Annotated in this window: 59 protein-coding genes, 1 tRNA gene and 1 other RNA gene (1 of these 61 running past the window's edge); 29 read left to right on the top strand and 32 right to left on the bottom strand. The window is 69.6% G+C overall.

The features are described 5' to 3' along the window. Positions 1-361 carry the 3' portion of a hemolysin family protein gene (locus J2754_RS11245; RefSeq protein ID WP_188876323.1) on the top strand. The gene continues 992 nt to the left of window position 1, outside the view, so 361 of the gene's 1,353 nt are visible here — the last part of the coding sequence; its start codon lies beyond the left edge, outside the window; it ends in the stop codon at positions 359-361. On the opposite strand, the gene J2754_RS11240 is transcribed toward J2754_RS11245, so the two are convergent. The 3 genes from J2754_RS11240 to J2754_RS11230 all read right to left on the bottom strand — a co-directional run bounded on the left by J2754_RS11240 (position 354) and on the right by J2754_RS11230 (position 2,548). Further along, the gene (locus J2754_RS11240) at positions 354-1,547 is read right to left on the bottom strand and encodes an inorganic phosphate transporter (RefSeq protein WP_188876324.1); all 1,194 of its coding nucleotides are present in this window, start codon (positions 1,545-1,547) and stop codon (positions 354-356) included. The genes J2754_RS11245 and J2754_RS11240 overlap by 8 nt on opposite strands. A 40-nt stretch (positions 1,548-1,587) precedes the next feature. Next, complete coding sequence (locus J2754_RS11235) at positions 1,588-2,274, bottom strand: DUF5828 family protein (protein ID WP_188876325.1); 687 nt, start codon at positions 2,272-2,274, stop codon at positions 1,588-1,590. Positions 2,275-2,338: 64 nt separating this feature from the next. Further along, positions 2,339-2,548: a DUF8007 family protein gene (locus J2754_RS11230; protein WP_188876326.1), complete on the bottom strand. Its 210-nt coding sequence runs from the start codon at positions 2,546-2,548 to the stop codon at positions 2,339-2,341. Positions 2,549-2,642: 94 nt separating this feature from the next. Between J2754_RS11230 and J2754_RS11225 the strand changes: the two genes are divergently transcribed. Both J2754_RS11225 and J2754_RS11220 read left to right on the top strand, forming a co-directional pair. Beyond that, positions 2,643-3,017 carry a cupin domain-containing protein gene (locus tag J2754_RS11225; protein WP_188876327.1) on the top strand — a complete coding sequence of 125 codons (375 nt, stop codon included), beginning with the start codon at positions 2,643-2,645 and terminating at the stop codon, positions 3,015-3,017. Next, entirely contained in the window at positions 3,010-3,648 is a 639-nt protein-coding gene (locus J2754_RS11220) for a DUF8052 family protein (protein WP_188876328.1), read from the top strand. Before J2754_RS11225 ends, J2754_RS11220 begins: the two co-directional genes overlap by 8 nt. 27 nt (positions 3,649-3,675) lie before the next feature. On the opposite strand, the gene J2754_RS11215 is transcribed toward J2754_RS11220, so the two are convergent. From J2754_RS11215 to J2754_RS11205, 3 genes are all read right to left on the bottom strand, one after another. Next, a complete protein-coding gene (locus J2754_RS11215) occupies positions 3,676-5,421 on the bottom strand; it encodes a carbon starvation CstA family protein (RefSeq protein ID WP_188876329.1) in 1,746 nt (581 codons plus the stop codon). Between the two features lie 179 nt (positions 5,422-5,600). Next, the gene (locus J2754_RS11210) at positions 5,601-6,560 is read right to left on the bottom strand and encodes an ArsA family ATPase (RefSeq protein WP_211087485.1); all 960 of its coding nucleotides are present in this window, start codon (positions 6,558-6,560) and stop codon (positions 5,601-5,603) included. Continuing rightward, the gene (locus tag J2754_RS11205; protein ID WP_188876331.1) at positions 6,560-6,853 is read right to left on the bottom strand and encodes a DUF7990 family protein; all 294 of its coding nucleotides are present in this window, start codon (positions 6,851-6,853) and stop codon (positions 6,560-6,562) included. The genes J2754_RS11210 and J2754_RS11205 overlap by 1 nt, the downstream gene beginning before the upstream one ends. Positions 6,854-6,958: 105 nt before the next feature. On the opposite strand from J2754_RS11205, the gene upp reads away from it, so the two are divergent. From upp to J2754_RS11185, 4 genes are all read left to right on the top strand, one after another. Next, positions 6,959-7,636: a uracil phosphoribosyltransferase gene (gene upp, locus J2754_RS11200; protein WP_211087484.1), complete on the top strand. Its 678-nt coding sequence runs from the start codon at positions 6,959-6,961 to the stop codon at positions 7,634-7,636. Between the two features lie 229 nt (positions 7,637-7,865). Then, a complete protein-coding gene (locus J2754_RS11195) occupies positions 7,866-8,876 on the top strand; it encodes a TAXI family TRAP transporter solute-binding subunit (RefSeq protein ID WP_188876333.1) in 1,011 nt (336 codons plus the stop codon). 23 nt (positions 8,877-8,899) lie between these two features. Further along, entirely contained in the window at positions 8,900-9,421 is a 522-nt protein-coding gene (locus tag J2754_RS11190) for a DUF1850 domain-containing protein (protein WP_229772751.1), read from the top strand. Continuing rightward, positions 9,418-12,123: a TRAP transporter permease gene (locus tag J2754_RS11185; protein ID WP_211087483.1), complete on the top strand. Its 2,706-nt coding sequence runs from the start codon at positions 9,418-9,420 to the stop codon at positions 12,121-12,123. The genes J2754_RS11190 and J2754_RS11185 overlap by 4 nt, the downstream gene beginning before the upstream one ends. On the opposite strand, the gene J2754_RS11180 is transcribed toward J2754_RS11185, so the two are convergent. Further along, positions 12,124-12,747 carry an IMPACT family protein gene (locus tag J2754_RS11180; RefSeq protein WP_188876904.1) on the bottom strand — a complete coding sequence of 208 codons (624 nt, stop codon included), beginning with the start codon at positions 12,745-12,747 and terminating at the stop codon, positions 12,124-12,126. 10 nt (positions 12,748-12,757) lie between these two features. Next, a complete protein-coding gene (gene trpY / locus J2754_RS11175; RefSeq protein WP_188876337.1) occupies positions 12,758-13,261 on the bottom strand; it encodes a TrpY family transcription regulator in 504 nt (167 codons plus the stop codon). 83 nt (positions 13,262-13,344) lie between these two features. Between trpY and J2754_RS11170 the strand changes: the two genes are divergently transcribed. Continuing rightward, the gene (locus tag J2754_RS11170) at positions 13,345-14,511 is read left to right on the top strand and encodes a nicotinate phosphoribosyltransferase (protein WP_188876339.1); all 1,167 of its coding nucleotides are present in this window, start codon (positions 13,345-13,347) and stop codon (positions 14,509-14,511) included. Here J2754_RS11170 and J2754_RS11165 read toward each other — a convergent pair. Then, entirely contained in the window at positions 14,508-15,140 is a 633-nt protein-coding gene (locus J2754_RS11165; RefSeq protein ID WP_188876341.1) for a TIGR00296 family protein, read from the bottom strand. The two genes, J2754_RS11170 and J2754_RS11165, sit on opposite strands and share 4 nt — an antisense overlap. A gap of 223 nt (positions 15,141-15,363) precedes the next feature. Between J2754_RS11165 and rnpB the strand changes: the two genes are divergently transcribed. Continuing rightward, an RNA gene (rnpB, locus tag J2754_RS11160) (RNase P RNA component) lies at positions 15,364-15,692 on the top strand. A 128-nt stretch (positions 15,693-15,820) separates the two neighbouring features. Here rnpB and J2754_RS11155 read toward each other — a convergent pair. The 3 genes from J2754_RS11155 to J2754_RS11145 all read right to left on the bottom strand — a co-directional run bounded on the left by J2754_RS11155 (position 15,821) and on the right by J2754_RS11145 (position 20,421). Further along, positions 15,821-16,912 carry an aminopeptidase gene (locus J2754_RS11155; protein ID WP_188876343.1) on the bottom strand — a complete coding sequence of 364 codons (1,092 nt, stop codon included), beginning with the start codon at positions 16,910-16,912 and terminating at the stop codon, positions 15,821-15,823. Between the two features lie 159 nt (positions 16,913-17,071). Next, entirely contained in the window at positions 17,072-17,497 is a 426-nt protein-coding gene (locus tag J2754_RS11150) for a CBS domain-containing protein (RefSeq protein WP_188876345.1), read from the bottom strand. 275 nt (positions 17,498-17,772) lie between these two features. Then, the gene (locus J2754_RS11145) at positions 17,773-20,421 is read right to left on the bottom strand and encodes a valine--tRNA ligase (RefSeq protein ID WP_188876347.1); all 2,649 of its coding nucleotides are present in this window, start codon (positions 20,419-20,421) and stop codon (positions 17,773-17,775) included. 185 nt (positions 20,422-20,606) lie between these two features. Here J2754_RS11145 and J2754_RS11140 point away from each other — a divergent pair, with 185 nt between their 5' ends. The 5 genes from J2754_RS11140 to J2754_RS11120 all read left to right on the top strand — a co-directional run bounded on the left by J2754_RS11140 (position 20,607) and on the right by J2754_RS11120 (position 25,142). After that, a complete protein-coding gene (locus J2754_RS11140; protein ID WP_188876349.1) occupies positions 20,607-21,746 on the top strand; it encodes an ABC transporter substrate-binding protein in 1,140 nt (379 codons plus the stop codon). Positions 21,747-21,790: 44 nt separating this feature from the next. Continuing rightward, on the top strand, positions 21,791-22,894 hold the full coding sequence (locus J2754_RS11135) for a FecCD family ABC transporter permease (RefSeq protein WP_188876351.1): 1,104 nt from the start codon (positions 21,791-21,793) through the stop codon (positions 22,892-22,894). 3 nt (positions 22,895-22,897) lie between these two features. Beyond that, positions 22,898-23,761: an ABC transporter ATP-binding protein gene (locus J2754_RS11130; protein ID WP_188876353.1), complete on the top strand. Its 864-nt coding sequence runs from the start codon at positions 22,898-22,900 to the stop codon at positions 23,759-23,761. A 121-nt stretch (positions 23,762-23,882) separates the two neighbouring features. Next, the gene (gene gnd / locus J2754_RS11125) at positions 23,883-24,788 is read left to right on the top strand and encodes a phosphogluconate dehydrogenase (NAD(+)-dependent, decarboxylating) (RefSeq protein ID WP_211087482.1); all 906 of its coding nucleotides are present in this window, start codon (positions 23,883-23,885) and stop codon (positions 24,786-24,788) included. A 281-nt stretch (positions 24,789-25,069) separates the two neighbouring features. Further along, a tRNA-Arg gene (locus J2754_RS11120) sits at positions 25,070-25,142 on the top strand. A gap of 53 nt (positions 25,143-25,195) precedes the next feature. On the opposite strand, the gene J2754_RS11115 is transcribed toward J2754_RS11120, so the two are convergent. Next, positions 25,196-25,744 (bottom strand): deoxyuridine 5'-triphosphate nucleotidohydrolase, encoded by a 549-nt coding sequence (locus J2754_RS11115; protein ID WP_342590120.1) that lies wholly within the window; start codon positions 25,742-25,744, stop codon positions 25,196-25,198. Between the two features lie 147 nt (positions 25,745-25,891). Between J2754_RS11115 and J2754_RS11110 the strand changes: the two genes are divergently transcribed. From J2754_RS11110 to J2754_RS11085, 6 genes are all read left to right on the top strand, one after another. Continuing rightward, positions 25,892-27,880 (top strand): aconitate hydratase, encoded by a 1,989-nt coding sequence (locus J2754_RS11110; protein WP_211087480.1) that lies wholly within the window; start codon positions 25,892-25,894, stop codon positions 27,878-27,880. A gap of 108 nt (positions 27,881-27,988) precedes the next feature. Further along, on the top strand, positions 27,989-28,456 hold the full coding sequence (rimI, locus tag J2754_RS11105) for a ribosomal protein S18-alanine N-acetyltransferase (RefSeq protein ID WP_211087479.1): 468 nt from the start codon (positions 27,989-27,991) through the stop codon (positions 28,454-28,456). Between the two features lie 22 nt (positions 28,457-28,478). Beyond that, a complete protein-coding gene (locus J2754_RS11100) occupies positions 28,479-28,880 on the top strand; it encodes a DUF5810 domain-containing protein (RefSeq protein ID WP_342590119.1) in 402 nt (133 codons plus the stop codon). A 23-nt stretch (positions 28,881-28,903) separates the two neighbouring features. Beyond that, positions 28,904-29,320, top strand: a complete 417-nt coding sequence (locus tag J2754_RS11095; protein ID WP_211087478.1) for a DUF5809 family protein — start codon at positions 28,904-28,906, stop codon at positions 29,318-29,320. A gap of 80 nt (positions 29,321-29,400) precedes the next feature. Further along, complete coding sequence (locus J2754_RS11090) at positions 29,401-29,943, top strand: NUDIX hydrolase (RefSeq protein WP_211087477.1); 543 nt, start codon at positions 29,401-29,403, stop codon at positions 29,941-29,943. Positions 29,944-29,982: 39 nt separating this feature from the next. Further along, positions 29,983-30,348, top strand: a complete 366-nt coding sequence (locus J2754_RS11085; protein WP_188876370.1) for a rhodanese-like domain-containing protein — start codon at positions 29,983-29,985, stop codon at positions 30,346-30,348. Between the two features lie 244 nt (positions 30,349-30,592). Here J2754_RS11085 and yciH read toward each other — a convergent pair whose 3' ends face one another. The 5 genes from yciH to J2754_RS16475 all read right to left on the bottom strand — a co-directional run bounded on the left by yciH (position 30,593) and on the right by J2754_RS16475 (position 35,220). Next, positions 30,593-30,886 carry a stress response translation initiation inhibitor YciH gene (gene yciH, locus J2754_RS11080; protein ID WP_188872511.1) on the bottom strand — a complete coding sequence of 98 codons (294 nt, stop codon included), beginning with the start codon at positions 30,884-30,886 and terminating at the stop codon, positions 30,593-30,595. Between the two features lie 58 nt (positions 30,887-30,944). Beyond that, complete coding sequence (locus J2754_RS16625) at positions 30,945-33,017, bottom strand: transglutaminase domain-containing protein (RefSeq protein ID WP_211087476.1); 2,073 nt, start codon at positions 33,015-33,017, stop codon at positions 30,945-30,947. After that, positions 33,014-33,982 carry a DUF58 domain-containing protein gene (locus J2754_RS11070; protein WP_211087475.1) on the bottom strand — a complete coding sequence of 323 codons (969 nt, stop codon included), beginning with the start codon at positions 33,980-33,982 and terminating at the stop codon, positions 33,014-33,016. Before J2754_RS11070 ends, J2754_RS16625 begins: the two co-directional genes overlap by 4 nt. Continuing rightward, a complete protein-coding gene (locus J2754_RS11065; RefSeq protein WP_211087474.1) occupies positions 33,982-34,974 on the bottom strand; it encodes an AAA family ATPase in 993 nt (330 codons plus the stop codon). Before J2754_RS11065 ends, J2754_RS11070 begins: the two co-directional genes overlap by 1 nt. Positions 34,975-35,085: 111 nt before the next feature. Continuing rightward, a complete protein-coding gene (locus J2754_RS16475) occupies positions 35,086-35,220 on the bottom strand; it encodes a hypothetical protein (protein WP_281063872.1) in 135 nt (44 codons plus the stop codon). Positions 35,221-35,352: 132 nt separating this feature from the next. Between J2754_RS16475 and J2754_RS11060 the strand changes: the two genes are divergently transcribed. Continuing rightward, positions 35,353-35,541, top strand: a complete 189-nt coding sequence (locus J2754_RS11060) for a hypothetical protein (protein WP_211087473.1) — start codon at positions 35,353-35,355, stop codon at positions 35,539-35,541. 30 nt (positions 35,542-35,571) lie between these two features. Here J2754_RS11060 and J2754_RS11055 read toward each other — a convergent pair whose 3' ends face one another. After that, a complete protein-coding gene (locus J2754_RS11055) occupies positions 35,572-36,330 on the bottom strand; it encodes a coenzyme F420-0:L-glutamate ligase (RefSeq protein ID WP_211087472.1) in 759 nt (252 codons plus the stop codon). A 99-nt stretch (positions 36,331-36,429) separates the two neighbouring features. Between J2754_RS11055 and J2754_RS11050 the strand changes: the two genes are divergently transcribed. From J2754_RS11050 to J2754_RS11035, 4 genes are all read left to right on the top strand, one after another. Continuing rightward, positions 36,430-37,671: an NUDIX domain-containing protein gene (locus J2754_RS11050; protein ID WP_211087471.1), complete on the top strand. Its 1,242-nt coding sequence runs from the start codon at positions 36,430-36,432 to the stop codon at positions 37,669-37,671. A 304-nt stretch (positions 37,672-37,975) separates the two neighbouring features. Then, positions 37,976-38,893 carry a D-2-hydroxyacid dehydrogenase gene (gene ddh / locus J2754_RS11045; protein ID WP_211087470.1) on the top strand — a complete coding sequence of 306 codons (918 nt, stop codon included), beginning with the start codon at positions 37,976-37,978 and terminating at the stop codon, positions 38,891-38,893. A 1-nt stretch (position 38,894) separates the two neighbouring features. Beyond that, complete coding sequence (locus J2754_RS11040) at positions 38,895-39,383, top strand: SLC13 family permease (RefSeq protein WP_211087469.1); 489 nt, start codon at positions 38,895-38,897, stop codon at positions 39,381-39,383. Between the two features lie 56 nt (positions 39,384-39,439). Further along, positions 39,440-39,817 carry a DUF7522 family protein gene (locus J2754_RS11035; RefSeq protein ID WP_188876388.1) on the top strand — a complete coding sequence of 126 codons (378 nt, stop codon included), beginning with the start codon at positions 39,440-39,442 and terminating at the stop codon, positions 39,815-39,817. A gap of 207 nt (positions 39,818-40,024) precedes the next feature. On the opposite strand, the gene engB is transcribed toward J2754_RS11035, so the two are convergent. Beyond that, positions 40,025-40,642, bottom strand: coding sequence for a GTP-binding protein EngB (gene engB, locus J2754_RS11030; protein ID WP_188876390.1), 618 nt, complete (start codon positions 40,640-40,642; stop codon positions 40,025-40,027). Positions 40,643-40,745: 103 nt separating this feature from the next. Here engB and J2754_RS11025 point away from each other — a divergent pair, with 103 nt between their 5' ends. Then, positions 40,746-41,513 (top strand): SIMPL domain-containing protein, encoded by a 768-nt coding sequence (locus tag J2754_RS11025; RefSeq protein WP_211087468.1) that lies wholly within the window; start codon positions 40,746-40,748, stop codon positions 41,511-41,513. Between the two features lie 43 nt (positions 41,514-41,556). Then, positions 41,557-42,930, top strand: a complete 1,374-nt coding sequence (locus tag J2754_RS11020) for a TIGR00341 family protein (protein ID WP_211087467.1) — start codon at positions 41,557-41,559, stop codon at positions 42,928-42,930. Between the two features lie 9 nt (positions 42,931-42,939). Here the strand turns inward: J2754_RS11020 and J2754_RS11015 are convergent, their stop codons facing one another. From J2754_RS11015 to J2754_RS10995, 5 genes are all read right to left on the bottom strand, one after another. Beyond that, positions 42,940-43,917 (bottom strand): NOG1 family protein, encoded by a 978-nt coding sequence (locus J2754_RS11015; protein ID WP_211087466.1) that lies wholly within the window; start codon positions 43,915-43,917, stop codon positions 42,940-42,942. Between the two features lie 94 nt (positions 43,918-44,011). Then, positions 44,012-44,344: a phosphoribosyl-ATP diphosphatase gene (hisE, locus tag J2754_RS11010; protein ID WP_211087465.1), complete on the bottom strand. Its 333-nt coding sequence runs from the start codon at positions 44,342-44,344 to the stop codon at positions 44,012-44,014. Continuing rightward, complete coding sequence (locus tag J2754_RS11005) at positions 44,341-44,787, bottom strand: bifunctional nuclease family protein (RefSeq protein ID WP_211087531.1); 447 nt, start codon at positions 44,785-44,787, stop codon at positions 44,341-44,343. Before J2754_RS11005 ends, hisE begins: the two co-directional genes overlap by 4 nt. A 41-nt stretch (positions 44,788-44,828) precedes the next feature. Further along, positions 44,829-45,428 carry a pyridoxal 5'-phosphate synthase glutaminase subunit PdxT gene (pdxT, locus tag J2754_RS11000; RefSeq protein ID WP_211087464.1) on the bottom strand — a complete coding sequence of 200 codons (600 nt, stop codon included), beginning with the start codon at positions 45,426-45,428 and terminating at the stop codon, positions 44,829-44,831. 38 nt (positions 45,429-45,466) lie between these two features. Next, positions 45,467-45,631: a preprotein translocase subunit Sec61beta gene (locus J2754_RS10995; RefSeq protein ID WP_188876402.1), complete on the bottom strand. Its 165-nt coding sequence runs from the start codon at positions 45,629-45,631 to the stop codon at positions 45,467-45,469. Positions 45,632-45,808: 177 nt separating this feature from the next. Between J2754_RS10995 and trxA the strand changes: the two genes are divergently transcribed. After that, positions 45,809-46,078: a thioredoxin gene (trxA, locus tag J2754_RS10990; RefSeq protein ID WP_188872494.1), complete on the top strand. Its 270-nt coding sequence runs from the start codon at positions 45,809-45,811 to the stop codon at positions 46,076-46,078. Between the two features lie 75 nt (positions 46,079-46,153). On the opposite strand, the gene npdG is transcribed toward trxA, so the two are convergent. From npdG to J2754_RS10970, 4 genes are read right to left on the bottom strand one after another with little or no spacing between them, the layout of a single operon-like run. Further along, positions 46,154-46,822, bottom strand: a complete 669-nt coding sequence (gene npdG, locus J2754_RS10985) for an NADPH-dependent F420 reductase (protein ID WP_211087463.1) — start codon at positions 46,820-46,822, stop codon at positions 46,154-46,156. A 54-nt stretch (positions 46,823-46,876) separates the two neighbouring features. Then, positions 46,877-47,236: a hypothetical protein gene (locus J2754_RS10980; protein ID WP_211087462.1), complete on the bottom strand. Its 360-nt coding sequence runs from the start codon at positions 47,234-47,236 to the stop codon at positions 46,877-46,879. A 1-nt stretch (position 47,237) separates the two neighbouring features. Then, positions 47,238-48,107 (bottom strand): TIGR01548 family HAD-type hydrolase, encoded by an 870-nt coding sequence (locus J2754_RS10975; protein ID WP_211087461.1) that lies wholly within the window; start codon positions 48,105-48,107, stop codon positions 47,238-47,240. A gap of 35 nt (positions 48,108-48,142) precedes the next feature. Further along, complete coding sequence (locus J2754_RS10970; RefSeq protein WP_188876410.1) at positions 48,143-48,550, bottom strand: UPF0146 family protein; 408 nt, start codon at positions 48,548-48,550, stop codon at positions 48,143-48,145. Between the two features lie 39 nt (positions 48,551-48,589). Here J2754_RS10970 and J2754_RS10965 point away from each other — a divergent pair, with 39 nt between their 5' ends. Beyond that, positions 48,590-49,111 carry an archaemetzincin family Zn-dependent metalloprotease gene (locus J2754_RS10965; RefSeq protein WP_188876412.1) on the top strand — a complete coding sequence of 174 codons (522 nt, stop codon included), beginning with the start codon at positions 48,590-48,592 and terminating at the stop codon, positions 49,109-49,111. Positions 49,112-49,571: 460 nt separating this feature from the next. Here the strand turns inward: J2754_RS10965 and J2754_RS10960 are convergent, their stop codons facing one another. From J2754_RS10960 to J2754_RS10950, 3 genes are all read right to left on the bottom strand, one after another. Next, on the bottom strand, positions 49,572-51,383 hold the full coding sequence (locus J2754_RS10960; RefSeq protein ID WP_211087460.1) for a ribosome biogenesis/translation initiation ATPase RLI: 1,812 nt from the start codon (positions 51,381-51,383) through the stop codon (positions 49,572-49,574). 2 nt (positions 51,384-51,385) lie between these two features. After that, positions 51,386-51,673 carry an EMC6-like membrane protein gene (locus tag J2754_RS10955; RefSeq protein WP_188876416.1) on the bottom strand — a complete coding sequence of 96 codons (288 nt, stop codon included), beginning with the start codon at positions 51,671-51,673 and terminating at the stop codon, positions 51,386-51,388. A gap of 285 nt (positions 51,674-51,958) precedes the next feature. Continuing rightward, positions 51,959-53,830: a PINc/VapC family ATPase gene (locus J2754_RS10950; RefSeq protein ID WP_211087459.1), complete on the bottom strand. Its 1,872-nt coding sequence runs from the start codon at positions 53,828-53,830 to the stop codon at positions 51,959-51,961. Between the last annotated feature and the right edge of the window lie 136 nt (positions 53,831-53,966).

The raw sequence follows: 53,966 nt of genomic DNA, 5'->3' as shown, positions 1-53,966 counted from the left end.
ACTCATCACGACCGAGGACCTCATCGAGGAGATCGTCGGCGAGATCCTCGAAGGCGAGGAGGAGCGCCCGGTGACGTTCGTCGACGACGACACCGTGATCGTCCGCGGCGAGGTGAACGTCGACGAGGTGAACGAGGCGCTGGGGATCGAACTCCCCGAGGGCGAGGAGTTCGAGACCATCGCGGGGTTCATCTTCAACCGCGCGGGCCGCCTCGTCGAGGTCGGTGAGACGTTCCGCTACGAGAACGTCGAACTCCGCGCCGAGCAGGTCGAGAACACCCGCATCATGAAGGCGCGCGTGACGAAACTCGATGGGGAGCCCGAGGCCGACGAGGTCGACGAGACGCTCGAGTCTACGTGAGGCCGAGCGCGACGTCGGCCGCGTGGAAGACGGCGTAGCTGGCGGCGAGCGCGATCGCGAGCGACCCCACCCACGCCGCCACGGTCTTGAGCATCTTCTCGCGGCTGACGCCGCCGCCCGCGCTGCCCGCCGCGTAGCCGCCGCCGACGATGGCGGAGACGATGATCTCGTTGAACGAGACGGGGACGCCGAAGAAGACGGCGGCCTGCGCGATGGCGAAACTCGGGATGAGCGCGGCGATCGACCTGCGGGGCCCGAGGCTGGAGTAGTCCTGCGCGAGCGCCTTGATCATCCGCGGCGCGCCGGTCCACGACCCAACGAGGAGCCCGAGACCCCCGCCCACGAGGACGTACGTCGTGGGGACGCTGTCGCCGACGAGCGGGAGGAGCGGGCCGACGGCGAGGCCGACCTGACTTCCGCCCGCGGAGAACGCCACGAGGCCGCCGAGCGCGAGGAGGAAGTGACGGTTCCCCGCGTCGCCGTTCTCGCGGACGTCCCAGCGGACGAGGCCGGCGACGACGAGCGCGATCGCCGCGGTGGCCCCGGCCACGGCGAGCGTCGTCGGAACGCCGGGGAACGCCCGTGCGACCGTCGTGGCGAGCGACTGGCCCACGCCGGGCGGGCCGAGGAGCACGAACTTCACGTTCGCCACGAGCGCGCCGATGACGGCCGCGAGCGCGGGAACGAGCAGGGCGTCGCGGTCGATCTCGCGGAGGCCGTACGCGGTGGCGAACGACGTGAACCCACCGACGAACGGGACGAGCGCCCACAGCGCCGCGATCTGCGCGTACTTGTCCCACGCGGGCGCGCCGCCCATCGCTAGGCCGGTGCCGACGACGGCACCGGTGACGGTGAACGCCGTGGCGATCGGGTAGCCGGTGAAGACGCCGACGGCGACGAGCGTCGCGGCCGTGAGGAGCGCGACGATGACCGCGACGGACGTGAGCGTCGCCCCGCTGATGAGGCCGCGACCGACGGCCTCGGAGACGTTCGCGCCCTGTAGGACCGCCCCGAGGAACCCCAGCAGACCGACGTAGAAGCCCGCGCGCATCACGGGGATGGCGTTCGCCCCGACGGCGGGCGCGAACGGCGTCGATCCGCTCGATCCGGCGCCGATGGTCCACGCCATGAACATGCTGGCGAGCGCGGCGACGAGCAGGGTCCCGGCAGCGGCGACGGTGACCATTTGTAACCTCGACAGGGGGCGCGGAGAAAGGGCTGTCGACTCAGTTCGTCGACGGCTTCGATTCGCCACCGGTCGGGGGCGCTTCGACGCCCTCCGCGGCCGCGGCCGCGTCCGTCTCCTTCTCGGTGTCGACGTGCCAGCGCTCCACGTCGTCGTACTCGTGGAGTACCTCCCGCACGTCGTCACGCAGGTCGTCGTCGTTCACCTGCACCTCGAAGGCGAAGACGTCGTCCTCGCCGCGCACCCGTCGGATGTTCGCGGAGATCAGGTCGTTGTCGAAGTAGTAGGGCGCCACCTGCGTCATCACGCGCTTGTAGACGGTGTTCTCGACCTTTCGGAGGGCGCGTCGGCCCGCGGTGTCGGCGGCGCGCGCGACGTGCCCGATGGACTCACCCCACTTCTCGACGGCGCCCTCAGCGTCGTCGTCCTCCAACTTCTCGTAGGACTCGCTGAGGCGCTCGCCGGCCGTCTGGAGGTCGTCGTCGACGTCCTCGCCGGCCTTTTCGCCCTCGCCCTCGCCGACGCTCGCCTGCTCGGCGGTCTTCTCGTTGACGTCGGTCGTGAGACGCTCGTGGGTCTTCGGCCGCCAGTCGTCCCACTCCTCGTACGCGTCCCGGTAGGGCTCGTCCGCATCGACCTCCCGCAGCGCCGACGTGATACGCTCGCCGTGCTCGACGACGTCGCCCCACGTTCCGCGCACGCGGAAGCCCGAAATGCTCTCGTCCATCCCTTACCGACCTCGGTACGTCGGCATCGCCCTTACGTGTTGCCGGCGACTCGGTGGCACGCGTCTAGCGCCCGTACGTGAGCGCGCGCGCCCACTCGTTCAACGCCGTCTTGAGTCGCCCGAGCGCGACGACGTGACGAGACACCGCGCGGACCTCGCTCTCCTCGACCTCGATGACGTTCGCGTCCGCGAACGGGCTCCGTCCGCTCGTGAGGTCGGCCGCGCTCGACATCGCGCAGCGCCCGCACGCCTCGACGTCGTCCTTGACTCGCATGCGTCTCCCTTGGCACGCCACGAACTTCGGTGTTACGCGCCCGCGAGTCGCCGTCGACCGTGACCTTTTCTCTCTCGGCCACGACGACGTTTCCATGGGATATCACACGATCGACCCGGACGAACTCGAACCCACGCCCGAGCGCCCCTGCGATCAGCGCTCGATCACCGACGCCGCCGACCTCGACAACTTCGCGCTCAACGTCTACACCGCGGACCCCGGCGAGTCCATCCCCCTCGCCTACCACGTCCACGAGGAACAGGAGGAGGCCTTCTACGTGCTCTCCGGGGAACTCCACGTCGAGACGCCCGAGGGCGAGTTCGTCGTCGGCGCGGATGAGGTGTTCGTCGCCGACCCCCAGAGCCCGCACTTCGCCAGCGTCCCGGCGGACGCCGCGGGACCGGTCCGCGCGGTCGCCGTCGGCGCGCCGAACGTGGACGACGTCGCGCCGTACGAGGCGGATGAGTGAGCAGTCGGCCGCCGACGGGACGGGCGACGCGCCCGCTGACGCCGACACTGACGCGGCCCCGGAGGCCCCGACGCGGCCGACGTGGGACGACGCCTACCTCGACGAGGTCGCCGAGCGCCTCCAGTACTCCTTCGACCTCGAACGCGACGCCGACGCCGCGGGCGAGACGTGGCCGCTCTACGGGGAGCTGAACCTCCAGCGCGAGAAGTACTTCCTCCACCCCTCGATCTCCTACGGCCGACACGACTCGGACGAGCATCTCTTCGTCCGCCGCGCCGCCGACCTCCACGCCGACGACCTCGACGACCTCGTCGACCTCGGCCACCGGCTCGCCGACGCCCGCATCACGCCGAACGAACGCCATTACAGCACGGAATTCACCTTCGCGCTCGTCGTCCCCGAGATCGACGCGTCCGTCCGCGACTACGTCGACGGCTTCCGCGAGCGCACGCTCCTCAAGTACGGCTATTACGGCCACTACGAGGTGAACCTGCTCGTCGTCGCGCCCGACGCCGAGGAGTGCGTGGCGAGCGAGGAGGCCGACGTCGCCGACGCCTTCCGGACGTGGCGCGACCCGGCGGCCCGCGAACGCGGGCTGTTCGGGCGGGTCGCGGACGCGATCTTCGGATAGAAAAAGGGACGCGGGCGAGAGACGCGCTTACTCGTCGACGCCGCCGTCGGTCGCCGCGGGCCGCTTCCCGCGGGCCTCGCGGACGTTCGTGACCCCCTTATTGAGCAGGGAGAGCGCGAGGATAATCAGGACCGTCCCGATGACGATCTGGAGCGCGAGCGACCACGTCGCGCTCGATGAGTTCCCGAGGATCAGCCCCTGGTAGAGGTTCTGGTAGTACTCGAGGTAGACGAGCGCGCACACCGTGATCGCGCTCATGATCGCCATCGGCACGCCGGTGCTGAGGAGCTGTTTCTTCTCGCTCCAGTTCGCGAGCCAGACCGTCCCCGTGAGGAGCGCGAGCGCGGCGAGCAGTTGATTCGCGCTCCCGAAGAGCTGCCAGAGCGGCGTCCACGTCCCGGAGGCGATGAGGACGTACGCGACGACGCACTGTCCGAAGCTGTTGACGTAGCGATTGGAGGCCGCTTCCTGGACCTGCGTCTCGGGCGTGCCGATGATCTCCTCGAAGAGGTACCGACCGAGTCGGAGCGCGGTGTCCGTGGAGGTGAGCAGGAAGCTCACCATCACGAGCGCCATGAACGGCGCGCCGAAGGAGGCCGGGATCCCGAGGCTGCTGAGGAAGATGCCGCCGCCCTCGGCGAACTTCGGGAGAGCGAGGCCGACCCCGCCCGTCGCGTCGCTCGCGGTGACGCCGACGACCGCGACCGCGCAGAGCGAGAGCGTGGCGAGGAGCCCTTCCCCGAGCATTCCGCCGTAGCCGATGAGCCGGGCGTCGGTCTCCTTGTTGAGCTGCTTCGACGTCGTCCCGGAGGAGACGAGCGAGTGGAAGCCGCTGATCGTCCCGCAGGCGATGGTGACGAACAGCATCGGGAACAGCGGGCTGAACGCGCCCAGCGTCGAGTTCCCGCCGAACCCGGTGAAGGCGGGGATGTTCGTCACGAGCGGCTGGCTCGGCGAGACCGCGCCGAGGTACGGGCCGAGCACGGTGCCGACGATGACGGCGACGAGCGCGCCGCCGACGCCCGCGTAGAGCAGGAACGAGGAGAGGTAGTCACGCGGCTGTAGGAGCGTCCAGACCGGGAGGACGCTCGCGATGAGCGAGTAGATCAACACGATGGGGATCCACTGCTGCTGGCTGAGCTGGATCGGGAACTCGAGACCGACGAAGACGCTCACGAAGACGAGCGAGACGAAGATGACGGTCCCCGGGATGAACGGGAGATCGAGCTGGTAGAGGTAGACGCCGAAGAGGAGCGCGAGCCCGATGTAGAGGATGCTCGCCGTCGCGGCGCTCGGATACTGCTGGAAGACGAGCCCGACGACGAAGGCGAAGACGGCCACGACGAGGATGATGGTGAGGAAGGCGAACCACAGCAGGAGGTTCTTCCCCTCGTCGCCGACGTACTCCCCGATGATGTATCCGATCGAGCGCCCCTCGTGCTTGAGGCTGGCGCTCAGCGAGACGAAGTCGTGGACCGCGCCCATCAGGGGGTTCCCGATGGCGATCCAGAGGACCGCGGGGAGCCACCCCCACAGGAGGCCGGCGGTGATGGGCCCGACGATGGGGGCCCCGCCGGCGATGCTCGAATAGTGATGCCCGAGGAGCACCGGTTTCTTCGCCGGAACGTACTCCTGTCCGTCCTCGTATTTGTGCGCCGGCGTCTCGGCGTCCTCGTCGAGCCCCACGAACCCGGCGAGATATTTCGAGTAGCCGAGGTAGCCGATGCTGAAGAGGATCAGGACACCGACGACCAGCCAGAGTAAAGCGACCATGTCATGCGTGAGAAACTCACGAATATACATAATTGTTTCTTCTACGGAAGGCGGCGTCTCCCCCTCGGCGGCGTGTTCCCCGCGGCTCGTCCGTGGTCCGCCGCCCACCGTCTATCGCCCGCCGATCTCCTCCACCATCCACCGTCTACCGCCCATCGACCGCGCCCGCGCTCGTCCCGTCAGTCGCCGACGTCGATGTCGAGTTCCGCCGCGACCTCGTCGAGGAGCGGGCCGGTCACCTCGCCCGTCCGCGACGCGATGCGCGCGACGACCGGGACGGGGATCGTCTCCTCGGCTTCCGCGATCCGCTCGCGCTCCCGTTCGACGCGCTCTCGGAGATAGTCGGCGCCGCGTCCGCGCTCGTCCCCGTCGGGTTCCGGCGTCACCTTGTTCACGACGAGGCCGGCCACGGCGAGGCCGTGCTCACCGAGGCGCTCGACGGTGCGACGCGTCTCCGCCACCGAGAGCTCGTCCGGATTCAGGACGAGGTAGAAGTCCGCCTCCTCGCGGAGCGTCCGGCCCGCGAACTCGAACTTCTCCTTGCGTTCGCGGAGCCGACGGATGATCGGATCGTTCTCGGCGGTCTTTCGCGGTTCCTCTCTGCCGATCGCGGCCTTCTGGTAGAGATCGAGGCTCGTCTCGCGTTTCTCGATGAGCCGATCGACCCAGTCGCCGAGGAACTCGGGGAGCGAGAGCAGTCGGAGGGTGTTGCCGGTCGGCGCGGTGTCGAAGATCACGCGGTCGTACGCCTCGGCCTCCTCGCGCATCACGCGGATGACGCGATCGAAGAGCGCGGCCTCGTACGCCCCCGGCGTCTCGTGGGCCATCTCGATCTGCTTGTCGATCTCGTTGACGACGACCTGACTCACCTGCGCTTCCATCTCGCGGCGGATGTCCATCAGGTGGGCTTCCACCTCGGCCTCGGGGTCGATCTCCATCGCGTCGAGGCGCTCGTGACCCGCGACCAGCGCCGGCTCGTCGCCGAACGGCTGGTCGAAGACGTCGGAGGTGCTGTGCGCGGGGTCGGTCGAGACCACGAGCGTCTCGTGCCCCGCGTCGGCGCACCGCAGCGCGTACGCCGCCGAGACCGTCGTCTTGCCGACGCCGCCCTTCCCACCGAAGAAGGTGAATCGCGCCATCAGAAGTGGAAGTGCCCCTTCCAGTCGAGGACGCTGTCCCGGTCCCACATCCGGCGCTCCCAGGCCTCGAAGTCCTCGGCGAGGTAGGGGAGGAGCTCGGCCGTGTAGTAGGAGACGGGGCTCGGGATCCCGAAGGCGTCGGCGAAGCACGCGAAGAAGAATGCGTCCTCCTGATCCATCGCCTCGTCCTCGATCTGCTCGAACGCCGGGTGCTCGATCATCCCGTGATAGAGTCCGTGCACGACCTCCGCCGCCCGTTCGCGGAAGCGCGCGAACTGCTCGTGGATCGTCACGACCGTCACGTGGGACCGTGCGGGTTTAACACCGCCGGCGTGCGCGGGCCGCGGCGGCGACTCCGGATCGGTACATTCACCCCGAGCCCGGGCCCTTCTCCATCCATGACCATCGAGGACCGAGACGACGCGCACGTCATCACGCACGCGCTCGCCAAGGACACCCTCTCGAAGCTCCGAGACAAGCACACCGAACAGGTCGCCTTCCGCAAGGGGCTCGTGAAGCTCGGCCGCATCGCCGGCTACGAGGTCATCGACGGCGCGATGGAGACCGAGTACGTCTTCATCGAGACGCCGCTCACCGAGACGACGGGCGAGCGCGTGAAGGGGCTCGACGACGTCGTCATCATCAACGTCCTGCGCGCCGCGACGCCGTTCGTCGAGGGCCTCCTCAAGGCCTTCCCCCGCGCGAAGCAGGGCGTCATCTCCGCGGGCCGCGACGAGGACGCCGGCATGCGAGAGGACGGCCAGTTCCCCATCACCGTCGACTACGTGAAGCTCCCCGACATCCGCGAGGAGGACACGGTCATCGTCGCCGACCCGATGCTCGCCACGGGTTCGACGATGTGCACCGTCCTCGACGCCGTTCTCGACGATCAGCCCGACCCGGAGAACCTCTTCGTGCTCTCCGCGGTTTCGGCCCCCGACGGTCTCCTGCGCGTCAGCGAGCAGTTCCCCGAGGCCGACCTCCTCACCGTCTCCATCGACGACCACCTCGACGAGAACGGCTACATCATCCCCGGCCTCGGCGACGCCGGCGACCGGGCCTTCCGGACGCAGTAACCCCCTCGCTTCTCCTCGAAACCGCAGTACTCCACCGGGTCGGCGGGCCGAACGGTCGAGCCGAAACGCACCCCCGGACGGCTCCCCTGTGAGACAGTGACTCGGTGGTGGTGGATCGCGCGTCGACGGAGCGACGCACGCGTTGCCGCTCGGCGCGGCCTTTCATACCCGCCCGAACGTTCGTAGCAAACCAGCGAATATTTACATATACGGTGTGCTACCTCCGTATATGTCGAAGTTTGACCGACGTGACTTCGTGAAAGCTACCGGGGTAGCGGGCATCGCGGCGCTCGCCGGCTGTTCCGGCGGCGGCTCCGGCGACGGCGAGACCACCACGAGCGAGGACGGCGAGACCAGTACGACGAGCGGCGGGAGCGGCGGCGAGACCCGCCTCTCGTGGCACGCCGGCGGCACCGGCGGGACCTACTACCCGCTCTCCAACGAGTTCAAGAGCGTCATCGAGGGCCACACCGACTACGGCGTGCAGGTCCAATCCACGGGCGCCAGCGTCGAAAACGTCGGCAGCCTCTACTCGGGCGACGCCGACTTCGCGCTCATCCAGAACGACATCGCGTACTTCGCGAAGAACGGCACCGGCATCGACGCCTTCCAGGACAACCCCATCGAGAACCTCCGCGGCGTCGCGACGCTCTACCCGGAGACCATCCACGTCGTCACGCTCGCCGAGTCCGGCATCGAGACCCTCCAGGACCTTGAGGGCAAGCGCGTGAACACCGGCGACCTCGGCTCCGGGACGCAGGTCGACGCGCTCCAGATCCTCAACGCCGTCGGCATCACGCAGGACGACTTCGAGGAGCAGAACACGAGCTTCAGCCAGGCGTCCGAGCAGCTCCGTAACGGCGACGTCGACGCGACGTTCACCGTCGGCGGCTGGCCCGTCGGCGCGATCAGCGACCTCGCCACCACCGAGGACGTCCGCATCGTCCCCATCGACGGCGACGCCCGCGCGCAGGTCAAGGACGCCGCCTCCTTCTTCGCGGACGACCAGATCCCCGCCGGCACCTACAGCGGCATCGACGAGGCCGTCCCCACCGTCGCCGTGCAGGCGATGATCGCGACGAACGCCGAGCAGCCCGCCGACGTCGTCGAGAACGTCAGCGCGGCGATCTTCGACAACGTCGACGAGCTCAGCATCAAGACGAACTTCATCTCGAAGGCGAGCGCCCAGGACGGCATGTCCATCGACCTCCACGAGGGCGCGCAGGCCTACTTCGGCTGAACGCGCACCCCGACTCTTCACTCGTGTTCGCTTTCATCGACAGACTCCGCGAGCGCCTCGGCCGGCGAGCCGCGCTGCTCGCCGCCGTCGTCGTGGTCGCGCTCCTCGCGACGGCCACCGCGTCGGCCGTCCCGGCCGGTAAACAGCTCACCGTCACCGATCAGGAGACGGGCGAGGTCGTCATCCAGACGCCGGTCCACGAGAACTCGACGGTCGCGCTCCACTACACGCACAGCGTCCAGAAGTCGCCCGTCGTCGATCAGTACACGGTCCGAGGACACACCCTCGTCTACACCCGCATGGAGTTCGAGTCGTACGGGTGGGGCCTCCCCAGCCGCTCGGACGTCCGCGAGGTGAACGGGACGTTCGTCCTCGCCGATCCCGACTGGCAGGGCCGTGAGATCCACGTGAAACCCGGTCGCGTCGCCGGTCACCGACTCGTCGTCGACGACCGGACGTACGATCTCGTCGAGCGCTCGAACGCGCGAGCCGTCACGATCCGCGTCACCGACCGCTCGCTACTCGCCACGATCTTACACTCATGAGTGAGACACCGACCACCGACGCCGAGACGGACGTCGACGACAGCCTCCCGGACGACGCCGACGAGATCGTCCAGGAACTCGAACGCAAGCGGAGCCTCCGCGGCGCCGCGGCGATCCTCGCGGCAGTCATCGGGACCGCCTTCTCCCTCTTCCAACTCTGGCTCGCCGCGCGCGGTTTCACCCTCACCGTCACGCTCCCGGTCGTCGGCCGGATCAGGATCGCGGCCCTCCAGCAACTCCAGGTCAACGCGATCCACGTGACGTTCGCGCTCCTGTTGGCCTTCCTCCTCTTCCCGCCGACGATGGGTCAGGGGTTCCTCGCCCGCCGACTCTCTGCGGCGCACGACGCCATCGACGCCCGCGTCGGAGGCCCGGTCGCTCGCCTCGCCGACGGCGTCGCGGCCGCGCTCGCGTGGCTCATGCTGGACCGCGAGGGCGAACGCGTCACGCCCGTGGACCTCGTCTGTATGGGGCTCGCCCTCCTCGCCGGCGGCTACGTCGTCACCGAGTTCACCGAGATCCAGCGCCTGCGCGTCTTCGGCCTCGAGGCCGGCCGGCCGATTCAGGAGGTCTTCGGCTTCCTCCACCCGCTCGTCGACGCGCTCGCCGCCGTCGGGATCCCGCTCGGGTCGACGTCGTACGCCTTCCTGATGGGGGTCGTCGGGACGCTCCTCGTCCTCGAGGCCACGCGGCGCGCGCTCGGCTTCCCCCTGATGGTGCTCGTCAGCTCCTTCCTCGTCTACGCGCGCTTTGGCTACCTCATCCCGAGCGACGCGCCGCTCGTCGGCGTCTTCGGGACGACCGCGATCGACTGGCACACAATCATCCAGAACATGTGGTTCAACACGGAGAACGGCATCTTCGGCATCCCCGTCTCCGTCAGCGTGCAGTTCATCTACATCTTCGTGCTCTTCGGGGCGTTCCTGGAGATGTCCGGGGCGGGCCGGTGGTTCATCGACTTCGCGTACTCGCTCACCGGCCGCCGGAAGGGCGGCCCCGCGAAGGCGAGCATCCTCGCCAGCGGCTTCATGGGGACGATCAGCGGCTCCTCCATCGCCAACACCGTCACGACGGGCGCGTTCACGATCCCGCTGATGAAGCGCTCGGGCTACCGCGCCGAGTTCGCCGGGGCGGTCGAGGCCTCCGCCTCCTCGGGCGGGCAGATCCTCCCGCCCGTCATGGGTGCGGCGGCGTTCCTCATCGTCTCCTACACGGGCACGCCGTTCAGCGAGGTCGTCGTCGCCGCGGCCATCCCCGCTATCGTCTTCTTCTTCGGCGTGTGGGTGATGGTCCACTTGGAAGCCTCCCGGACGGGCATCGGCGGCGTCACCGAGGACGCGCTGGTCGACGTCAAAGCCCACCTCCGCAAGGGATGGTTCTACCTCCTCCCGCTCTTCCTCCTCATCTACTACCTCGTTATCGTCCGCTACACGCCCGCGCGCTCGGCGTGGTTCACCATCGTCGCGTTGTTCGCGCTCATCGCGCTCGTCGCCGCGTACAACGAGCGGACACGCCTCCCGATGCTCGTCGGGATCGTCGCGCTCTTCGCCGCTGACCTCGCGTCGTTCGCCGCCGCCGGCGTCAACGTTATCGAGTTCCTCACCGGCGCGCGCGCGACCGGCATGCCCCTCGGCGAGGCCTTCGCGTACGCCTCGCCCCACCTCGGGTGGGTCGTCATCGGCGTCGGCGTCGCCGCCCTCCTCGCCCGCCCGCGCGGTGACAGTCCGCTCCTCGACTACGACGAGCACGTCGAGGAGTCCGCGGAGACGGTCGGCGGCGTCCTCCGCCGCCCCTCGCTCGCCGACAACCGTGCGTTCGGCTACCTCTCCTTCGTCGGCGCGTCGATGGAGTCCGGCGCGCGCACCGCGACGACCGTCGTGGTCGCCGTCGCCGCCGCCGGCATCATCCCCGGCGTCGTCTCCTCCACGGGGCTCGGGCCGAATCTCACGAGCCTCATCCTCGCCGTCAGCGGCGATTCACTCGTCCTCCTCCTCCTCATCACCGGCGTCTCCTCCATCATTCTCGGGATGGGGATGCCGACGACGGTCACCTACATCATCCTCGTCAGCCTCCTCGGCTCCGCGATCAGCAGCATCGGCGGCATCCCGATCCTCGCCGCGCACCTCTTCATCCTCTACTTCGGCGTCATCGCGGACATCACGCCGCCGGTCGCCGTCGCCGCCTACGCGGCCTCCGGGATCGCCAAATCCGATCAGTTCCAGACCGGGGTCGAGGCGTTCAGCCTCTCGCTGAACAAGGCCATCGTCCCCTTCGCGTTCGTCCTCTCGCCCGGCATCCTCCTCCTGCGCGGGACGGGCGGCGCCGATTCAGTCCACACGCTCACCGCCGCCGACATCGCCGATCTCGGCTTCTTCGTCCCCGAGGTCCTCGTCCCCGTCATCGCGGTCTTCCTCGGCGTCTACGCGCTCGGGCCGACCGTCATCGGCTACCTCTACTCGCCGCTCTCGCGCGTCGAACGCGCCGGGTTCGCGCTCGCGGCGCTCTGTCTCATGGCCCCGGGACTCCTCGGCGTCGTCCGCGACACGCTCGGCGTCGCGTCCCTCGCGTTCGACCTCTCCCTGCGCGCGCTCGGGTTCCTCTTGTTCGTCGCGCTCGTCCTGAAGAACCGCCGCACTCGCGACGGCACCGACGGCGAGTCCGTCGACGCCGACGCCGGTGCGGCCGCGAGCGTCGAAGCCTGACTACGCGATCTCGACGCGCCCCGAGGTCGCGCTTCGCAACCGTTCTTTCAGCGCGTCGGCGTCCTCGCGCGGGCACGTCACCGCGAAGGAGACGCGTTCCTCGTACGCCGCCTCGAAGTCGCACTCGGCGGATTCGAGGATCCCCCGGACCGTCCCCGAGTCGTCGTAGTCGACGACGGCGTCGAACGCCGTTCGCGGTTCGCGCGTCGTCACGCCCGCCTCGTCGACCGCTTCCTTCACCGCCCGCGAGTACGCCCGGGCGAGGCCGCCGACGCCGAGTTCCGTCCCGCCGAAGTAGCGCGTCACGACGACGGCGGCGTTCTCGATCCCGCGCTGTTGGAGGACGTTCAGCGCGGGCTTCCCCGAGGACCCCGAGGGCTCACCGTCGTCGCTCTGGTACTCGCGGAGCAGGTGCCCGCCGCCGGGACTGCCGGACTCGACCCTGACCCGGTAGCAGGGAACGTTGTGGGTCGCGTCCGCGTAGCGCTCCTGGACCTCGTCGACGAACGCTTCGGCGGCCGCGACGCCCTCGACGGGGCGGGCGCGGCCGACGAACTCGGACCCTCGGATCTCGAAGCGCGCCTCGCCCGGTCCCGCGAGCGTCTCGTAGGCGTCCTCGCTCACGCGTCCCACCTCACGACAGCTCGACGGAGCGCACGAAGGGCAGTTGCATGAGCTCGGTGACGACGTCGCCGGGGAGGTCGGCGTCGACGACGAGATAGAGGCGCGGTTCGTCCGTGAACTCGGGGTCCTCGCTGATCGTCTGTCTGATGCTGACGTCGTGGTCCGCGAGGAGGCCGGTCACGGTCGCCACGAGCCCGGGCTCGTCGGCGTCGTGGACCGCGACCGTCACCACCGTCAGATCGAGGACGGGGGCGAGATCCATCAGGCTCGGGATCTGACTGATGTTCTGGAAGATGCGTCTGAGCTCCTCGTCGGCGAGGATGGCGTCCGTGGTGGAGTCGACGACGCGGCGATCCACGCCGACCTCTCGGGCCAGTTGCGTGTTCGGGATCTCGATGCCGCCCGTGACCACGCGACCGTCGTCGTTCACCGAGAACCCGCGTTCGAGGAGGAGCCTGATGACGGCCTGCTGGCCCGGGCTCCCCTCGAACTTCCGCATGATGTCCTCGAACACACGGACGCGTACGCGACGCACCCGGTAAAACCGTCCGGGGTCGCCCCGCATGCTTTTTCGCCCCGCCGCCGATAGCTCGAAGCATGCCACGAGACGCGCCGTCGGCCGACGGGCCCTTCGACATCGTGCCGGTCGACGCCATCCGTGACGGCCGGGCGACGGACGCCTACTTCGAGCGGACGCAGACGACGCTCGAACACGCCGGGAAGAACCCGCACGTCGTCGCGGAGGTCACGGCCGATCAGTTCCCCACCGGGGAGTTCGAACTCTTCGGCGGCGTGCGGGACGCCGCCCACCTCCTCGAGGGGCTGCCGATCGACGTCGACGCGATGCGCGAGGGCCGGCTCTTCGACGGCGGGCCCGTCATGCGTATCGAGGGCGACTACCTCGACTTCGCTCGCTACGAGACGAGCCTGCTCGGCTTCCTCTCGCACGCGAGCGGCTGCGCGACCCGCGCGCTCGACGTTCGACGCGCCGCCCCCGAGAGCCAGGTGTTGAGCTTCGGCGCGCGCCACGTCCACCCCTCGATCGCGGCGATGGTCGAGCGGAGCGCGCTCGTCGCCGGTCTCGACGGCATCAGCCACGTCGCCGGCGGCGAGGTCATCGGTCACGAGGCGAGCGGGACGATGCCCCACGCGCTCCTCATCGCGTTCGGCTCGGGCCACCAGGAGGACGCGTGGCGGGCCTTCGACGAGGCCGTCGATCCCTCGGTGCCCCGCGTCGCGCTCGTCGACACCTACTCCGACGAGAAGGACGAGGCGCTGCGCGCCGCCGAAACGCTCGGCGAGCGCCTCGACAGCGTCCGCCTCGACACGACGGGCTCGCGCCGCGGGAACTTCCGCCACATCGTCGAGGAGGTCCGCTGGGAGCTCGACCTCCGGGGGCACGACGACGTCGGGATCTTCGTCAGCGGCGGTCTGGGCCCCGCCGACCTGCGCGACCTCCGCGACGTCGTCGAGGGGTTCGGCGTCGGCGGCTACGTCTCGAACGCCGATCCCGTGGACTTCGCGCTCGACATCGTCGAACGCGACGGCGACCCCTGCGCGAAACGCGGGAAGCTCTCCGGGACCAAACAGGTCTATCGGACGCCGGACGGGGCACACCACGTCGGCCTCGATGTCCGTCCGGGCCCGACCGACGGCGAGGCGCTCTTAGAGCCGCTGCTCCGCGACGGTGAGATCGTCCGGGAGTTCGACATCGAGAAGGCGGCGCGGCGGTCGGCGGCGGACGCGGACGACGTGGACTTCTAACGCTGGCCGCGGACGTCGACCTCGCCGTTCGGCTCGGTCTCCTCGAAGACCTGGCCCTCGAAGAGCGTAACGACGACGTCGTCGCTCTCCCACGCGCCGTTCGGGAGCCCGGCCTTCCGGCAGGTCCGATCGAGGTACTCGAAGACGCTCCAGTCGTTCTCGACCGGGACAGTCGGATACATCCAGCCGTACTGACCGTTGCCGTCGACGATGATGCCGTGCGTCCCGAGGTCGATGTCGGCGACCGGGTCGTCGGTGAGGATGAGGTTCGAGACGGTGCAGACGGAGACGCGGATCGTGTCGAGCTCGGCGGGCTCGACCTCGGATCCGCACGAGGAGTCGCTGGCGGCCTTGATCGCGGCCTCGACGATCGCGTGACCCAACTGCTTCGATTCGTTCCCGAGGTCTCGAACGGAGTCGTGTGCGCCCGCGCAACCGCGGAGTCGTCCGCGTCCCCGTGTCGATTTGAGGCGGACGAACGCGCCCGTCCGGTTGTAGAACGCGTCGCGCATGCTCCCGGGCTGTTCGCGCTGTCCGTTACGAACGAACGCTTCGACCGAGTCACGCGCGAGTTCGACGGCCCGCACGCCGTCGTCTTCAGAAAGATGGATCGACTGGGCCTCGGACATCACGCGTACATATACGGCCCGTTCGGACTTGAATCCTTCCCCGACAGACGAATACGTGATGAGTCACGGAAATCGAGTATTCGGTGCTCGGGCGGTCTCTCGGCGCCGAATCCACCGTCGGGCCGAAACCGGTGTGGCCAGAAGGTACTTATACGATGTGTGGTAGTGGTTGTCACACGTCGCATCGAACCCCTTAACGTCGTCCCGGCGCTAGACTCGATCGAGTCGCGGGAGCCCGGCCCCCGTGCGCGCACGCCGCGTGCATGAGGAAAGTCCCCCCACCTGTCGGGCAGGCGACCGGGCACACGCCCGGGGCGGGAGACCGTCGGCACTGGAACAGAGACGACACGTCTCCGTCCGACCGATGCGGTGTGCGAACCCGCGGCGACGCGAAGCCGCGGGGAGTGAACCCACCGAGGAATGAGGGCGGAGGAGCGATGGAACGGCCACCCTCGCCGGTGCAAGTCCGCGCACAGGAAGGTAGCCCGACGTGCCGCGCGGACGCTCAGCCGAATGCCGGGCCGAACAGAAGGGGGCTTACTCCCCGCAGCTCACTCCACCGTCCCCGCGAGCGGCCGCGCCGTTCGGTAACTCGCGCCGCGTGGCGAGCGCTACTCCTCACGTGTCGGCGGCTCTCCCGTCCGGTCTTCGGCGGTTCCGAGCGTGAGCGAGGACCCGCCCTACTCGAACCAGAACCGCCCGTCCTCCTGGATCGCCTCGCCGTCCACCACGATGCGCGAGTTCTCGCTCACGTCCGTGATGAGGTCGACGTGCACCGCCGACTCGTTCGCCTCGTCCTCGCGGCCCTCCGGGAAGTTCGAGGCGTACGCGCGGCCGAGCGCGAGGTGCACGGTCTCGCCCATCTTCTCGTCGAAGAGGATGTTGTCCGTCACGCGGTCGATCCCGCGGTTCATCCCGATCCCGAGCTCGCCCAGTCGGCGCGCGCCGTCGTCGGTCTCCACCACCTCGGTGATGGCGTCCTCGCCCTGCGCCGCGGTGTAGTCGACGACCTCGCCGTCCTCGAACCGGAGGGCGACGTCCGCCACACGCCGCCCGTTGATCGTCATCGGGACGTCGAAGCACACCTCGCCCTCCGTCGCGTGCGGCGCGGTGAACACCTCGCCGGACGGGAGATTGTGCGAGTCGTAGTCGACGCTCGCCGCCGAGTTCACCGCGACGCGGCCCTCGACCGACATCGTCAGGTCCGTCTCCGTCCCGGAGACGAGTCGGACCTCGCTCGCGTCGTTGAGCACCTCCGCCACCTTCGCCTGCTTCTCCGCTTGCGCCTCCCAGTCGCGGTTGATCGCGTCGTAGACGAACCGCTGATACGCCTCGTAGCTCATCCCGGCCTGCTGGGCGAGCGAGCGCGTCGGATGCTCCGTCAACACCCACTTCGTGTCGAGACGCGCCTTTCGGATCTCCCGTCGGGCCCGGTCGTACGCCTGCCGACGCTCCCCGGGAACGTCCGCTGTCGCCGCCGTGTTCCGTCCGCCGCCGAGCGTCAACACCGCGTCCGCGTTTTCGAGCAGCGCGCGCTCGTACTCGGGATCCACCTCGAAGTCCCCCTCGTGCGCGCGGAGGTACGCCCGCGTGATCTCGCCCGAGGCGTACGTCGTCACGACGTTCGCGTCGCGCTTCCCGAGCTCCTCGGCGACCGCCACCGCGAGCTCGTGAGCGTCCGGCCCGACGCGGACGACGACGTCGTCGCCCGCCTCGATCCGCGCGCTCCAGTCGATCAGGGTCCGTGCGTGTTCCCGAACGCGTTCGTCCATACCCGCGTCGTCGCACGGGCGAGAGAAAAAGCCGACCGCTCGGCTCCGTTCAGACCTGCGCTTCGAGCAGGTCCGCGACAGCGTCGGACGCGTCCGCGTCCGACTGGCCCACGAATCGAACACGATTCGTGGATGTCGCCCATCTCTTCGGGGGGCGTCTCAGACCTGCGCTTCGAGCAGGTCCGCGATATCACCCATCTCCTCGCCGAGGAGGACGAGCACGTCGTCGAGCGAGACGACGCCTGTCGGCTCCTCGTCGTCGTCCACGACGACGACGCGTCGGACCTCTTCTAGTTTCATCCGCTCGACGATCCGGAGGACGTCCATGCCTCGCTCGATAGTCACGAGTTCGTCCGTCGCGAGCTCCGCCACCGTCGTCGACTCCGGGATGACCTGCTCGCGCAGCGAGAGCGCGAGCGTTCGATCCGTCAGCGCGCCCACGGCCCCTCCGTCCTCGGTGACGACGAGGAAGCCGACGCCGTGCGCGGCCATCGTCTCCGCGGCCTGATCGAGCGACGCGCTCGCGGGGATACTCACGACCTCTTCCGACACGTCTCGGACGGGAAGCGACTGACTCTGAGCCATACCCGGAACGCGAAGCGGCTGGTAAGTAAAAACGGTGGCCGGTCGGTTTCCCCTTTGTCTCGCGCGTCGTTCGAGCACGCCCAAATCGTACCGAACGAACTACCGAGTTAGCGTCCGGCGACCGAGTGGCTCGGTAGAGCCCGGTAGGTCGCCGGTTCACTCGCCCGAAGGGCGAGGTCCGAAGACCCCCTCCGTCGGAGGGGGTCTGACGGACATTTTGGTGAAGCTTTTGCAAGCGCTGGCCGCGTTTCGCGCGGCCAAGCGCTGCAAAAGGTTCAGGGGTAGACGAGGACGGTGCCGAACTCGGTCTCGACGACGGCGACCTCCGCGCCGTCTTCCGCGCGGTACTCCTCCTCGACGGTGACCCAGTCGGCGTCGAGCTCGTACTCCTCGCCGTCCGCGGTGAGGGTGACGGTGTCGCCGGAGTTCTTCTGCGCCTGGATGACCTCGGGGTCGGCCTCGTTCAGGGCCTGGAGGACGATCCCGGCCTCGCTGCGGAATTCGGGGCCGATCTCCGCGTCGTCGCCGTCGACGTCGACGGGGACGAGCTCGACGCTCGGACGCCCCTCGCGGACCCGAACGGGCGCGTTGACGGTCTCGGAGAGGTCGTACGTGTCGACGTTCTCGACGACGGTTCCCGGATCGAAGTAGAGTTCGACGTCGTCGAGGTCGGCGTTGAGCGGGTAGCCGTTGGCGGACTTCCACGCGCGGATCTCCCGGACGGCCTCGGCGATGACGTCGCCGCGGGCCTCGGCGTCCTCGTCGTAGGCGTCGAGGGCGGGCCACTCGGCGGTGTGGACGCTCCCCTCGGTGCCGGGGAGGTAGCGCCAGATCTCGTCGGCGAGGTGCGGGCTGAATGGCGCGAGCATCCGCGTGACGGCGGAGACGACGTCGTAGAGCGTCTTACGCGCGGCGTCGCGCTCGCCCGGCCGGCCGTTGTACAGTCGGCCCTTCGCGAGCTCGACGTAGTCGTCCGCGAGGTCGTTCCACGCGAACTCCCGGAGCTCGCGGAGGGCGGCGTCGAAGCGGTAGGCCTCCATCTCGGCCTCGACGTCGCCGGCGACGCGCGTCGCCTTCGAGCGGATCCAACTGTCCGCGTCGCGGTAGGCGGGGTCCGAGATGTCGGGCGTGTCCTCGTCGAAGTGCCCGCTCGCGAACTTGACGATGTTCCAAAGCTTCGTGAGGAAGCGACTCGCCGATTTGACTTCTTTCCACTGGAACTGGACGTCGCTGCCGGGCTGGCCGCCGAGCGCGAGCGCCTGCCGGGCGGCGTCCGCGCTGTACTCCTCCACAGCCTCCTCGGGGCTGACGGTGTTCCCCCGGCTCTTGCTCATCTTGTTGCCGTCGGGGCCGAACACCATGCCGTTGATGAGGACGTTCTCCCACGGCTTCTCGTCGGTGAGTTCGCCGGTGCGCAAGAGCGTGTAGAACGCCCACGTGCGGATGATGTCGTGGCCCTGCGGCCGGAGGCTGACGGGCTCGAACTCCTCGAGGTCGATGTTCTCGGGCCACCCGGAGACGTGCAGGGGCGTGATGGAGGAGTCCATCCACGTGTCCATGACGTCGGTCTCGCCGGTCCACGACTCGCCGCCGCACTCGGGACAGTCGTCGACTGCGGGCGGCTCCTCCGTGGGGTCGACGGGCGTCTCCTCGCCCGCGGCGATGTGCCAATACCCACAAGAATCGCACTCCCACGCCGGGATGGGCGTGGCGAAGACGCGCTGGCGACTGATGACCCAGTCCCAGTCCATCCCCTCCGTCCACTCGACGAGGCGCTGTCGCATGTGCTCGGGGATCCACTCGACCTCCTCGGCCCGTTCGAGGATGGCCTCCTTGTCGACCTCGACGAACCACTGCTCCTTCGAGAGGATCTCGATCGGCGTATCACACCGCCAGCACGCGCCCACGGACTGCTCGGTGGGCTCGGTGTCGTTGAGGTAACCCTCGGCGTCGAGGTCCTCGGCGACGGCTTCTTTCGCCTCGTCGATGGTGAGGCCGGCGTAGTCGCCGGCGTCCTCGGTGAGGTGCCCGTCCTCGGTGAAGACGGCGCGCAGGTCGAGGTCGTGCTCGGCCCACCACGTCACGTCCTGTTTGTCCCCGAACGTACAGACCATGACGGCGCCGCTTCCGAACTCTTGGTCGACGTCCTCGTCCTCGATGAGTTCGACCTCGTGGCCGAAGAGCGGCACCTCGAAGGTGTCGTCCTCGCGGCCGTCGTAGCGCTCGTCGTCGGGGTGGACGGCCATCGCGACGCAGGCCGCCATCAGTTCGGGGCGCGTGGTCGCGATCTCGATGTCGTCGTTGTCGACGCCGGGGAAGGTGACGTAGTGGAGGGTCCCCTCGCGCTCGATTGGTTCGACTTCGGCGTCGGCGATGGCGGTGCCACAGCGCGGACACCAGTTGACGGGGTGCTCGTCGCGGTAGACGAGGTCGTCGTTCGCCATCTCGACGAAGGACTCCTGGGTCTTCCCCCAGTAGTCGGGGTCCATCGTGCGGAACTCGGCGTCCCAGTCCTGACTGAAGCCGAGCTCCCGCATCGTCTCCTTCATCGAGGCGATCTGGTGGCGGGTGTGCTCGACGCACATCTCGCGGAACTCGTCGCGCGGGACGTCCGTGCGCTGGATGCCCTCGTTCTCCTCGACCTTCACCTCGGTGGGGAGGCCGTGGCAGTCCCACCCCTGCGGGAAGAGGACGTCGTCGCCTTGGAGGCGGTGGAAGCGCGCGGCGAAGTCCATGTACGACCAGTTGAGGGCGTGGCCGATGTGGAGTTCGCCCGTCGGGTAGGGGGGTGGCGTGTCGACGACGTAGGCGGTGTCGGGGTCGTTGGCGTCGCCGTCGAAGCGGTAGGTCTCCTCGTCCAGCCAGCGCTGCTGGAGTCGCGGTTCGAGTTCCGCGGGATCGTAGTCGTCGGGCACCTGGGTCATGTCTCTGAAGTCGTCGCTGTCGGTGTAGCGTTTCGATGCGCGCCAGAAACGAGTCGGCCTCTACCGACGTACTACGGCGACAGCGACGCGCATGCCAAAATCGACGGAAGCGCTCCGTAAAAAGGTTCCCGTCCCGACCGACACCGGACCGATGTCTTTTTGTGTTTTAGGCCAACCTAAAAAGTATGCACAGGCGATCCTTCATCGGCGTCGGTGGCGCGGCGATCGGAACGGCGCTCGCGGGCTGCACCGGAACCGGCGACGGCGGGAACACCGCGAACACGACCGGAACCGACACCACGAGCACGACGGAACCCACGTCGTCGTCGACCGGCCCCTACACCGTCTCGATGGCGCCCATGGGCGACGTGACGTTCGATGCCGTCCCCGAAACGTGGGTGGCCAACAACGGGAGCTACGCCGACATGGGCGTCGCGCTCGGCCTCGACGCGCCCGCGGGTCTCTGGCTCGCCAACCGCTGGCACACGGACTACTACGACGCGATCGACGGCGTCTCGGTAGACAAGAGCGATACGATCTCGCTCTACCAGGACGGCGTGTCGAAGGAGCGCTACTACGCGCTCGACGCCGACGTCCACGTGCAGGACCCGAACTTCCTGATGAACCGCTTCAAGGGCTGGTCGGAGGCCGACGTCGACGAGGTCGCGGAGAACGTCGCCCCGTTCTTCGGGAACGCCAGCTTCTCCCGGACCTACTCCTGGCACGAGAGCTACCAGTACTACACGCTCTACGAGGCCTTCGAGAAGGTCGCACAGCTCTTCCAGCGCACCGACCGCTACGAGGCCTTCGCGAGCCTCCACGCGGACGTCCAGTCGAACCTCGACTTCGTCCCGACGAGCGAGTCGGAGCGCCCGCGCGTCGCCATCCTCTGGCCGACGTCGAGCGACCCGACCTCCTTCTACCCGTACCTCGTCGGCGACGGCACGAGCTACAAGCAGTGGCGCGACCTGAACGTCCGCGACGCGCTCGCCGAAACCGACGTCCAGGACTTCCACTCCGGCCGCGGCGAAGTCGACTACGAGACCCTCCTCAAAGTCGATCCCGACTACCTCCTCCTGCGCGGCCACGAGGACGAGAGCGCCGCCGAGTTCGAGGACACCGTCGTCGCCTTCATGGAAGACCACGAGACGGCGAGCGAGCTCACCGCCGTGAAGAACGGCGACGTCTACCGCGGCGGCCCGCTCTACCAGGGCCCGATCAGCAACCTCGTGCTCACGGAGCGCGGCGCGCGCCAGCTCTACGGGCGCGAGGAGGAGCTCTTCGATCGCGGGCGCGTCGCCGACATCGTCGCCGGGTCGCTCTGAGCGTATCGCAATAGATTTAGGTGGCCCTAAATGAAATGGGAGTGATGGACGTGTCGTCGCGGTCGGTGAAGGCATACGCCCGACTCGACTCTCGCGATCGACGGTTGGCATCCCTCGTCGTGGGAAGCGTCGTCGTCGCCTTCGTCGCCGCGTTCGTCCAAGTTTCTCAGGGGTCGTACCCGACGCCGTTCGGCACGACGTTCGACGTTCTCACGGACCCCCGTATCCTCTTCGACGCCGACGTCTGGGCCGCGATCCTTACCGGGAGCGACTTCCCGGATCGGCTCTCCCGGTCCGCGGTCATCGTCTGGAGCCTCCGGATGCCCCGGGTCTTCATCGCGGCGCTCGTGGGCGTGAACCTCTCGATCTCCGGGGCCGTCTTTCAGGCCGTGACCCGCAACGAACTCGCCAGCCCGTACATCCTCGGCGTCAGCGGCGGGGCGGGCCTCGCCGTGCTCGTCACGCTCGTCTTCTTCGCGGGCGCGTCGTACGTCCTCCCGTTCGCCGCCGCGATCGGCGGGCTCGTCGCCTTCGCGATCGTCTACGCTATCGCGTGGCAGGGCGGGACGAACCCCGTCCGCCTCGTGCTCGCGGGGGTCGTCGTCGCCACCGTCTTCCAGTCCCTGCAGACCGGTCTCTTCTACTTCCTCGACAGCACCGCGGTGGTGAAGACCGCGATCGCGTGGACGACGGGGTCGCTCACCGGCGTCGGATGGTCGCAGTTCCGCCTCGCCATCGTCCCGACGCTCCTCGTCGTTCCGATCCTGCTCCTCGCCTCCCGCCACCTCAACGTCCTCCTGCTCGGCGAGGAGACGGCGCGCTCGCTCGGGATGCCGGTCGAGTACGTCCGGTTCGGCCTCTCGGCGCTCGCCATCCTCGCCGCCGCGACCGCGGTCGCCGTCGCCGGCCTCGTCGGATTCGTCGGCCTCGTCGTCCCGCACGCCGTCCGAACCGCCGTCGGGAGCGACTACCGACGCCTCGTCCTCGGCTCGCTCTTCCTCGGGCCCGCGCTCGTCCTCGTCGCCGACGTCGTCGCGCGCTTGGCGCTCATGCCGATCCAGATTCCCGTCGGGATCGTCACCGGCGTCATCGGCGGGCCGTACTTCCTCTACTTGATGCGCCGACACGGCGACTTCAGCGAGTTCTAACCCATGTCCCACACAGACACCACGACCGAGACGACCGATCGCACCGAGACGGCTGACGACCCGCGCGGACACGATTCGGACTCGGAGCAGAAGATCCACGCGACGGACCTCCGCGTCGGCTACCCCGGCCTCGAAGAGCCCGTCGTCGACACCGAGACCCTCGTCGTCCCCGAGGGCGAAGTGACGGCGCTCGTCGGCCCGAACGGCAGCGGAAAGAGCACTCTCCTGAAGGCGCTCGCCCGGCACCTCGACGCCGAGACGGGCGACGTCCTCATCGACGGCCGCGAGATCGCGGAGTTCGGCTCGAAGGAGTTCGCCCGCGAACTCGGGATGCTCTCCCAGCACGGCGCGACCCCCGACGGGATCACCGTCGAGGAGCTCGTCGGCCACGGCCGATACCCGTACAAGGGGTTCCTCGAAGGCCAGACCGAGGACGACCGCGAGGCGATCGAGCGCGCGATCTCCCTCTCGGGGATCGAGCACCTCCGCGAGAAGGACGTCAGCAGCCTCAGCGGCGGGCAGCGCCAGCTCGTCCGCATCGCCATGGCGCTCGCCCAAGAGACGGACACGCTCCTTCTCGACGAACCCACCACGTACCTCGACCTCCGCCATCAACTGCAGGTGATGGAAGTCATCCGGACGCTCAACGAGGAACGCGGCGTCACCGTCTGTATCGTCCTCCACGACCTCACGCAGGCCGCGCGCTTCGCGGACTACCTCGTCGCCCTGCGCGACGGCGACATCTACGACTGGGGACGCCCCGAGGACGTCGTGACCGAGGCGCTCCTCGCCGAGGTCTTCGGCGTCGAGGCGGTCGTCGAGTACGGTGCGGAGCCCCGGATCGTCCCCAAGCGCGCCCTGGAGTGAGTACCCCGCGACCCCGCGGGACGTACTGAACCGACGCGCACCCTCACACGGATGCTCACCGTGTTTTTGACTTTTCTCGCGGAACCGCAACCCCTACGGTCGCGCCCGGGAACGCACGCGTATGGAACTCGGCGTCATTGGTCTGGGTCGGATGGGGCGCATCGTCGTCGATCGAGTCCTCGACGCGGGCCACGACGTGGTCGCGTTCGACATCGACGAGGACGCGGTCGCGGACGCGGCGGACGCGGGCGCGACGCCCGCGAACAGCATCGCGGCCGTCGCGGACCAGCTCGGCACGGAGAACCGCATCTGGCTGATGGTGCCAGCGGGCGACCCCGTGGACGCCGCGCTCGAGGAACTCGACCCGCACCTCGATGCGGACGACATCGTGGTCGACGGGGGGAACTCCCACTTCGAGGACTCGACGCGCCGCGCTGAGGCCGTCGACGCCGCGTACCTCGACTGCGGGACGTCGGGCGGCCCCGCCGGTGCGGAACTCGGCTTCAGCCTGATGGTCGGCGGCCCGCAGTGGGCGTACGACGAGCTCGTCCCCGTCTTCGACGCCGTCGCCACCGGGCCCGCCGGCCACGACCGCATGGGTCCCGCCGGGAGCGGCCACTACGTGAAGATGGTGCACAACGGCGTCGAGTACGCGCTCATGCAGACGTACGGTGAAGGGTTCGAGCTCCTCCACGAGGGCCGCTACGATCTCGATCTGGAGGCCGTCGCGCGGACGTGGAACAACGGCGCGGTCATCCGCTCGTGGCTCCTCGAACTCTGTGAGGAGGCCTTCCGCGAGGAGGGGAGCGACCTCGGGACCGTCGCCGATCACGTTGCGGGCGGCTCGACGGGCACGTGGACGGTGCAGGAGTCGCTCGAACAGGAGGTGGCGATCCCGCTCATCTACGAGGCGCTCGGCGAGCGCTTCGACTCGCGCACCGGCGCGAAGTTCTCGCGGCGGCTCGCCAACCGGCTCCGCTACGGCTTCGGACGGCACGACGTCGCCCGTACCGAGCGAAGCGAGTGAGAGCGACGTCATCGGCTGAACGCGAAAAAGGAACCGTGAAACACGCGGTCGCGCGCAGCGGGTGAGCGAACAACAGTGTGCAACAGTCGTGACTGCCGGCCGTGTGGCGTGCAGGTGGCGGGGGCGCGCACGGACCGGTTCGCCGCCGGTTTCGCTCTCCGGCCCCTGCCCAGCGTTACGTCATGCGTCGGGGTTGTCGCGCTCTCCCGTTTGAACGCCCGTGCCGACGCGCCCGCACGCTTCACAACCGTTTTACCCCCGCTCCGACTACCGGGTGATGAGGGCGCGTAGCTCAGTGGACAGAGCACTTGGTTCCGGACCAAGATGCCGAGGGTTCAAATCCCTTCGCGCCCGCTTCCTCGCGGGCGTCCCGGGCCGGAAACGACCCGTTCGTTCTCACCTCCCGTTCACTCGACGCCTTCGCCCTGATAGCTCCCGTCGTACTCGCCCTCGTGGTTCGCGTCGGCGAGGACGAACTGCGCGAACCGGGCTCCCTTCTCGATTTCGATGGGGTGACCGACTTCGAGGAGGCCTTCCCCCTTGCCTTCGTAGCCGGCGTCCCAGACGGCGGTGTGGAGCATACAGGAGTTGCGCATGAGACTCGAACGCGGATAGACGTAGCCGACGTGGCCCTCCGGGACGCGGACGGTCTCCGCGTACCCGGCGACGTAGTAGCCCGGGTCGAGCGCGTAGCAGTCGCGGCCGTCGCGCTCGACGGTGGCGACGCGAGTGCGCTCGCCGATCGTCTTGCCTTCCGTCGTGATGCGCCCCGGTTCGCGCTGTCGCTCGACGCGCGCGAGCGTGAGGTCGACGCCGTTCGGTTGGACCTGTTCGTCCGCGACGTCGCCGAGCGCGTCTGCGACGTACGCCCCGCTCTCGAACATGTCGTTCTCTGTCGAGAGAGAGGGTAACTGTCTGTCGATTTCCCGTCGAACGGCTCTATCACGAAATACCACGAAGAACGCGTCTCGCACCCGATAGTCGCCGTTCTCCTGATCTGTCGTACTCGGTCGAATCACCGGCGAGCGCCGGTTTTCGCGGGTGTTTTCGGGATGGGCAAACACGCGGGATTTATAGTCGTCGGATCCCGACTTCCCGGTGCTATGGGACAAACGCTGACGGAGAAAATCCTCGACGACCACCTCGTCGAAGGGGAACTCGAAACCGGTGAGGAGATCGGTATCGAGATTGACCAGGTCCTCACGCAGGACACAACGGGGACGATGGTCTGGCTGCAGTTCGAGGCGCTCGAGCTCGACGAAGTGCAGACGGAGCTCGCCGCGCAGTACTGCGACCACCAGACCTACCAGTTCGACTTCAAGAACACGGACGACCACCGCTTCCTCCGCTCCGCGGCGGGAACGTACGGGGCGTACTTCTCCCGGCCCGGGAACGGCATCTGCCACCAGGTCCACAAGGAGAACTTCGCCGCGCCCGGCAAGACCCTCCTCGGGTCCGACAGCCACACGCCGACGCCCGGCGGCCTCGGCGAGCTCGCCATCGGCGCGGGTGGCCTCGACATCGCCGTCGCGATGGGCGGCGGCCCCTACTACGTCGAGGTGCCGGAGATCGTCAACGTCCAGCTCGAGGGCGAGCTCCCCGAGTGGGCGACCGCGAAGGACATCGCGCTCGAGATGCTCCGTCGCCTCTCCGTGAAGGGCGGCGTCGGCAAGATCTTCGAGTACACGGGCGAGGGCGCGGAGTCCCTCACCATCCCCGAGCGCACCACGATCACGAACCTCGGCACCGAGCTCGGTGCGACGTCCTCCATCTTCGAGACGGACGAGAAGACGAAGGACTGGCTCTCCCGCATCGGCCGCGAGGACGAGTACGTCGAGCTGCAGGCCGACGAGGACGCCGACTACGCGGACACGGTCACCATCGACCTCTCCGACCTCGAACCGCTCATCGCACAGCCCTCCATGCCCGACAACGTCGTCCCGGTCCGCGAGGTCGCGGGCGTGGACGTCGAGCAGGTCATGGTCGGCTCCTGTACGAACGGCGCCTACGAGGACATCCTCCCGGCCGCGAAGATGGTCGAGGACCGCGAGGTCGCCAAGCACACCGAGATGATCGTCGCGCCCGGCTCCAAGCAGGCCTCCGAGATGCTCGCCCGCGAGGGCTGGACGGCCGAGATGATGGCCGCCGGCGTCAACTTCTCCGAGGCGACCTGCGGTGCCTGTATCGGCATCGGCCACGTCCCGGCGTCCGACTCCGTCAGCCTCCGGACGTTTAACCGGAACTTCGAGGGTCGCTCCGGCATCGAGGACGACTCCGTCTACCTCTGCTCGCCGGAGGTCGCGGCCGCCGCCGCGATCAAGGGCGAGATCGTCGACCCGCGCGACCTCGCCGACGAACTCGGCGACCTCGATGCGCCCGGCTTCACGATGGGTAACTCCTACAGCCCCGGCATGGGCCAGGACGACCCCGATATCATCGCGCCCGAGGAGGCCATCGACGACGAGCTCATCAAGGGCCCGAACATCGGCGACGTCCCGCTGAAGGACCCGCTCGACGCCCACCTCGAAGGTGAAGCCCTCCTGAAGATGGAGGACAACATCACCACGGACCACATCATCCCGGCGACGTCGGACATCCTGAAGTTCCGCTCCAACGTCCCGAAGCTCTCCGAGTTCACGCTCTCGCGCGTCGACGACACGTTCGCCGAGCGCGCGAAGCAGTCCGACGGCGGCTTCCTCGTCGCCGGCGAGAACTACGGTCAGGGCTCCTCGCGTGAGCACGCGGCGCTCTGCCCGATGTACCTCGGCATCGAGGGCGTCCTCGCGCAGTCCTTCGCCCGCATCCACAAGGCCAACCTGTTCAACTTCGGCCTCCTCCCGCTCACCATCGACGAGGAGACCTACGCGAAGATCGAGCAGGGCGACGACATCGAGATCGTCGACGACGTCGAGGAAGCGGTCAAGTCCGGCCAGGAGGAGTTCACGGTCCGCGTGAACGGCGACTGGGAGGCCACGGGCTACCTCGACGCCTCCGAGCGCGAGCGCCGTATCCTCGCCGCCGGTGGGAAGCTCTCGCTCACGAAGCAGCAGTACGGCGAGGGCGACAGCGGCGCGACGCCCGCGGACGACTAACGCTCTCGATTCTCTCTCCCGCTCTCTCTTCCTTCGCGCGATCGACCGCCGCCAGCCACGCGAGCACGGGCCACAGAGTACATATCCTCCCGTCCGGTAGTCAATCGCGTGACGACGGCCGCTGACCGCGTCGAACACGACGGTGTCCGCCAGGCGCGGCGGGAGGACCTCCTCGAGGTCTTCCGGATCGAGAAGGCGTCCTTCGAACAGCCGTGGCCGTTCTCGGCGTTCGAGCGCCATCTCGGGAATCCGGGATTCCTCGTCGTGGACGACGCCGACGGCGTCGCGGGCTACGTCGTCGCGGACACGATCCCGAACCACGGGCGCCCGCTCGGTCACGTGAAGGACATCGCGGTCCACCCCGACGCGCGAGGCGCCGGGCTCGGCCACACGCTCGTCTCCCGCGGACTGGGCGTGCTCCGGGCCCAGGGCGTCCAGAGCGCCAAACTCGAAGTCCGGCGTTCGAACGACGGCGCGATCTCGCTCTATCGGGACTTCGACTTCGAGTATCTCCGCACGCTACCGCGGTACTACTCGGACGGCGAGGACGCGTTCGTGATGGTCGCGCGCCTCTGAGGTCGCCACGATTTTTGCCGTCGTGGCCCTTCTCGCCCACATGGGCTACGCCTGTCCGGTCTGTGACGAGCACGTTCCCGACGCCGAGCACCTCGCCGATCACCTCGCGTTCGCCGCGGTGACGGGCGACGACGCCCACGAGTCGTGGCTCGACGAGCACGCGCCCGGGTGGGAATCGGGCGGGACCGAGGACCTCGCGCCGCGCGTCACCGCGCACGCCGAGACGGTCGACTTCGACGTCGACACGCACCCGGTCGAGGGCCACGATCACGCCCGCGGGGGCGGGAGCGGCGCTCAGGGCGGCGCCGGTGCGGCCCGCGGCGCGCTCGACGACGAGGCCCAACGGATCCTCGAGGAGGCCGCGGAGATGACCCGGGAGATGACCGGCGACGACCAGCCGGCGTCCGAAGGCGAAACCGAGTAGGGTCGCGCGCTCCTCGCTCGCCCATGGAGGAACGCGGATTTCTGGCCCCGGAGACGGCGGCGGAGGCGAGCGAGCAGTACCGCGAACTCGGAGCGGCCGCTCAGACGGTGAGCCGCGAGACGGCGAAGGCGATGGACTTCGACCGCGAGGAGTACCGCGAGCGGGTCACGAGCGACGTCGTCGAGACGGCCCGCGACGCGCTCTTCGCGTCGCTGCTCGTCGTGTCCCTCGGGACGAAAGCGGAGTTCGAGGCCTTCCGCGAGGAGCGTCCGGACCTCGACGTTCGACTGAACGGGAGCGAGAACGTCGAGCGGGCCGTCTGGCACGTCGTCCCGTTCGCGGACACGGTGGTCGCGGCGACGTATCAGAACGAACCGGACGCGGCCGTCGCCACGCTGCGGCGGATCGTCCACGGCCGCTTCTACAGCGACGTCGTCTAGACCCGTCCGCCCTCGGTGATCGCTCGGCACCGCACCCGCGGATTCCGCACGGCTTTGTACCGCCCCGCCCTCGCGGGGACATGGACTGGACGGCCGACCCGTGGCCCGTCGTCGAGCGCGAGCGCGAGTACGAGACCAGCTGGTACACCGGCGGCTACGACCGCGTGAGACAGCCGAACGGCACCGAGAAGGACTACTACTGGGCCGCCCTCCCGGACGCCGCCGTCGTCCTCGCCATCGACGGCGACGACGTCGTTTTCGTCGAGCAGTATCGCCCAGTCATCCGCGAGCACTGCCTCGAACTCGTCGCCGGGATCGTCGAGGACGGCGAGGACTACGAGACCGCCGCGCGCCGCGAACTCCGGGAGGAGGCGGGTCTGCTCGCCGGCGACGTCACGCTCCTCGAATCGTTCGCGTGCAGTACCGGCGTCCTCCGCCACGATCGGGGGATCGTCGTCGCGACGGACCTCACCGAGACCGACCGCGACCTCGACGACAACGAGTTCCTCACGGTGACGCGCGTTCCCGCGGACGACGCGCTGGCACGCGCCCGCGAACACCCGGCGAACGACGCCACAATCGAGGGCGTGCTCCTCGCGCAGGCGGACGGCTACTTGGATTGATCGCGGCGCTTATCCGCGCGGACGGCCATCCACGCACGTATGGACGGCGAGATCACGCCCGAGGAAGTCGCCGCGCTCGTGGAGGACGACGCGGACGTCCGGATCGTCGACATCCGCCCGGAGGGTACGTACGCGCAGGGCCACATCCCCGGGAGCGAGAACGTTCCGTTCGCCGCGCTCACCCGCGATGTCGAGCGCTTCGCCGGCGCGGAGCACGTCGTTACCGTCTGCCCGCACGGCCAATCGAGCGTCCAGGCCGCGAACCTCATCGCCTCGTACGAGGGCGTCGACGCCGACGCGACCGTCCAGAGCATGGCCGGCGGTCTCGTGGCGTGGGACGGTACCCTCGAAAGCGGCGACGACGCCGAGCGCGACCCGGACGAGGGTCCCGAAGCGCCGTTCTAACGCACCTTCACTGCACCGCTCGTCTCCCACCGAGCGGCGCCGTCGCTATGCGATGCACAGCGTGACAGAACACGGGGAGCGGGGGCGGAGCGCTACGGGCTCCGACGCCCGCTCGCGTCACCGTCACCGAGACGCGACGCGTCTCGTTCGCCATCCGGCCGGTGGGGCCGTTCTGGTGACGCCGAACGCGCGAGATCCGAACGGTTCGCCGGCGCGCGAGGCGCGCGAGCGAAACGGTCGTCGCTCAGGCGACGTTGAAGCCCTTGTTTCGGAGGAAGTCCTCGATACGCCCCGAGTGGTTCCCCTGTAGTTCGATCTCTCCGTCCTCGACCGTGCCACCGCACGCGAACTTGGATTTGAGGTCCGAGGAGAGACTGTCGAGGTCGACGTCCTTCGGGTCGAGTCCCTCGACGACGGTGACTTCCTTCCCGTAGCGGCGCTCGTCGATGCGGATTGTGATCTGCTGGGACTCCTTGGCGACGTCCTCGCAGACGCAGAGTTCATCGGGCAATCCGCACGTCGAGCATACGTCCGACATTACGGGTATCGGTTTGGTGTCGGGCTACAAAATACTGTCGCCAGACGCTCCGAACCGGCTACGGGCGGCCGTTTTCGTCGCGGAGCGCACGGAGCGCCCGGCGGGCCTCGTCGGCCTCGTCGGTCCCGACGTCACCCCGATAGCGCGCGCGCTCGTGAAGGGCCGCGAGACGCCGCGCGGGCGCCGACGCGTCGATCGCGTCCAGGTACCCCCGGACGGTCTCTCCCGAGGCGCGCGGCCGGTATCGCCGGGCGAGCACGTACAGCATCCGCTCGTGTGCGCCCCCGACGACCGCGTCGGGGTCGCCGTCGGGGAGCCAGCGAACCCAGAGCGCCCGATACCCGCGCGTGAGGAGTCCGAGGCGCCGGGCGACGGCGGCGATTCCGAGCGCGACGACGGCCCAGAGCAGGAGCGTCCGGGGACCGGGGAGCGTCGACCCGCGCGCTCCCTCCGCTCCGCCGACCGTCGTCACCGGCGTCGCGTTCGCGGTGACCGAGGACGTCGACGTGGTCGTCGTCGAGGTCGTCGTCGCAGTCGAGGTCGACGTGGTCCGGTCGTCGTCCGTCGTCTCGCTACCCGTCCCGGTCGCGTTTGCGATCGCGGCTTCCTCGGCGTCGATGCGCGCGTCGGCGGGCGTCGGATCGAATCGGACCCAGCCGGTGTCGGGTGCGTAGACCTCGACCCAGGCGTGCGAGTCGACGCCGCGGACGGTCCACGTCCCGAGGCCGGTCTGCTCGTCCGGCGTGTAGCCGGTGACGAAGCGGGCCGGAACGCCCTCCGCACGGAGCATGACGACCATCGCGCTGGCGTAGTGGACGCAGTAGCCGGTCTCGGTGTCGAGGAGAAACGTCCGAACGAGGTGGTCGTTCGCCGCCGGCGCGTCGAGCGAGTAGGTCTTCGTCCGCTCCAGCCAGCGCTCGATCGCTCGGGCCTTCGCGTGCGGCGTCGACGCGTTCGCGGTCACGTCGGCGGCGAGCGCGTCCACCTCGCCGCCGGTCGTGTCCGGTACTTGGAGATACCGGCGCTCGATCTCGTCCGGGTAGTCCGTTCCGGCGGCGTAGAGCGCGCGCTGGCCGCTTCGCAACCGCTCGCTGACGACCCGGTAGCTCTCGTTCGTAGCCAGGACGCCCTCGGGGACCGGGGTTCCGCCGCTCGTCACGCGGTAGTCGACGCCGTCGACGGCGACCGGCTCGGCGATCGCCGGCATCGCGGAGAGCGGTCGCTTCGCGGTGACGCGCTGGGCGACGCGCTCGTCCGCTCCCTCGGGTCCCGCGAGCGTCCCGGACTCGCCGGTCCGGATCCAGCCGCTCCCCGTGTAGCGGTCGTAGGTGCCGACGCGCCAGTAGCCCGGTCGGTCGGCGCGGACGACGAACTGGACGGTCGGCGAGAGGTCGATCGCCCCGCCGAGTCCGATCCGCTCCTCGGCGCTGGTCAGGCTCGTCGTCGGTGCGGTGTCCGCCGCGCCGAACGTCGCCCCGCTCCCGCCCGGCGCGACCGACACGACGACCGGCGCGACGGCCACGAGCGCGAGGGCGACGCCGACCGTTTCGACCTGTTCCCGGGTCGCGCCGTGGGCGTCGAGGGTCCCGAAGCCGACCGCTCCGGCGGCGGCGAGCGCGCCGACGAGCGTCGCGGTGCCGGTGCTGTCACCGGTGAGCACGAAGAAGCCGAGCGCGAGCCCGGCGACGCCGACCGCCGGCGCGTATCGCTCCCGGAAGGCGAAGTACCACGTGAGGAACGCGGGTGCGGGAACCACGGCGAGCGCCCAGACGAGGACGTTCACCATCCGCAACACCGAGTAGCCGGTGAGGAGTGTGACGGCGTCGTCGGCGACCTGCGCGACGGTGAGCGAGCGCGTGTAGCTCTCGGGCGCCGTACTGACGTACGCGAGCAGCCCCGCGCCGAGGAGGGCGACCCCGACGGCGAGCGCGTATCGCGGTCGAACGGCCTGCGCGAGCGCGGCGAGACACAGCGACCCGAAGAGCACGGCCCAGAACAGCCGCAGATCGCCGACGACGTCGACGACGTGGTAGAGGACGGCGAGGGACGACGCGGACAGGACGGCGACGCAGGCGAGCGCGGCGATCCGGGCCGGCGTGCACCGCCCGAGCACGGGGACGTGTCGCGTCACGCCGCCCCCTCCCCGAGGAGTTCCACCGCGGGTCGCGCCTCGCCGTCGATGTCGACCGTCACCCCATCGCCGTCCGCGCGGACGACGACGCGCGCGCTCTCGCGGTCCACCTCCGTGGGTCCCGATCGGTCGAGATCGGCGAGGAGTTCGAGGACGCGTCGCCGCGCCGCCGCGTCGCTCGCGGGTTCGAGCGCGCCGTCCGGCGTGCGGAGGCCGACGGCCACGCCGCCGTCGAGACACGCGATGGCGACGCTCGCCGCGGCGATCGCGGCCCGGTCGGGATCCCCGCCCTCGCGGAGGTCGACGGCGATGACGACGCGCGCGTCCGAGCCGTCGCCCGCGTAGGTCGTGACGAGGTACTCCTCCGGCCGCTTCGCCGACGCCTTCCAGTTCACGTCGCGCAGCGGATCGCCGTGGACGTACTCGCGGACGCCCGCGAACTCGCTGCGCCCGCCGGCGGCTCCGACCGTCCCGGCGAGCGCGCGCGGCGGCGCGGCGAGCGGCACGACCGTCGGGTAGACGACCACCTCGGCGCGCCCCGCCCCCCCGAACGACCGTTGCCACAGCCCGAACGGGTCGTTCACGACGACCGTCGCAGGCCCGAGGGCGTGCCGACCGCGCTCCCGGAGCGTGACGTCGTACGCCTCCTCGCGGCCGTCGGCGACGGTTCTGATCGTTCCGCCGCCATCGAGTCCCGACCCGAGCGCGTCCCGCACGGTGACGAGCGCGCCGTCGCCCTCGACGACGAGCGAAACGCGCCGCTCGTCGCCGGGAAAGCCGTCCGCCGGGGAGCTACGGGCGACGCGCGGCGCGTCGGCGCGCGCGACGAGGAACGCGGCGAGGCCGAACGCGCAGACGGCGGGGACGACGACGGCGTTCAGCGAGCGCGGTCCGAACGCTCGTGCGCTCACGAACCCCGCCAGCGCGATCGCGGCGACGACGACGCCGCGGCCGGTGGGTCGCATCACGGCGCTTCGGGATCGACGACGTCGAGCGCGCGCGAGACGACGCGCCCGGCGTCCGGGCCGCCGAGTTCGGCGCCGGCGTCGGCGCGCACGCGGTGCGTGAGAACGCTCGGTGCCTCTCGCTTCACGTCGTCGGGGACGACGTAGTCGCGCCCGTCGAGCACGGCGCGCGCCTGCGCACACCGGAGGAGCGCGACGCCGCCTCGCGGGCTGGCGCCGAGCGCGGCCCGCTCTCGGGTCTCCGCGACGAGCCGCGCGACGTACCGGCGCACCGGCTCCGCGGTGTCGACGCGCGCCGTCGTCTCGCGCGCCCGTCGGAGCGCCGCGACGTCGGTGACCGGTTCGACGTCGTCCACCGGATGGTGACCGACGACGCGCCCGAGCACCTCGATCTCCTCTTCGACGTCGGGGTAGCCGAGCGTGCACTTCTTCGTGAAGCGATCGACCTCCGCCACCGGGAGGTCGTACACCCGGTCGCGCTCGACGGCGTTCTGCGTGGCGACGACGAAGAACGGATCGGGAAGCGCGTGCGCTTCCCCGTCGACCGTCACCTGTCCCTCCTCCATCGCTTCCAGGAGCGCGCTCTGCGTCTTCGGCGGCGCGCGGTTGATCTCGTCGCCGAGGACGACGTTGCCGAACACCGGGCCCGGCTGGAAGTCGAACTCCCCGTCGGCCTCATCGAAGACGCTCGCTCCGGTGACGTCGCTCGGGAGCAGGTCGGGCGTGAACTGGACGCGGGAAAACGTCCCGTCGATCGAGCCGGCGAGCGCCCGCGCGAGCATCGTCTTCCCGACGCCGGGAACGTCCTCCAAGAGGAGATGGCCGCGCGCGAGGAGCGCGACGAGCGCGTCCTCGACGACGTCCGTCTTCCCGACGACGACCGTCCCGACGTTCTCCGTGACGCGCTCGACGAGCGCGCGTGCCTCCGCGACCGGAAGCGGGTCGACGCTACGATCCGCGTCCGCCGCTGCCGTCGTCGACCCCTCCGTCACGGGCGGTCACCCTCGCTCGTGCGTCCCGCGGTGCGCGCCACCCGCGCGCCCGAGATCGACCCGCCTACCGGACGCCTCGTGCCGCCGTCACCGTCTCGGGCCGTCGGCGTCTCACCAGTCCGTGCACTCCGCACAGCACCACCCCCGTTCGGTCCGCCAGCGCGTTTTTGCGTCCGAACCGCACGCCTCGCACGCGTCTCCGCCGGGTGCCACTCGGCAGACGACGCCGACGTCTGTTTCGCTCACACCGCCCCGTAGGGGAAGCGGGCGGATAATCCCTCACCCCGAGACGCGCCCGCGATCGCCCGCTCGTCCCCGCGTCGCTCTCGGCGGAGAGAACCACCAGGAGCTAAGAGGCCGGCCGACGTCGCTTCGGGCATGGCAAGCCCCATCGTCTTCGCCGACATTCTCCTCGGCGCGTTCGGCATCATCCCCGCGCTCCTCGTCGTGTGTAGCGTCGCGCTCTTCGCCGTCATCGGCGTCGTCTCCGTCTACCTCGGCGGCGGCGCGCTCGCTGACCTCGTGGGTGGCGCGGACACCGGCTTCGTCGACGGCCAGCCCCGCTAACGGGACTCGCGTCGGCCCACCGTCGTCGGCCTACTGTTCGTAGTGCCACTCGCGGAGCGCCTGCCGGACGAAGTCGCCCTCGACGCCCCGATAGAGGTTCTCGCTCCCCTCGTGGTCGCCGAACGTCCAGTCGCGGACGACGACGGCGGGCGTCCCGTCGTCGCCCTCGCCGGAGACGAGGTTCGCCGTCGCGGCGAGTTCGTCGACGACCGACTCGACCGTGACCTCGAGCTCGTGACCGTCGCGGTCGGTCTCACCGCGCCAGTCGCGCGACGCCGGCATCCCCGCCCACCCGATCGCCACGCCCGTTTGCCCGTGGCGGAACGGCCGCCCCGAGGTGTCCGTGACGACGACCGACGCGTCCACGGAGAGGCGCTCGCGGATGCGCCGCGCCGACTCGCTCGGTCGCTTCGGAAGGAGGAGGAGTTCGGCCCCGCCCGTGTTCGAGCGGTCGATCCCGGCGTTCACGCCGACGTGCCCGAACCGGGTCTCCGTGAGGAGGAACGGCTCGTCCATCACGAGGTCGGTCGACTCCTCCAGGACGGCCTGAGCGAAGCGCGGGTCGCGCTCCTCGCCGGTCTGCTCCTCGAAGCGCGCCGCGATCTCGCGTGCGCGCGGCCCCGCCGGGTAGTCCGCGAGGGTGGCCGTCCGCCCCTCGACCTTCGAGACGATCGTGCTCGCCACGCAGATCACGTCGTCCCCGCGGAGGTCGCACGCGGCCTCGATCGCGGTCGCGATGTCGTCGCCCGTCTCGAACTCGGGGAGCCCCGGAACTGCGAACGCTTCCATACTCGCACTTCCGCCGGCGCCGCTAAAGGACCGCCGATCCCGCGACCCCCGACGTGACGCGGCCCCTGAACCTAACCGCGCGCCGCCCCGAGCGTCGGCATGGAGGAGACACACGTCGTCACCGTCTTCCTACGCAACGGCACCGACGTCCTGCTCTTCCGGCGGAGCGAGGACGTCGGCTCCTACGCGGGCCGGTGGGGCGCCGTCGCCGGACACGCCGAGGACCACCCGGCCGCGCAGGCGCGCGTCGAGATCCGCGAGGAGACGGGGATCGACCCTGAGGCCGACGCGACGCTCGTCCGCGCGGACGAGCCGTTCGCCGTCACCGACGACGAGCGCGGAACCCGGTGGATCGTCCACCCGTTCCTCTTCGACTGCGACACGCGCGACGTGACGCCGAACTACGAGACCGCGGGCTACGAGTGGGTCCCGCCGACGGCCATCCGCGAGCGCGAGACGGTCCCCGACCTCTGGACCTCGTACGACCGCGTCCGGCCGTCGGTCGAGAGCGTGCGCGACGACGGGACGCACGGTTCCGCTTACCTCTCCGTTCGGGCCTGCGAGGTCCTGCGGGACGACGCCGCGAGCGGAGCCGACTACGACGCCCTGCTCGGGACGGCGCGCGAGCTGTTGACCGCACGCGAGGGCATGGCCGCCGTCGTCAACCGCGTGAACCGCGTCGTCGCGGACGCCGCCGATGCCGACGCCGACGCGGTCCTGGCGAGCGCGAGCGCGGTGATCGACGCGGCACTCGCCGCCGACCGCGACGCCGCCGCGACCGCCGCGGCCGAACTCGCCGACGCCTCGCTCCTGACGCTCTCGCGCTCCCGGACGGTCCGCGACGCCATCGTCGGCGCCGATCCGGACCGCGTCGTCGTCGCGGAGTCGCGGACCGGCCGCGAGGGCGTCGTCACCGCCGAACGCCTCGGCGATGCGGGCCTCGACGTGACGCTCACGACGGACGCCGCGGTCGCGTCGCTCGTCGCGGCCGTCGACGCGGTGCTCGTCGGTGCGGACACCGTGTTACGGGACGGGAGCGTCGTGAACAAGGTCGGGACGCGCGCCGCGGCGCTCGCCGCCGCCGCCGTGGACGTCCCCGTCTACGCGGTCTGCGCGACCGACAAGGTCGCCCCCGAGACGGACCCCGACGACCCCGACTTAGAGGCCGCCTCGCCGACGGAGCTCTACGACGGCGACGCACCCCTCGACGTCGTGAACCCCCTGTTCGACGTCACGCCCGCGTCGCTCGTGACGCGCGTCGTCACGGAAGACGGCGTCCTCGATCCCGCGGACGTCGAGGCCGTCGCCGCAGACCTCTCGGCCCTCCGCGCATGGCAGTAGGCGGCGCGGGCTCCGATGGACACGACGGACGCCGTGCCCGGGTGGATCGTCCGTCGGATTTCGCGTTTCCCACCCGGGCCGCGCGGTAGCGCACACCGCCACCTCCGTCCGCCATCGCGGATGAACGCGCTCCCGGTCCGATCGCGGACCCCGCGCCTCGAAAGGCGTTTAGACGCGCGGGCCCACGGTCCGCGTGGGCGACGGTGACGAGGAGTTACCCCCTCCGAGCCCCTTGTGACGAGGCCTTTCTCCCGAGTCGCCCCCTTCCGCAAGATTGAACCCGGATTTCTCGGTAGACACTCCCATGGATGTCTCCCGTCTCGGCGTTCACGACTCCGTCCGGGCGGTCTGTCCGCCCGCGGTACTCGCCGAACGCCTCCGAGACGTCGACGCGGACGTATCGGTGGTCGACGACGACGTCACGGGCGTCGACGCCGTCGTCACGTTCGGTCACGTGGACGCGTTCGTCGGCCTCGACTGGGTGCACTGTATCCGCGCGGGCTACGACGACTTCCCCCTCGACGCGTACCGCGACGCCGGCACAGTGGTGACGAACTCGACCGGCATCCACGGGACGTCGGTCGGCGAGACGGCGCTCGGACTGATGCTCTCGCTCGCCCGCCGCCTCCACGAGTACCGCGACGCCCAGACGGAGAGATCGTGGACGACGCCGGCGTGGGACACCCCGTTCACGCTCCGGGACGAGCGACTCACCGTCGTCGGCCTCGGCACGCTCGGTCGGGGGATCGCCACGCGCGCGGACGCCATCGGGATGCGCGTCGACGGCGTGCGCCGCACCCCGACGCGAACGCCGCACACGCGCACCGTCTACACGCCCGATCGACTCCACGAGGCCATTTCGGACGCCCGCTTCGTCGCGGTCGCCGTCCCGCTCACCGATGCGACGCGCGGCCTGATCGACGCCGACGTCCTCGCCGCGATGCGCGACGACGCCTACCTCGTGAACGTCGCTCGCGGCGCGGTCGTCGACGAGGACGCGCTGATCGCGGCGCTGGACGCCGACGCCCTCGCTGGCGCGGCGCTCGACGTCTTCGAGACCGAACCCCTCCCCGAGTCGTCGCCGCTCTGGGACCTCGACGACGTGCTCGTCACGCCTCACGCCGCGCCGCTCGACCGGGCGTACCCCGAAGCCGTCGCCCGGATCGTCCGGACGACCCTCCGCCGCGACGACGGCGCGGACGTCGTCAATCGCGTCGCCTGACGTGTCGCTCCCCTGGCCGCTCACCGCCGCGCTCGTCGTCGCGGCGTTCGCGCTCCTCTTCGCCCGCCGGGAACCCGGCGGCGAGGTTCTCCGCGACGTCGATTGGACGCTGCTCGTCCTCTTCGTGGGGATGTTCGTCCTCGTCGCCGGCCTCCGGACGACGCCGATCGTCCCCGCGCTCGAAGCGCACGTCATCGACGGCCTCTCGCTCGGCGCGGCGGCGTTCGCGCTCTCGAACCTCGTGAGCAACGTCCCCGCCGTCCTCGTGCTCTCCGCCGGCGTTTCCACCCACGAGGGGTGGCTCGTCCTCTCCGCCGTGGCGACGCTCGCCGGCAACGCCACGCCCGTCGCGTTCGCCGCGTCGCTCATCGTCCTCGAAGGCGCGGCCCGCCGCGGCGTCGATTTCCCCGTTCGGTGTCTCGTCGCCGTCGGCCTCCCGGTCAGCGTCGTCACCTCCGCGCTCGCCGTCGCGCTCCTCGTCTGGGTCTGACGCCGAAACCACCCGACGGAACGCTTTTGTTGTCTCGACTAGCACGGTTCTTCTGTATGCGAACACGGGGCACGGTAACGGATCTGCGCGAGCGCGTCGGCGACGACCTCCGATCGGTCGTCGTCTACACCGAGTCGGATTACGAGATCCGCTACCTCCGCGACGACGTCGCCGCCGACTACGACGAGGAGGGCATCGAGCGCGGCGTCGAGGAGATGCGGTTCAAGTCGTTCGAGGCCGCCTACGTCGACGACGTCTTCCGCGAACACCACGGCGAACTCCGCTGTAACGTCACGTACTTCGCGGATGCCGTCGAGTTACATTTTCCCGTCTCGGAGACGACCGGCGTCTCGATCGCTGTCGACGCCGACTACTTCGCCCAGCAGGACTCGTTCATCGAGTTCGTCGCCGACCGACTCGACGACGTCGTGTAGCGTCGCGCAGTAGATTCGGCGCGCTCGCCCGCTCCCCGACTCCCGAAACGCGGTGACGCGAAGCCTCGGGGTGGTGTAGCGGTGGCCGTCGCGGAGCGGTGACCGCACCGTCGCTGCGATCCGCGCGCCGAAGGCGCGCGGGACTTTTTCGCCGAGCTTTCCGGACCGAGCGGTCGCCCGTGGCGACCCGAGGTCGAAAAAGGTCGCTTAGAAGAACTTCTTGAGGTCGTCGCGTTTCGCGGCTTCGAGGTGGACGCGGATCGCCTCGTCGAGCGCGTCGATGTCGCCCTTCTTGGCGGTGACGGGCGCGATGGTGTCGCGCCACTGCTCCCACGGCGGCACGAGACCGAAGCGGTCCGCGATGTCGTTCAGACGCTCGTCCCGGTCGTCGACCTTGTCCATCTTGTTCACGGCGAGGACGGGCGGGATGCCGAGCTCTCGGAGGAAGCCGTAGAGCTCGACGGCGTGCGGGATCTCCTCCTCGGTGGTGTGACGATCGATGATGTCGACGGCGGCCTTCCCGTCGAGGACGATCACGCCGGCGAGGATCGCGTCGGCGTGCTCCTCCACGTAGCGGACGATGTCGGTCTTGATCGACTCCTGTCTGTCCTCCTCGACGCCGGACATGAATCCGAAGCCGGGGAGGTCGGTGACGACGAACGATTCGGGGGCCCAGTCGTAGTGGTTCGGCTGGCGCGTGACGCCGGGCTTCCCGCCGGTGGTGAAGTCGTGGCCGGTGATCTCGCGCATCAGCGTGGACTTCCCGACGTTCGACCGGCCGAGGAGGACGATCTCCGCGTCTCGTTCCGGTCGGCTCTCGAACATGGGTGACGTAGCCGCGCGGCGCGGTTGTGTCTTTCGTCGCGTGGGACAAACCGCCGTTTCACCCTCCGACGTGTTGACGTTCGCTGCGCTCCTTCGGGAGGGTATGCGTCGCAACGCAACGTTCGTACTGCTCGCATTGCTCACCGTCGTCGGCGTCGGTATCGCCGGCGTCGCCGCAGCCGGGACGGGCGGTGGGACCGCCCCCGCCCCCGCTCAGACGGCGTCGCCGGCCGATCAGACGTCGAACGCGACGACGATCGACGTCTCCGCTTCCGGATCGGCGTCCGCCGACCCCGATCAGGCGGTCGTCTCCGTCGCGGTCACCGCGCACGCTGACTCGGCCGACGACGCGCGCGCCGCCGTCGCGCGCAACACGTCCTCCCTCCGCGAGGCGCTCGCCGACGCGGGCGTGGCGAGCGACGACATCGAGACGACCGCCTACCGCGTCCGGGAGCGCACGGTGAACAACGAGGACGGCACGACGACGACGGACGGCTACGAGGCCGTTCACGCCTTCGCGGTCACCGTGCAGGACCCCGATCGGGCGGGTGACGTGCTCGACGCCGCGGTGGCGGGCGGTGCGAACCGCGTCGACGGCGTTCGCTTCACGCTCTCCTCGGAGACGCGCGCGGACCTCCGGAGTGAGGCCATCCACGCCGCGATGGACGACGCGCGCTCGCAGGCCGACGCGGCCGCCGACGCCGCCGGTCTGTCCGTGACGGGTCTGAAGACCGTCTCCGTCGGTGGCGGCTACGGCCCCGTCGCGTACGAGACCGCGACGAGCGGCGGCGCGAGCGCCGATCGCACGGTCATCGACGACGCGCCGGTCTCGGTCTCCGTCTCGGTACAGACGACCTACACCGCGGCGTAACGGTTCCCACACGCTTTTCTTCGGCCCGGGTGCACGTCAGAGCGTGCGTCTGGTCCAAGTCGTCGTCCCCGCCGGTAAGCGAGAGACCATTCTCGCGGAGCTAGAGGAGCGCGGGATCGACTACGTCGTCACGGACGAGACCGGGAGCCAGGGGTACACCGGCGTCGTCTACTTTCCCCTCCCGACGCAGGCCGTCGAGGACGTCCTCGACGCGCTCCGGGAGGCCGGCCTCGAACGCGACGCGTACACCGTCGTCGTGGACGCCGAGACCGTCGTCTCGACGAAGTTCGAGGAGCTGCAGGAGCGCTACGAGGCGGACGAGTCCGAGGATCGCATCGCCCGCGAGGAGATCACGGCGAAGGCGACCGACCTCGCACCGAAACTCGGTCCGTTCCTCGTGATGACGGTCGTCTCGGCCGTCGTCGCGGCCGCGGGCCTCCTCCTCGACTCCCCGGCGGTCGTCGTCGGCTCGATGGTCATCGCGCCGCTGATCGGGCCGGCGATGGCGACGAGCGTCGGCACGGTGATCGACGACCGCGAGATGTTCCTCCGCGGCGTCAAACTCCAGGCGATCGGGTTCGGCGCCGCCGTCGCCGCCGCCGCCGGGTTCGCGTTCCTCGCGCGGACCGTCCACCTCGTTCCGCCGCTCTCCCCCGCGGAACTGCTCTCGATCGGACAGATCCGCGAGCGGCTCACCCCCGACTTCCTCTCGCTCGCCGTCGCGCTCGCCGCCGGGGTCGCCGGCGCGTTCAGCCTCTCGTCGGGCGTCTCGACGGCGCTCGTCGGCGTCATGATCGCCGCCGCCCTCGTCCCGCCGACCGCCGTCATCGGCATCGGCCTCGCGTGGGGGCTGCCGACGACCGTCGTCGGCTCGACGGTCCTCGTGCTCGTCAACTTCCTCTCGATCAACCTCGCGGCGCTCGCCGTCCTCTGGTACCAGGGCTACCGGCCCGAACACTGGTTCCGCCTCAGCGAGGCGCGCAGCGCCACGCTCAAGCGCATCGCCGTGCTCGCCGTCGCGATCGCCGTCCTCTCGGTGTTCCTCGGTGGCGTCACCTACTCCTCCTACCAGCACGGGCAGTTCGAGGAGACGACGCGGATGGAGGTACAGGACACCTTCGAGAGCGGCGAGTACGCCGCCCTCTCGCTCGTCGACGTCGAAGTGACGTACGCCCGGACGCCGTCGCCGATCTCCCCGCCGGATCGGGTGGTGCTCACCGTCGGCCGGCCGGACGGGACGACGTATCCCGACCTCGCCGAGACGCTTAAGCGGGAGATCAACGCGGCGACGGGGTACGACGTCGCCGTGCAGGTCCGCTTCGTGGAGATACAGACCGCCGGGGGCGACGTCACGCCCGCGACGGACGCGACCGCCGCTCTCGTCCGACCGACGCGGGGGCCGACCGCCGCCGGCTAAGCGCCGCCCTCAGTCCCGCGTCGGGAGTTCGAGCTCGTAGCCCGTCGCATCGATCGCCGCGGTGAGGACGTCCTCGACGCCCTCGTCGGTCTCGACGCTCATGTAGGCGTCCGCCTCGACGTCCGTCGAGAGGTCGCTCTTGTTGCAGACCGTGACGAAGCCGATCTCGCCCTCCGTCCCCTCGACGAACGTCTCGTACACGTCCGCGCGCAGGGCGAGCTGGTCGTCGAGCGGGTAGCCACAGGTCCCGGAGGCGTCCACGACGAAGAGCACGGCGTCCGCGAGGTGCGTCAGCGCCGAGACGGCCTGCGCTTCGATGTCGTTGCGCTCGTCGGCGGGCCGGTCGAGGAGCCCCGGCGTGTCGACGAGCTGATAGCGGATGCGCTCGCGCTCCACGTGGCCGACGCGCACTCCCTTCGTCGTGAAGGGGTATTGGGCGGTCTCGTTGCGCGCGCTCGTCACCGCGTTCACGAACGAGGACTTCCCGACGTTCGGGTAGCCGGCGACGACGATCGCGGGCTCGTCCGGCCGGATGTCCGGGAAGGTCTTGAGGTCGTCCCGGGCCTCGTTGAGGAACTGGAGGTCGTCCTCGATCTCGCGGAGGACGGACCCCATCCGCGCGAACGCCTGCTTGCGGAGCTTCTTCGCCGCGTCCGCGTCCTCGCGCGGGAGTCGACCGATGTACTCCCGACCGAGCGACTTCGTCTTCCGCGACGCCCACGTCACCTCGGAGAGGTGCGTGCGCGCCGCGTCCACGCCGACGACGGCGTCCGCGAGCTCGCGGTAGAACGGGTCCACCTCGTCGAAGTCCGGCCACGCCGTCACGACGTTCTGGAGGTTGTCGCTCAAAACGTTCGACGCCGTCTGCAACATCGACTCCTGCGCCTCGACGCCCGACTTCGCCCGGCCCGCCCGCGCCGCTCGCGAGAACGCCTTGTCGAGCAGCTCCTCCGACGTGGGCGTCGTCGGAAGGTCCTCGAAGATCATAGTCGCCATAGTTCGGCGAGCCGTAAAAACGCACGTATCGCCGCCTCAGGGCGTCACCGAGACGCACGGCGCGCCGCCGTCGTCCGACGCTCGCCTATCCCTGTCGCTCGCGGAGGACGTCGAGCAGCTCCTCGACGTCCACGTCGTGCATCGAGAGCGCGACGAGCAGGTGGTAGACGAGGTCCGCGCCCTCTTCGGCCATCTCCGCACCGTCGTCGTCCTTCGCCGCGAGGACGAACTCCGTTGACTCCTCGCCGACCTTCTCCAACACCCGGTTCTCGCCCTTCTCGTGGGTGAACAGCGACGCCGTGTAGGAGTCCTCGGGGAGCGTCTCCTTGCGTGCCTCGATGACGTCGAAGAGGTCTTCGAGCACCTCCCCCTCTCCGTCACGTTCGCCCCCGTCGCCGTCATCGCGCTCGTCGCTCATTCCGCCGCCACCTCCCGGATGTCCCGGAGGTCGTCGAACGCCGCCCGCTCGCGGCGCCCGGCCTCGAACACGCCGGCGTCGACGCCGATCGGGGCATCGGTCCGCGCCGCGAGCGCGAGCGCGTCGCTCGGACGCGCGTCCACCGTCGTCTCCCCTCGCGGCGTCCGCAGATTGACGTCCGCGTAGTACGTCCCGTGCGACTCCGCGCGGATCTCGACGTCGAGCAGCCGACCGCCGAGCTCCTCGATCACGTCGAGGAGCAGGTCGTGCGTGAGCGGTCGGCCGACGTCCGCGGCGTCGAGGCCGTGTGCGATGCTCATCGCTTCCTCCACCGCGATGAAGATCGGGAGGACGTCCGCCTCCTCCGCCACGCCTATGAGCACGACGGGCGCCGGACCGTCCGACGTCCCCGCGACCTTCACGCCCGCGATGGTCGCCTCCAGGCGATCGTCTCCCGCCCCCGACCCCGGATCGGCGTCGGCGCTCACGGCGTCGCCTCCGCGTTCTCGAAGAAGGCCAGGTCGTGGATGCGCGCGTCCGCGGTCAGCTCCGGGTGGAACGACGTCCCGACGACCGGGCCGTCGCGGACCGCCACCGGCTGCCCGTCCCACGACGCCAGCACGTCCACGTCGTCACCGACGTCGTCGATGAGCGGCGCACGGATGAACACCGCGGGGAACGGGTCGTCCAGGCCCGCGACGTCGAGCGGCGCCTCGAAGCTGTCCACCTGCCGACCGAACGCGTTCCGGTCGACCGTCGCGTCCACGAGCCCGAGCGTCTCCACGCGCTCGTCGCGCGCGTCACGCGAGGCGACGATCAGGCCCGCGCAGGTCGCCAGCACGGGCTTCGCCGCCTCGACGTGTGCGACGATCTCCTCGCCGATGCCCTCGCGTTCGAGGAGGCGCGAGATGGCCGTCGATTCGCCGCCCGGGAGGAGTAACAGATCGCAATCGGGCACGACGCCCGCGCTCCGCACCTCGTGGACGACGGCGTCCTCGCCGTGGTTCGCCACCGCTCGGCGGACGGCGTCGCCGTGTTCGGAGACGTCGCCCTGGACGGCGACGACACCGACTTCGAGTGTCATACCGCTACTTGGACCGCGGAGTGAAAAAGGCTCCCGGCTCAGACCGTGAGCGCGTTCAGCATGACGACGAGGACGCCGAAGAGGGCGCCGAACGCCATCACGCTCTTCGGGTTGATTCGAATCGCGTTCCGCCCCTCGGAGTCGAAGTACCGGACGAGCCCGGCGCTCGACATCAGGCCGCCGGAGTTCTGGCCACTGCTCATACACCCCACTCCGGCGTCCACCACCCTAACCCTTGCGGACGCGTTTCCCCCTACCGGCGCGCGCGTCGCTACGCACGGCCGCTACCCGCCGTCCACGGTGACGGCTCCGGGTAACGGCAATCGCCGTTCCGTGAGTAATCCTTATCGGCGTGGCCCGGCCTAGTTCGACACAGAACGATGACTGTCACCCTGAAGGACTTCTACGCCGACTGGTGTGGTCCGTGCAAGACCCAGGACCCGATCCTCGAAGAACTCGAAGAGGAGTGGGGCGACCGCGTCACCTTCGAGAAGGTCGACGTCGACGAGAATCAGGACGTCGCCAACGAGTATCAGGTGCGTTCGATCCCCACTATCGTCGTCGAGAACGACGACGGCGTCGTCGAGCGTTTCGTCGGCGTCACGCAGTCCGAGAAGCTCGAAGACGCCTTCGAGGAAGCCGGCGCGTAGACGCGACCCCGACGATCTCACGGATCCCGATCCCGACCGTCCCGTTTCTCTCGACGCCGCGCCGCACAGCGGCGGCTACAGGTAGCGGACGCCGACGTCGTGCATCCCGTCGTTGTTCATGGCGATGTTGATGACGAGCGGGGTGACGGATTCGACCTCGGCGGCGTTGGCAGCGGGTCCGGCGTCGAGGACGCGGAGTCCTTCGATCTCCGCCCCGAGGTCGGCGACGAGGTCGCGGGCGTCCTCGTCGTCGCCGACGACGAGCGTGTCGAGGTCGAACTCGACGTCGAGGTTGGCGAGACGGTCGGCGGCGAGGTTGTGGAACGCGCCGACGACGCGGACGTCCTCGGGAGCGCGGCGCTGGACGAGCTCGGTGATACTGCCGACGCCCGGCGGGTTGTAGTGCATGCCGTCGTCGTCGCGGCTCATCCCGACCGCGGGACTGACGAGGATCGTGTCCTCGTCGACGACGTCCGCGACGCCCTCGACGACGTCGCCGACGTGGTAGGCGGGGACGGCGAGGACGACGATGTCGGCTCGGTCGGCCGCCATCTCGTTGTCGAAGCCCTTGACAGCGCGGTCGAGCCCGCGGCTGTCGAGTTCGGTCTCGTACTCCTCGGCTTTCGCGCGCGCCTTCTCGGGGTCGCGCGAGCCGATGAGGACCTCGTGGTCGGTGTCGTAGGCCCAGCGGAGCGCGAGGCCTTCGCCGATGTCTCCCGTGCCGCCGAGTAGCGCGATACGCATACCCGACGGTTGACGGCCGCGCGAATAAGGGTTCTGCGTTGCGTGAGCGTTGCCTCAGTCGATGACGCGGTCGTAGCCGCCCGCGACGAGCAGGCCGCCCGCGAGGAGGCCGCAGAAGACCGCCACGCAGTCGAGCAGCAGGTGTGCGGGGTCCCCGGCCGTCGGCACGAGGAACGCGACGAGGCGACCGAGGGCGAACGTGGTGACGAACGCCCCGCCGAGGCCCGCGAGGCAGCGTCGCCGGACGTCGCCGCGGTCGGCCGCCTCCTCGCGGAGCAGGTGGACGGCCGGGACGGTGAATAGGGTCGCACCGAGACCGTAGAGGACGAACAACGGCGGCGCGGTGAGGAGCGCGGCGGCGAGGAGGAACGAGACGACGAGGCCGCCGGTGACGGTGCCGCGCGGGCGCGCCATCCTATCCCTCCAGGAGGTCGGGGAGGTCGTTCACGGAGTCGACGACGATCGAGGCGCCCGCCTCCTCGTACTTCCGACGTCCCTCCTCGCCGGTGAGGCCGCCGGTGAGGACGCCGACGCCGTAGTACGTGCGCTCCGGGTCCGCCTCGGCCGCGTTCGTCGCGGTCTCGACGTCGTCGAGGGTGTCACCGGCGAACGCGACCGATTCCGCGCCGCAGCGTTCGGCTAGGGCGACGAGCGCGCGCGGGTGCGGTTTCCCCTCCTCCCAGTCGTCCATCGTGAAGCGCCGCTCCGCGGGCACGTCGAGGCCGGCGCGCGCTAACGCGATTTCGGCCTCCGCCTCCGGCCGGCCGGTCAGCACGCAGACGCAGTACTCCCCGGTGAGACGGTCGATCGTCTCCGGCGTGACGATGACGGGCTCGTCCGCGATGAACCCTGACGCGTCGACGGGCGGCGTCCCGCCCTCGATCTCGGCGTAGCGCTCGCTCCCGAGGTAGAGCGCTTGGAAGACCGCCCGGAGTTCCGCCGGGTCCCACGCGTCGTAGACGCGCTCGCGCGCGTCGCCGTCGAGCGCGCTCTCGACGACGGCTTCCGCGGCGTCGAGGCCGCCGCCGCGTTTCGCGATCTCGTCCGTGTACGCCCCGACGTCCATCGCCAACCCCTCGCGCGAGGCGAGTACGTAGAGCGCGGCGGCGTCGCTGAGCGTCCAGTCGTTGTTGAAGCCGCCGGCGTCCTTGAAGGCCTGTACGTCGGCCTTCGCGATCGTATCGCCGTGGACGCGCTCGACGGACTCCACGATGGCGCGCCGGTAGGAGTCCGCGACGTCCACGAGCACCCCGTCGACGTCGAGCACGACGGTGTCGACCTGCATGGCTCGTTCTCCGTCGCGGCCCGGCAAAGGGGTTTCTACCTCGGCCGCGCCACGTACAGCGTCTCCGGGCCGATCGTCCGCCGCTCGACGGGGACGGCGGGCTGATCGCCGCCGAGTGTCGTGAACCCACAGCGCGCTCCGGCCGTCCGCGCGACTTCCGCGAGCGGCCGGTGGAGCTCCGGTGGACAGTTCAGTGCGTAGACGCCATCGGCGTCGGCGTAGACGCCCCGGTCCGGCGCCGTGACGTCGTCGCGGACGAAGCGCACGCCCCCGGGCGTCTCGCGCTCGTGCACGTCCGTGGCGCGGACGCGACAGCCCCGCTCGGCGAGCGCCGCCGCGACGGCCGTGCTGTGTCCGACCCCGACCTCGACGAACCGAGCGCGGTCGCGTCCGACGAGATCGACGAGTCCGTCCGCGAGCGCGTCCGCGTGTGTCGATTCCACGGCGGGATGTTTATGCGTCGAGGCGGCATAGCCCTTCGTATGCGCGTCGATATCGTCCCCATCGGCGACGTCCCCGCGACGGTGAAACGCGAGGCGTCGTCGGGTCTCCGCCGTGTCTACGACTGCGAGGTCTCCGTCGCGGCGGCGCAGGACGTCCCGGAGGACGCCTACGATTCGGGACGTCGACAGTACCGGGCGGAGCCCTTCATCGAGGTCGCACGCCGCGCCGGCGGCGGCGGGAAGAACGTCGCCGTCACGCCCGTCGACCTCTTCTACCGACAGCGGAACTACGTCTTCGGCCTCGCCTATCTCGACGGCCGGGGCTGCGTCGTCTCCACACACCGCCTCCAGACCTCCTCGGACGGCGGCTTCAGCCAGCGCTCCGCGAGCGACATCTTCGCCGACCGGGTCCGCAAGGAGGTCGTCCACGAAATCGGCCACACGCTCGGCCTCGAACACTGCGACAACAACCGCTGCGCGATGAGCTTCTCCCCGCAGGTCACCCAAGTCGACCGGAAAGAAGAGACGCTCTGCGGGAGCTGTCAGCGACTCGTCCTCTGATCGGCTCCCCTCTCCCGACCCCTCCGTTCATCCCCGAAGACGCCTCTACCCGGCAGCGTGCCCTGATCGATCCGCACCGGCGCGCCCCGCGACACCCGGCGACGCGCGCGCCGTCGTCCCCTCGTCGCCGTGTCCGCTCACCCCACCGGGAAGCGCAATAGCGCCCCGACGCCGTTGACTCTCTCGACGAGCCGGTCGCGCCCCGAAACGCGGGATCACGGCGACGTCGCCGCCTTCGTCCTCGACGCGCTCCGCGTCCGCCTCGCGTTCGCTCACCGCCACCGTCTCCGCGACCAGCAAGGCGCTCGACGAACGCCTCCGAGGCCCTCGGGCTTGGGCGTGGACGGCGGTCACGTCTCCGTGCATCTCCTTCGCGCTCGGGTCGCCCGTCGGCGATGGCCCCTCGCAGAAACTCCCGCCGAGACGGCGCCCCGCTGCGCTCGGCGTCGGTCGAGGTCGCTTACTGCGTATAGTAGTACTCGCCGTCGCGCTTCTGCTGTTTGTCCTTTTGACTGTCGGGTTTGTTGATGCGCGGGCGTCCCACGTTCTCGTCCCGACGGAACGTGATGTCGAGGTTGGCGAGGAACTCGTTCATGCCGTCGTGCATTCCGAGCGGCGTGCTCGCATGGCCGTGCGCGGCGGGTTCGCCGTCGAAGACGAGCAGGCGATCGGAGAGCAGGTCGATCGTGTAGATGTCGTGGTCGATGACCATGACGCTCGTCTCGTGGTTCTCCGCGTAGCGCCGGATGGCGCGCGCCGCGAGGACGCGCTGTTCGACGTCGAGGTGCGCGCTCGGCTCGTCGAGGAGGTAGAGGTCCGCGTCGCGCGAGAGCGTCGCGGCGATGGCGACGCGCTGGCGCTCCCCACCGGAGAGGTCCGTGAGGTTCTGCTCCATGATGCGGCCGAGCTGGAGCGGGTCCGCGATCTCCGTCTCCCAGTACGAGGAGCCGAAGTCGTCCGTGATCGAGGAGAGGAAGGCGTCGACGCGCATGTGCTGGTCGACCTCGACGTACTGGGGCTTGTACGCGATGTCCAGATCCAGATCGAGGTCGCCACCGTCGGGTGTGAGACGTCCCGCGAGGAGTTTCGCGAACGTCGATTTCCCGATGCCGTTCGGCCCGACGATCCCCAACACCTCGTTGCGATTGATCTCGCCCGCTTCGACGTCGAGACTGAACGCCCCGTCCCCGTACGTCTTCGACATCGCGGGGTACTCGACGAGCGTCTCCGAACGCGACGCGACGCGCGGGGCGTGCTCCTCGAACTTGATCGTCTCCGGACGGATCCGCATGTTCTCGTTGTCGAGATATCCGCGCAGGTACTCGTTGATGCCGTTGCGGGTCGACTTCGGGGACGTGATGACCCCGTACGCGGAGGGCTCACCGTACGCGACGTGGACGCTGTCCGCCAGCAGGTCGAGGACCGCGAGGTCGTGCTCGACGACGAGCATCGCGCGGTCGTCGTCCGCGAGCTCGCGCACGAGACGCGCCGCGGTGACGCGCTGGTCGATGTCGAGATACGGGGTGAGCTCGTCGAGGAAGTAGAAGTCCGCGTCCCGCGCGAGCGTCGCGGCGAGCGCGACGCGCTGGAGCTCTCCGCCGGAGAGCGTGTCGATCTCGCTGTCCAGGACGGGCTCGATCGAGAGCCGCTCGGCGAGCTCGTCGACGACGCCGCGCTCGTCCGCCGACTCCAGGAGCTCGCGCGTGTTCCCGTCGAAGGAGTTCGGGATCTGGTCGACGTACTGGGGTTTGCGCGCGACGTCGATCTCGCCGTCGCGGACGCCCCGCAGGAAGGGCTGGAGTTCGGTGCCGCTGAACTCGTCGATGACCGCGTCCCACCCCGGCGGCTCGTCGAAGTGTCCGAGGTTCGGTGTGATCTCGCCCGCGAGCGCCTTGATCGCCGTCGACTTCCCGATGCCGTTCGGCCCGAGGATCCCGGTCACCTTCCCCTTCTCCGGGATCGGCAGACCGTAGAGCGCGAAGGAGTTCTCCCCGTAGCGGTGCGTCGGCTCGTCGCCGAGCTCCTGGGGGAGGTTGATGATCTCGATGGCGTCGAAGGGGCACTTCTCGACGCAGATCCCGCAGGTCTCGCCCAGACAGATCTCCTCGGAGATCTGGATCTGGTCGGATCCGCCCACGTCGGCCTCCGGGCCGCGCTGCGTGATGCACTCCTTTCCCGTCCGGTTCGGCGGGCAGAAGTTCGCGCACTCGTAGTTACAGCGGTCGGGCTGACACCGATCGAGGTCGACGACCGCGATGCTGTCCTCGGCCATCGTTACGCGGAGAGGAGGACGCCCCAGGTGACGAACCAGAGGGCGAAGGTCATGAACGCGGTGTAGAGGTGATCCTTCGCGGAGAAGCCCTCGACGTCCACGCCGAGGACGCGGACGATCCCGAGGTTGAGCGCCGCCGCCGCGACCAGGAGGGCGACCCCGAGCCGATCGGTCGCCCCGGACGCGACGACGTGCGCCCCGAGGCCGGCCGCCACGCCGGTGAGACACGCCACCGTCGTCACGGTGACGCCGCGCCGGTGTGCGGCCTGCTTGTCGAGTGTCTCGGTCATACACGCCCTCCGCGGGCGAGGTGCAAAAGGCGTTCGCTTGCCGAAGCCGCGTCCTGTGGCCGTCTGGCGCGTTCACGTCTCCGCGGCACGTCGCGCCGCGCTACTCGCGCCCCACCATGTTCGGCGCTTCCCGTTCACTTCTCCGCGGAACCAGAGTTCCGCGCTACTCACGGGTCGCTCCGCTCCCCGTTCGCGTCGTCGCGGTTCCTCGCTGACGCTCGGAACCGCGCTACTCGCGTGTCGCTATCGCTCCCGCTTGCTGTTCGCGGAACCTCCGGTTCCGCGCTACTCCCGCACGACCGTGACCAGCAGCTCCCGGTCGATGGCGCGCTCCAGCTCCTCCGCGATGGCCGATCCGCGCGAGATCTGGATCTCGCCGCCGCGCCCGACCGTCGCCGTGCAGAGGTATTCACCGTCCGCGCGGACCTCGACGGTCTCGCCCGGGCTCGCTTCCGTGACCGGGATAATGATGTGCTGGCCGGTGATCTCGGGCGTGACGACCTCGCCGCCGACCTCGGCCGCGCTCGCACCGCCGCCGTCGCCCCCGCCGTCACCCGGCGCGCCCGCGTGGTCGGGCTTGTCCTCGAACGTCCGCACGTCGATGGTGACGCCGAGGCGGTTCTCGATGTCCTGGATGCGCCCGCCGCCCTTTCCGATGACGTGGCTGATGTCGTCCTCGGTGACGTAGACGACGGCCTCGTTGCCGCTGCGGAGTTCGACCTCCACGGGCCCGCGCGTCGCCGAGCGGACCTCGCGCTCGATCTCGTTTTTCGCCAGTTTGTCCACGCCGGTCTCGCTCCCCCCGCCCTCGCCGTCGAGCGGCACGGTGACGACCTGGCGGTTGAAGGTGTAGATCTCGTAGGCCGGCGTCCCGGTCTCGAAGTCCGAGACCTGGATGACGGGCCGCGCGAGGTCCTCCTCCATGAGCCCCTCGGGAACCTTGACCTTCGTGGTGACGTCGTAGACGGTGTCGACGTCCCCGTCCTCGATGTAGACGACCGTGTCGACGATCTGCGGGATCATCCCGAGCTCGACGCGGCCGACGAGACGCTGGAGGGCGTCGATGGGACGGGTCGCGTGGACGACGCCGACCATCCCGACGCCCGCGAGGCGCATGTCGCTGAAGACCTCGAAGTCGTCCGTCTTGCGGACCTCGTCGTAGATCGTGTAGTCCGGCCGGACCATCAGGAGCGAGTCCGCGGTCTTCTCCATCGACCCGCCGAGCTCGGTGTACTGCGTGATCTCCTCTTCGACTTGGAGGTCGCGCGGTTTCTCCATCGTCTTCACGACGTAGCCGTTGTCGTCGAGGAACTCGGCGACGGCCTGCGCGAACGTGGATTTCCCCGCGCCCGGCGCGCCGGCGATCAGGACGCCCCGATCGCGCTCCAGGAGGCGCTCCTTGAGGTCTTCCTCGTGCTCGTAGTCCGCCATCGTCGTCTTGACGATGGGACGCACCGCGGTGATCTCGAAGCCGTCCGCGAACGGCGGCGTGGCGATCGCGATCCGCATGTCGCGGACCTGCGCGATCGTCATGCCCTCCTCGGAGAGCTCGATGAAGGCGTCGTCGCTCCGTTTCGCGGTGTCGCGGATCTCGCTCGCGTACTCCTTCAGGGTCTCCGTATCGAGCGGCGTCTCGCCGATCTCCTGGTAGGTGATGTTCCCGACGTCGCCGCGCTTCGCCATCGGAACGACGCCCTCCTTCAGGTGGACGGACATCGTCCCCTCGTCGAAGTAGTGCTCGATGGCGAGCGCTTCGACCTCGCGGGCCTCCGGCTCCAAGTATTCGACCTCGACGCCTTTCGCCTTCGCCACTTCGGCCTGCACGATGTCGCTCGTCACGAACGTCGCGTCGTGCGCGACGGCGAGGTCGCGGATCTTCGCGTCGATGGCACCGGCGGCGGCGCGCTGGATCTCCGCCTCGCTCGCGCGCTCGCCGACGTACTCGACGTCGATCTCGCCTGCGTCGGCGAGCTCGGCCAGTCGCTGGAGCTCCGAGAGGCCGTCCCACCCGATCTCGCGCCCGCTGTTCGCTTGGGCCTCGATCTCGCCGATGACGGCCTCGGGCACGTAGACGGTGGCCCCGGCGTACTCGCCGCTCTCCACGCGTCGGGAGATGCGGCCGTCGATGACCACGCTCGTGTCCGGGACGATCTTCATATGCCCGCGCCTATTCGCCGGTGTCGGATAAGGGTGTCCAAGCATCCGTCTTTAGTTAAGCCTCACACCTCGGTTGTGTAGCGGTAGCGAGCGTCTCTTGTAAGATTGGTCGTCGCTTGTGGATCTTTTGAGCGTC

Origin of the sequence: Halarchaeum nitratireducens (assembly GCF_017874695.1) — an archaeon.
Classification (GTDB): domain Archaea; phylum Halobacteriota; class Halobacteria; order Halobacteriales; family Halobacteriaceae; genus Halarchaeum; species Halarchaeum nitratireducens.
The sequence above is the reverse complement of the archived record's forward strand: the minus strand, read 5'-3'. Positions and strand labels throughout refer to the sequence as shown.

What these genes read in the sequence shown, in the direction of transcription:
- J2754_RS11050 (WP_211087471.1), top strand. Translation starts at nt 36,430, where the DNA reads ATGGAGGAGACACACGTCGTCACCGTCTTCCTACGCAACGGCACCGAC.
- J2754_RS11195 (WP_188876333.1), top strand. Translation starts at nt 7,866, where the DNA reads ATGTCGAAGTTTGACCGACGTGACTTCGTGAAAGCTACCGGGGTAGCG.
- J2754_RS11145 (WP_188876347.1), bottom strand. Translation starts at nt 20,421, where the DNA reads ATGACCCAGGTGCCCGACGACTACGATCCCGCGGAACTCGAACCGCGA.
- J2754_RS10955 (WP_188876416.1), bottom strand. Translation starts at nt 51,673, where the DNA reads ATGACCGAGACACTCGACAAGCAGGCCGCACACCGGCGCGGCGTCACC.
- J2754_RS11110 (WP_211087480.1), top strand. Translation starts at nt 25,892, where the DNA reads ATGGGACAAACGCTGACGGAGAAAATCCTCGACGACCACCTCGTCGAA.
- engB (WP_188876390.1), bottom strand. Translation starts at nt 40,642, where the DNA reads ATGTTCGAGAGCCGACCGGAACGAGACGCGGAGATCGTCCTCCTCGGC.
- J2754_RS11220 (WP_188876328.1), top strand. Translation starts at nt 3,010, where the DNA reads ATGAGTGAGCAGTCGGCCGCCGACGGGACGGGCGACGCGCCCGCTGAC.
- J2754_RS11240 (WP_188876324.1), bottom strand. Translation starts at nt 1,547, where the DNA reads ATGGTCACCGTCGCCGCTGCCGGGACCCTGCTCGTCGCCGCGCTCGCC.
- J2754_RS11185 (WP_211087483.1), top strand. Translation starts at nt 9,418, where the DNA reads ATGAGTGAGACACCGACCACCGACGCCGAGACGGACGTCGACGACAGC.
- J2754_RS11135 (WP_188876351.1), top strand. Translation starts at nt 21,791, where the DNA reads ATGGACGTGTCGTCGCGGTCGGTGAAGGCATACGCCCGACTCGACTCT.
- J2754_RS10960 (WP_211087460.1), bottom strand. Translation starts at nt 51,383, where the DNA reads ATGGCCGAGGACAGCATCGCGGTCGTCGACCTCGATCGGTGTCAGCCC.
- J2754_RS11230 (WP_188876326.1), bottom strand. Translation starts at nt 2,548, where the DNA reads ATGCGAGTCAAGGACGACGTCGAGGCGTGCGGGCGCTGCGCGATGTCG.
- J2754_RS10965 (WP_188876412.1), top strand. Translation starts at nt 48,590, where the DNA reads ATGCGCGTCGATATCGTCCCCATCGGCGACGTCCCCGCGACGGTGAAA.
- ddh (WP_211087470.1), top strand. Translation starts at nt 37,976, where the DNA reads ATGGATGTCTCCCGTCTCGGCGTTCACGACTCCGTCCGGGCGGTCTGT.
- npdG (WP_211087463.1), bottom strand. Translation starts at nt 46,822, where the DNA reads ATGCGTATCGCGCTACTCGGCGGCACGGGAGACATCGGCGAAGGCCTC.
- J2754_RS11225 (WP_188876327.1), top strand. Translation starts at nt 2,643, where the DNA reads ATGGGATATCACACGATCGACCCGGACGAACTCGAACCCACGCCCGAG.
- pdxT (WP_211087464.1), bottom strand. Translation starts at nt 45,428, where the DNA reads ATGACACTCGAAGTCGGTGTCGTCGCCGTCCAGGGCGACGTCTCCGAA.
- J2754_RS11085 (WP_188876370.1), top strand. Translation starts at nt 29,983, where the DNA reads ATGGACGGCGAGATCACGCCCGAGGAAGTCGCCGCGCTCGTGGAGGAC.
- J2754_RS11140 (WP_188876349.1), top strand. Translation starts at nt 20,607, where the DNA reads ATGCACAGGCGATCCTTCATCGGCGTCGGTGGCGCGGCGATCGGAACG.
- J2754_RS10980 (WP_211087462.1), bottom strand. Translation starts at nt 47,236, where the DNA reads ATGGCGCGCCCGCGCGGCACCGTCACCGGCGGCCTCGTCGTCTCGTTC.
- J2754_RS10975 (WP_211087461.1), bottom strand. Translation starts at nt 48,107, where the DNA reads ATGCAGGTCGACACCGTCGTGCTCGACGTCGACGGGGTGCTCGTGGAC.
- J2754_RS11055 (WP_211087472.1), bottom strand. Translation starts at nt 36,330, where the DNA reads ATGGAAGCGTTCGCAGTTCCGGGGCTCCCCGAGTTCGAGACGGGCGAC.
- J2754_RS11095 (WP_211087478.1), top strand. Translation starts at nt 28,904, where the DNA reads ATGGAGGAACGCGGATTTCTGGCCCCGGAGACGGCGGCGGAGGCGAGC.
- trxA (WP_188872494.1), top strand. Translation starts at nt 45,809, where the DNA reads ATGACTGTCACCCTGAAGGACTTCTACGCCGACTGGTGTGGTCCGTGC.
- J2754_RS11130 (WP_188876353.1), top strand. Translation starts at nt 22,898, where the DNA reads ATGTCCCACACAGACACCACGACCGAGACGACCGATCGCACCGAGACG.
- J2754_RS11090 (WP_211087477.1), top strand. Translation starts at nt 29,401, where the DNA reads ATGGACTGGACGGCCGACCCGTGGCCCGTCGTCGAGCGCGAGCGCGAG.
- J2754_RS11035 (WP_188876388.1), top strand. Translation starts at nt 39,440, where the DNA reads ATGCGAACACGGGGCACGGTAACGGATCTGCGCGAGCGCGTCGGCGAC.
- J2754_RS10950 (WP_211087459.1), bottom strand. Translation starts at nt 53,830, where the DNA reads ATGAAGATCGTCCCGGACACGAGCGTGGTCATCGACGGCCGCATCTCC.
- hisE (WP_211087465.1), bottom strand. Translation starts at nt 44,344, where the DNA reads ATGAGCGACGAGCGCGATGACGGCGACGGGGGCGAACGTGACGGAGAG.
- J2754_RS11060 (WP_211087473.1), top strand. Translation starts at nt 35,353, where the DNA reads ATGGCAAGCCCCATCGTCTTCGCCGACATTCTCCTCGGCGCGTTCGGC.
- upp (WP_211087484.1), top strand. Translation starts at nt 6,959, where the DNA reads ATGACCATCGAGGACCGAGACGACGCGCACGTCATCACGCACGCGCTC.
- J2754_RS10995 (WP_188876402.1), bottom strand. Translation starts at nt 45,631, where the DNA reads ATGAGCAGTGGCCAGAACTCCGGCGGCCTGATGTCGAGCGCCGGGCTC.
- J2754_RS11170 (WP_188876339.1), top strand. Translation starts at nt 13,345, where the DNA reads ATGCCACGAGACGCGCCGTCGGCCGACGGGCCCTTCGACATCGTGCCG.
- gnd (WP_211087482.1), top strand. Translation starts at nt 23,883, where the DNA reads ATGGAACTCGGCGTCATTGGTCTGGGTCGGATGGGGCGCATCGTCGTC.
- J2754_RS11165 (WP_188876341.1), bottom strand. Translation starts at nt 15,140, where the DNA reads ATGTCCGAGGCCCAGTCGATCCATCTTTCTGAAGACGACGGCGTGCGG.
- J2754_RS11235 (WP_188876325.1), bottom strand. Translation starts at nt 2,274, where the DNA reads ATGGACGAGAGCATTTCGGGCTTCCGCGTGCGCGGAACGTGGGGCGAC.
- J2754_RS11150 (WP_188876345.1), bottom strand. Translation starts at nt 17,497, where the DNA reads ATGGCTCAGAGTCAGTCGCTTCCCGTCCGAGACGTGTCGGAAGAGGTC.
- J2754_RS11210 (WP_211087485.1), bottom strand. Translation starts at nt 6,560, where the DNA reads ATGGCGCGATTCACCTTCTTCGGTGGGAAGGGCGGCGTCGGCAAGACG.
- J2754_RS11155 (WP_188876343.1), bottom strand. Translation starts at nt 16,912, where the DNA reads ATGGACGAACGCGTTCGGGAACACGCACGGACCCTGATCGACTGGAGC.
- J2754_RS11215 (WP_188876329.1), bottom strand. Translation starts at nt 5,421, where the DNA reads ATGGTCGCTTTACTCTGGCTGGTCGTCGGTGTCCTGATCCTCTTCAGC.
- yciH (WP_188872511.1), bottom strand. Translation starts at nt 30,886, where the DNA reads ATGTCGGACGTATGCTCGACGTGCGGATTGCCCGATGAACTCTGCGTC.
- J2754_RS11070 (WP_211087475.1), bottom strand. Translation starts at nt 33,982, where the DNA reads ATGCGACCCACCGGCCGCGGCGTCGTCGTCGCCGCGATCGCGCTGGCG.
- J2754_RS11025 (WP_211087468.1), top strand. Translation starts at nt 40,746, where the DNA reads ATGCGTCGCAACGCAACGTTCGTACTGCTCGCATTGCTCACCGTCGTC.
- J2754_RS11015 (WP_211087466.1), bottom strand. Translation starts at nt 43,917, where the DNA reads ATGATCTTCGAGGACCTTCCGACGACGCCCACGTCGGAGGAGCTGCTC.